Genomic DNA, 57,131 nt, shown 5'->3' on the forward strand with positions numbered 1-57,131 from the left:
TCGGTTCCGTTAAGAACCGGTCGCTCACTCAAAGCTGACAGGAATATGAATTGCTTCATAAACCTGACTTACTTTAGTGTGAGACTCTTGATACTTTTGCTATCTGATCCGAGGATCAGCTCGCTTCCATCAAGCGCCCACACTTATCGGCTGTTAATTTTTAAAGAGCATTCTGCGAGGAACTTCGTGTTTCTCAGCAGCGCTGCGTTTTCAGCAGCAGAGAAGCGAGATTATGAACCGTGTTTCGCAGCTCGTCAACAACTTTTTTACTGCTTCGTTGCGACTGCGGGGTTCAACTTCCTGGGCCAGTTGCGCGCTCCGGACTGCAGCACACCACCAGCTTCGCTTCCCTCTTCCGCGCTGCGTTTCCGTTAGCGCGAAAGAGGCGTGATTGTAGGCATCCGACCCGAACCGCGCAAGCCCCTTTGTGAAAATATTTTGATAACCCGCCGTGCGCTGCCGCGCACGGCGGGTCGGGGCTCGACCGTTCAGCTACCTCCGTCGACCGCCAGGCTTCCGGCAATCATCACTCGCTATATATATACAGCGGCATCACTTGCCGACCACCACGGCCTGCAACTGCTCGACCGGCACCGCACCAGCCATCGCCGTGTAGCCGGCATCGCTCGGATGAATGCCGTCGCCGCTATCGTATCGCCGCTGCAGCACGCTCGGGCGCGACGCATCGCGCAGCACCGCATCGAAATCGACCACGCCGTCGAACTCGTTACCGCTCCGAATCCACCGGTTCACCTCGAGCCGAATCGCCTCGCGCCCCGCCGGCAGCGCGGCCGGCGTGAGCGTCGCGCCAAAGACCTTCACGCCCTGGCGATGCGCCTCGGCGATCAGCCGGCGATAGCCGTCGATCAGCGACGCGGCCGTGACCGCCGTATGCGGATGGTCGCAATCGAGCCCCGCGCGCGGCGGCATCGCCGCAAAGTTGATGTCGTTGATCCCGATCAGCACGATCGCGGCCTTCACACCGGCACGCGACAGCGCATCGCGCTCGAACCGCGACGCGAGCGACGTGCCGTAGCACGCCGAATCGCTGAGCAGCCGGTTTCCGCTAATACCGAGATTCGCGACGCCGATCGACTCCACGCCGGACTGCGTCAGCCGACGCGCCAGCGCATCCGGCCAGCGGCGGTTCTGGTTCACGCTCGAGCGCAGCCCGTCGGTGATCGAATCGCCGATCGCGGCAACGCTGGCGCGCGCGGAACCGGCCTCGACAGCCAGCTCGGTCACCCATGCATATTGGGTAAAGCGCGTACGGAACGCAGCTGCACCCGGATCGCTCACGTGATCGCCCGGCGCCGATACGTAATTGAACTGGTTCGACACACGGTGCCAGACCGTCATCCGCTGGCTCGCCCCCATCTGGAGGCTGATCGCATACGGTCGGCCGGCCGTCACGTCGATCGCCACCGGATCGCTTTCACGCTCCTGGCCTGGCGCCAGCGTCACCGACGCCTTGCCGCCGAACCGGACCGGTACGGCCGCGCCGCCGGCGAGTGCCGCGCCCTCGCCGGCACGTGCAAGACTCGCGGCCTCGACGACCAACGGCGCGTGGCCGTAGGCATTGCTGATGCGAATCCGCGCGGCCTGCCCCGACAGCGTCGGATAGACGATCTGGCGCACGGTCCGCCCGGCAACGTCCGGTGCGCGATAAAGCGGCGGCGGCGCAGCCAGGTCGGGAATCGGCTGCAGCGCGGTCGCCCACGCCGCAACCCACCCGGCCGGCGCGGCCCACGCCGCGAGCGGCGACACGAAAACGGCCGCACCCAGCGCGGCCGCGGCGAAACTGCTTCGGAATGACATCGGCAAAATCCTCGTCGGAAAGCGGGCATTGTGCCGCAGAAGACGACGAACTCATGCGGCAGACCACACTGACACCAGTCGATTTGCCCCCTTAATCCATCGTTTACCCGAGTCTTGCCGCCAATCCGCAAGAAATTTATTAACCGACCGGTCGGTTGGTTTATACTTCGCACACATTCAACCGGACGAGAGCCTCGCCATGTACACGCAATCCCTCGACATCCCCGGCAACGTCGCGCCGCTCGACGCCGCAGCCGAGTCGCCCGAGCAGGCGCGGTTCGATGCGGTCATGGCCGCAGACGGCAAGATCGAGCCGCAGGACTGGATGCCCGATGCCTATCGCAAGACGCTGGTTCGCCAGATCTCGCAGCACGCGCACTCGGAAGTCGTCGGCATGCTGCCCGAAGGCAACTGGATCTCGCGCGCGCCGAGCCTGAAGCGCAAGGCGATCCTGCTCGCGAAGGTCCAGGACGAAGCCGGCCACGGCCTCTATCTTTACAGCGCGGTCGAAACGCTCGGCGTATCGCGAGAAGCATTGATCGACGCGCTGCACGCCGGCAAGGCGAAATACTCGAGCATCTTCAACTACCCGACGCCGACCTGGGCGGACGTCGGCGTGATCGGCTGGCTCGTCGACGGCGCCGCGATCATGAACCAGATCCCGCTGTGCCGCTGCACGTACGGCCCGTACGCGCGCGCGATGATCCGCGTATGCAAGGAGGAATCGTTCCATCAGCGCCAGGGCTTCGATGCGCTGCTCTCGATGATGAAGGGCAGCGACGCGCAACGCGCGATGGTCCAGCAGGCCGTGAACCGCTGGTGGTGGCCGGTGTTGATGATGTTCGGCCCGAGCGACGCCGATTCGGTCCACAGCAGCCAGTCCGCGAAATGGGGCATCAAGCGGATCTCGAACGACGACCTGCGGCAGAAGTTCGTCGACGCGACGGTCGACCAGGCGAAGGTGCTCGGCGTGACGCTCCCCGACCCCGACCTGAAGTGGAACGAGGCGCGCGGCCATCACGACTACGGCACGATCGACTGGGACGAATTCTGGCGCGTGGTCAATGGCGACGGCCCGTGCAACAAGGAACGCCTCGCGACCCGCGTGAAAGCGCACGAGGACGGCGCATGGGTACGCGAAGCCGCACTCGCACACGAAGCGAAGCGCCGCGCACGCGCCGAACAGCAAGCCGCCTGAGCGGCAAACCATCGAATTCAGGATTCAGGAGAAAGTGATGAACAAGGAATGGCCGATCTGGGAAGTGTTCGTGCGCAGCAAGCAGGGCCTCGATCACAAGCATTGCGGCAGCCTGCACGCCGCCGACGCATCGATGGCGCTGCGCATGGCGCGCGACGTTTATACGCGCCGCCAGGAAGGCGTGAGCATCTGGGTGGTGCCGTCGTCGGCGATCACCGCGTCCGATCCGGGCGAGAAGGCCGAGCTGTTCGAACCGGCGGGCGACAAGATCTACCGTCACCCGACGTTCTACACGCTGCCCGACGAAGTCAACCACATGTAACGCCCGCGCCATGACGATCACGCCCGAACACCTCTCCTACGTGCTGCGCCTCGCGGACAACACGCTGATCCTCGGTCAGCGCAATGCCGAATGGTGCGGCCACGGCCCGATCCTCGAGGAAGACATCGCGCTCACCAACATGAGCCTCGATCTCATCGGCCAGGCGCGCATGCTGTATACGCACGCGGCCGAGCTCGACCGCCAGCTCACCGGCGCGAAGAAGACCGAGGACGACTACGCGTACTTCCGCACCGAACGCGAGTTCTCGAACTTCACGCTCGCCGAGCTGCCGCACTACGGCCCGGTCTCCGGCACCGCGCACGCCGACAAGGATTACGCGGTGACGATCGTGCGCAATTTCCTGTATGCGGCGCTGATGCTGCACGTGTGGAGCGCGCTCGAAACGTCGACCGACACGCAGCTGGCCGCGATCGCCGCGAAATCGGTGAAGGAAACTCGCTATCACGTGCAGCACGCCCGCGAGTGGCTCGTGCGCCTCGGCGACGGCACCGACGAATCACACCGTCGCGCGCAGGACGCGCTCGACTACCTGACGCCCTACACGCGCGAATTCTTCGCCGCCGACGCGATCGACGATGCAGTCGCCGCCGCGGGCATCGCCCCCGCGCCGGCCGCGATCGAAGCGGCGTGGCGCGCAGACGTGGCCGACGCGCTCGCGGAGGCGACGCTCACGCTGCCGGCGCCCGTGATGCACGTGACGACCGGCAAGCAGGGCGAACACTCGGAGCACATGGGCTACCTGCTCGCGGAAATGCAAAGTCTCGCGCGCCAGCACCCCGGCGCGACCTGGTAATCCCGACGCCACGGAGCCCGACGATGTCCGTCCAGAACGCCGCCCCCGTCAATGCCGCACATCGCGACGATCCGCTGCTCGCCCGCGCATGGGACGTGCTCGAAGCCGTACCCGATCCGGAGATCCCTGTCGTGTCGATCCGCGAACTCGGCATCCTGCGCGACGTTCGCCGCGCGGACGACGGCCAGCTCGAAGTCGTGATCACGCCGACCTATTCGGGGTGCCCGGCCATGTCGCAGATCGCCGAGGACATCGCCGCCGCGCTGCAGGCCGCCGACCTTCCGCCGCACCGGATCGAGACGGTGCTCGCGCCCGCCTGGACGACCGACTGGATCACGCAGGAAGCGCGCGACAAGCTGCGCGCATACGGCATCGCGCCGCCGGTCGGCCAGTGCGGCAGCGCGGCGCCGCGGGAAAACGTCGTGCGCTTCGTGCCGCGGCCCGTCGCGGCGCCCGCGTGCCCGCGCTGCGGCTCCTCCCGCACCGAGCGTCTCGCGCAATTCGCGTCCACGGCCTGCAAGGCGCTGTATCGCTGCGTCGACTGCCGCGAACCCTTCGACTACTTCAAACCTTACTGATATGGCGACCCCGCAATTTCATCCGCTGCGTATCCGCGACGTGCGGCCCGAGACAGCCGACGCCGTGACCGTCTCCTTCGACGTGCCGCCCGAGCTGCGCGACGCGTACCGCTTCACGCAGGGCCAGTTCGTCACGCTGAAGACCCACATCGACGGCGAGGAAACGCGCCGCTCGTATTCGATCTGCGTCGGCACGACGGACTACGACCGTGACGGCGAACTGCGCATCGGCATCAAGCGCGTGCGCGGCGGCCGCTTCTCGAACTTCGCGTTCGACACGCTCGAGCCGGGCCACACGATCGACGTGATGACGCCGGACGGCCGTTTCTTCACGCACCTGAACGCCGATCACGGCAAGCAGTACGTCGCGTTTTCCGGCGGCTCGGGCATCACGCCGGTGCTCGCGATCGTGAAGACGACGCTCGAACTCGAGCCGCGCAGCACGTTCACGCTGATCTACGGCAACCGCAGCGTCGACGCGATCATGTTCGCGGAGGAGCTGGAGGACCTGAAGAACCGCTACATGAACCGCTTCGTCCTCTATCACGTGCTGTCGGACGACCAGCAGGACGTCGAGCTGTTCAACGGTGTGCTCGACCAGGCGAAGTGCGCGGAATTCCTCGACACGCTGACCCCGGGCGACGCGATCGACGAGGCGTTCATCTGCGGCCCCGCGCCGATGATGGACGCGGCCGAAGCCGCGCTGAAGGCGGCCGGCGTGCCGCAGGCGAAGGTACATGTCGAGCGCTTCGGCACGCCGCTGCCGCAGGCCGGCGCGCCGGTCGTCGAAATCACCGACCAGACGCCCGCCGCCGACCTGGAAATCGTGCTCGACGGCAAGAAACGCAAGCTGCGCCTGCCGTACGAAGGCGTGAGCCTGCTCGACATCGGCCTGCGCGCCGGCCTCGCCCTGCCGTATGCGTGCAAAGGCGGCGTATGCTGCACGTGCCGCGCGAAGGTGATCGAGGGTGAAGTGCGGATGGAGAAGAACTACACGCTCGAGGAACACGAAGTGAAGGACGGTTTCGTGCTCACGTGTCAGTGCCATCCGGTCAGCGACAGGGTCGTCGTGAGTTTCGACGAGCGTTGAGCGACGTCTCGTCGCGGCGCAGGACGGTTTCTCGCCGTCACACATCTCGCTTACACTAGGGGCCGCCGGCCGGCTGGACGTCGCAACGTCCAGCCGGCCGGCGGTTTTCTTTTGTTGAAGACAAGCCGATGAGTACCATTCATGTGATTCAGGGCGGCTCCGCCGCCGCGTCGCTGCGCGAGGCGCTCGCGCAAGCCGGACGCGACGAGCTCGTCGTCGGATTGCTCGACGATCTCGGCGTCGGGCCGCTCAGGGGCGCCGACGAGACGCCCGACACGCGCGCGGCCTTCTGGCAACGCGTGTTCGGCGAAGAGATTCCCGACTGGAACGCGGAGATCGAAGGCGAGTTCGCGCGCCTCGACCAGCTCGCGACGGATACCGGCCAGGTGGTCGTGTGGCACGCACCGAGCGTCGGCGACAAGCTGCTGCTGCGCCGCGTCGCCTATCACCTGCGCAATGTTCCGCAACGCCTGAACGAGGTGCGGCTATCGGCCGCGGATCTCGACGCGGCGCAGCGCGCGTCGCTGTCGCGCACCGACCAGGCGTGCGCGACCGGCATGTTCTCGCCCGCGGAACTGGCGCGCAAGCGCCCGGTGGCCGCGCCGATCTCGGTACTACGCATCGGCCGCCTCGCGCTCGAATGGCAGGAAGCAAAGCACCTGAACGCCGAGCTGCGCTACTGGGTCAGCAACACGATCAAGAGCGGCCACTACGCCGATCTCGACGCGCTGATCGTCGCGCGCGCGGAACACGACTGGCTGCCCGCGCAGCGCCTCGTCGGCAACATCATGGCCGACGCCGATCGCGGCGGGCTGTTCGTCAGCGACTCGATCGCCTGGTGGCGCTGCCGCGAACTCGCGGCCGCCGGCCGGCTCGAGCTGCAGGACGACGCCCCCGACGCCCTCTCCTCCACGCAGGTGCGCGCCGCCTCCGCGGCCACCCTGCACCGCTAATCTTCCGCATTCGACCATGGCCCGTACCCGAGCGCCCGACCACGAATCCCAGCGCGAACAGATCCTCGATCTGGCCGCCGGAAAATTCGCGCAGACGAGCTACCCGAGCACGTCGATGTCCGATCTCGCGACCGCGAGCGGCACGTCGAAGGCACGCCTGTATCACTATTACGAGAGCAAGGAAGCGATCCTGTTCGACCTGCTCGACCGCTACACGAAACGGCTGATGCTGATCATCGCCGAGGTCGAAGGGGCGAGCCAGCGGCGCGGCCTCAGCGAGCGCGACGCGTTCGCAGAGCTCGTGCGCGCGTTCCTCGCCGAGTACGAGACCTCGCACAGCCGGCACGTCGCGCTGCTCAACGATGTGAAGTACCTCGAGGACGCGCAGCGCGAAATCGTGCTCGACCGTCAGCGCGACATCGTCGCGGCGTTCACGCGGCAGCTTGCGCGCGCCTACCCGGATCGCATCTCCAAGGACAACCAGACCGCCGTGACGATGATGGTGTTCGGGATGATCAACTGGACCTTCACGTGGCTGAAGCCGGGCGGCCGCCTCGGCTACCGCGACTTCGCCGAGCAGGTGATCGACCTGATCGAACGCGGGCTGTCGTCGGCCGCCTGATTGACGCGCAGCAGCATGCGTTGCGCGACGGGCACACTGCCACCGCCCGCCCCGCATTTCATATGATGAATTTTAAGTTTGTTTAAAATCAAATAGATAGACGATCAATTAAACAAATTTAGAATTCATCCTCCAGCTTAAACATCGTTAAATACGGGTTTTCCCCAATCAGACGACCGACGGTCGGGTAAAATGCTGTTGCATTGCACAACCCGCTGTACGGTCACACATTGAGGAACCCACGATGAACACGCAATTCAACGGCCCTGCCGATGTCGTCGGCACCGCCGGTAGTGCGCCGGTTCTCGTCAGGGAACTGGCTTCCAAAGACCGTGAGCAGATGCTCACCCATTTTCTGTCGCTCGACGAAGACGACCGCCTGCTGCGTTTCGGCCAGGTGGTGCCCGACCACGTGATCGAGAACTATGTCCGCACGATCGACTTCGGTCGCGACACCGTGTTCGGCGTGTTCGACCACGACCTCGAACTGATCGGCGTCGGCCACCTGGCCTACCTGCCGGCCGAGGGCGACAAGCGTACGGCCGAATTCGGCGTATCGGTGCTCGAAAGCGCGCGCGGCCGCGGCGTCGGCTCGAAGCTGTTCGAGCGCGCGGCGATCCGCAGCCGCAACACGCACGTGACGATGCTGTACATGCATTGCCTGTCGCGGAACGCGACGATGATGCACATCGCGAAGAAGTCCGGGATGCGGATCGAGTACGCGTACGGCGAAGCCGATGCCTACCTGTCGCTGCAGCCGGCCGACCACTCGACGATCATCGCCGAGATGCTGCAGGAACAGGCCGCGGTGTTCGACTACGCGATGAAGCGCCAGGCGCGCCGCACGACGAAGTTCATCGAATCGCTGATGCCCGCCGCACTGACGGCGTAATATCGGCCGACCGGGCCGCGCCCGCGGGCGCGCCCGGCCCCCTTCCCCGCCGCACACTAGCGCACCGAACGAATCGGCAGCGCAGTCGTTTCCTTGAAGCACTCGAGCGAAAAGCTCGTCTTCACGTCGATCACCGACGGGTGATGCAGCAGATGCTCCTGCACGAAGCGGGAGAAATGCGCCATGTCCTCGACCTGCACGCGCAGCAGGTAATCCATATCCCCCGTCATCGCGTGGCACGCGACCACCTCCGGCCAGGCCTGCACGGCCGCGCGAAACAGCTCCGCATGGGTCGCGCCCGCGCGCGCCGACGTTTCGTCAGCCCGCACCGGAGCAAGGCCGCCGCGCTTCTCGAGCCGCACGCTCACGTACGCGAGCAGGTCGAGCCCGAGCTTCTGCGGATTCAGCAGCGCGACATAGCCGGTTATCACGCCGATCTCCTCCAGCCGCCGGATACGGCGCAGGCACGGGCTCGGCGACAGGTTCACGCGCTCGGCGATCTCCTGGTTCGACAGGCGCCCGTTCTCCTGAAGAATCGCGAGAATCCGCCGGTCGATGGCATCCAATTCGGCTTGCGCCATCTTCTGCCCTCCATTGATCAATTAGAGACTGGAAATTGCGCCATCGTAGGGGCGAGCGATTAAGTTCGCAAGTTTCCGCTCGCGACTGCCCGCTACACTCTGTCGCACGTACCGCTTCGTCGCGCACGCCGCCGCGAGCGCCACGTTCGTCATCGAATCAGGCCGGACGCGCACGTCGCCCCGGCCGATCGCCCCCACTGGAGACACGCCATGCAGATCCCGAACTGGGACAACCCCGTCGGCACCGACGGCTTCGAATTCATCGAATACACGGCACCGGACCCGAAAGCGCTCGGACAACTGTTCGAACGGATGGGTTTCACCGCGATCGCGCGCCACCGCCACAAGGACGTGACGGTGTACCGCCAGGGCGACATCAACTTCATCATCAACGCCGAACCCGATTCGTTCGCGCAACGCTTCGCGCGCCTGCACGGCCCGTCGATCTGCGCGATCGCGTTCCGCGTGCAGGACGCCGCGAAGGCCTACAAGCGCGCGCTGGAACTCGGCGCATGGGGCTTCGACAACAAGACCGGCCCGATGGAGCTGAACATCCCGGCGATCAAGGGCATCGGCGATTCGCTGATCTACTTCGTCGACCGCTGGCGCGGCAAGAACGGCGCGCAACCGGGCTCGATCGGCAACATCAGCATCTATGACGTCGACTTCGAACCGATCGCCGGCGCGGACGCGAATCCGGTCGGCCACGGCCTCACCTACATCGACCACCTGACGCACAACGTGCATCGCGGCCGCATGCAGGAATGGGCCGAGTTCTACGAACGGCTGTTCAACTTCCGCGAAGTGCGCTACTTCGACATCGAAGGCAAGGTGACGGGCGTGAAGTCGAAGGCGATGACGTCGCCGTGCGGCAAGATCCGCATTCCGATCAACGAGGAAGGCTCGGATACGGCCGGCCAGATCCAGGAATACCTCGACGCGTATCGCGGCGAAGGCATCCAGCACATCGCGCTCGGCGCCACCGACATCTACCGCGCGGTCGACGGCCTGCGCAGCAAGGAAGTGAAGCTGCTCGACACGATCGACACGTATTACGAGATGGTCGACCGTCGCGTGCCGAATCACGGCGAATCGCTGGACGAGCTGAAGAAGCGCAAGATCCTGATCGACGGCGCTCGCGACGACCTGCTGCTGCAGATCTTCACCGAAAACCAGATCGGGCCGATCTTCTTCGAGATCATCCAGCGCAAGGGCAACCAGGGCTTCGGCGAGGGCAATTTCAAGGCGCTGTTCGAATCGATCGAACTCGACCAGATCCGCCGCGGCGTCGTGCAGGACAAGGCCTGACGCGTCCGGCGCACGGCTGCCCGGGGCAACCCGGCCGGCCGCGCGGTCCGGCGGGGCAAAGAAAAAGGGCGGGAATCCCGGGATTCCCGCCCTTCTTGCATTCCGGCGCAGCCCGAGGGCCGCGCGACCGGATCAACGCCGGATCAACGCGCGCTCGCCTGCGACTCGACGGCCTGAGCCGCCGACTGCTGCACGACGCCATCCCGTGCCGGCGCGATCTCGCGCATCTGCGCGCCGCCTGCCGCCAGTGTGCGCGCGCCTTGCGCGTGGACCGGGCCGGTCATCGCGAAAAACGCGGCGGACACGATCAGGAAACTCTGGATATGACGTGTATTCATTGCACCTCCTGTAAAACCGCCGGCGCCTCCCCGTTTGCGTCGAAACCAGCCAACGCACCCGGGCACCTCCGGCAGGCCGACAAGATTAACGGCTTTTGCGCATGAAGCGCGCATGCCTTACATGCTTTTACATGATGTAACGCATGATTCCTCCCTTTTTCCGACGTGCCGCGACACGCCGGCCCGCAAGCCATTCGACGGGCGGCGGGTTTGCCCCAGTGCTACCATCATCCAAAACCGGCCAATATGCCGGCCACTGCGGACACGTTCACAAGACGCCCGAAGCAGTCGAGTTTTGGTGATCCCAAACTGGGTGGAGGAGACAGTTAATGAATGCCCCGCTAGACGCAGGCCAACGCGCGTCGCTGGAAGCCGCGCTAAAGTCCGTCACGCTTGATGACAAATACACGCTGGAGCGCGGTCGCGCGTACATGAGCGGCATCCAGGCCCTCGTGCGCCTGCCGATGCTCCAGCAGGAACGCGACCGCGCAGCCGGTCTCAACACGGCCGGCTTCATCTCCGGCTATCGCGGCTCGCCGCTCGGCGGCCTCGACCTTTCGCTGTGGAAGGCCAAGCAGCATCTGGCCGCCCATCAGATCGTCTTTCAACCCGGCCTCAACGAAGATCTCGCCGCCACCGCCGTGTGGGGTTCGCAGCAGGTGAACCTGTACCCCGGCGCGAAATACGACGGCGTGTTCGGCATGTGGTACGGCAAGGGCCCGGGGGTCGACCGTACGGGCGACGTCTTCAAGCACGCGAACTCGGCCGGCTCGTCGCAGCACGGCGGCGTGCTGGTGCTCGCCGGCGACGACCACGCGGCGAAATCGTCGACGCTCGCGCACCAGTCGGAGCACATCTTCAAGGCGTGCGGGCTGCCCGTACTGTTCCCGTCCAACGTGCAGGAATATCTCGATTTCGGCCTGCACGGCTGGGCGATGAGCCGCTACTCGGGCCTGTGGGTCGCGCTCAAGTGCGTGACGGACGTCGTCGAATCGTCGGCATCGGTCGACATCGACCCGCATCGCACCGAAATCGTGCTGCCGACCGACTTCATCCTGCCGGACGGCGGGCTGAACATCCGCTGGCCCGATCCGCCGCTCGTGCAGGAAGCGCGGCTGCTCGACTACAAGTGGTACGCGGCGCTCGCCTATGTGCGCGCGAACAAGCTCGACCGGATCGAGATCGATTCGCCGAACGCGCGCTTCGGGATCATGACCGGCGGCAAGGCGTACCTCGACGTGCGCCAGGCGCTGACCGACCTCGGCCTCGACGACGACACCTGCGCGCGGATCGGCATCCGGCTCTACAAGGTCGGCTGCGTGTGGCCGCTCGAGGCGCAGGGTGCGCAGGCATTCGCGCGCGGCCTCGACGAAATCCTCGTCGTCGAGGAAAAGCGCCAGATCCTCGAATACGCAATCAAGGAGGAGCTGTACAACTGGCCTGACGGGCAACGCCCGCGCGTGTTCGGCAAGTTCGACGAGAAGGACGGCGCCGGCGGCGAATGGTCGGTGCCGATGGGCAACTGGCTGCTGCCCGCGCACTACGAGCTGTCCCCCGCGATCATCGCGAAGGCGATCGCGACACGCCTCGAGAAGTTCGAGCTGCCGTCCGACGTGTGCGCGCGCATTGCCGCGCGGCTCGCGGTGATCAACGCGAAGGAGATGGCGCTCGCGAAGCCGCACGTGCAGGCCGAGCGCAAGCCGTGGTTCTGCTCGGGCTGCCCGCACAACACGTCGACCAACGTGCCGGAAGGCTCGCGTGCGATCGCCGGCATCGGCTGCCACTACATGACCGTGTGGATGGACCGCAGCACGAGCACCTTCAGCCAGATGGGCGGCGAAGGCGTGCCGTGGATCGGCCAGGCGCCGTTCACGGACGAGAAGCACGTGTTCGCGAACCTCGGCGACGGCACCTATTTCCACTCGGGCCTGCTGGCCGTGCGCGCGGCGATCTCGTCGAAGGCGAACATCACCTACAAGATCCTCTACAACGACGCCGTGGCGATGACGGGCGGCCAGCCCGTCGACGGCGTGCTGACGGTGCCGCAGATCACGCATCAGCTTGCGTCCGAAGGCGCGAAGAAGATCGTGATCGTCACCGACGAACCGGAGAAGTACGACAGCCAGAAGGCTCTGCTCGCACCGGGCGTGACGATCCATCACCGCGACCGGCTCGACGACGTGCAGCGCGAGCTGCGCGAGATCGAGGGCACGACGATCCTGATCTACGACCAGACCTGCGCGACCGAGAAGCGTCGCCGCCGCAAACGCGGCACGTATCCGGACCCGGCGAAGCGCGTCGTGATCAACGACGCGGTATGCGAAGGCTGCGGCGACTGCTCGGTGCAGTCGAACTGCCTGTCGGTGGAGCCGCTGGAAACCGAGTTCGGCACGAAGCGCCAGATCAACCAGTCGACCTGCAACAAGGACTTCTCGTGCGTGAAGGGCTTCTGCCCGAGCTTCGTGACGGTCGAGGGCGGCCAGCTGAAGAAGCCGAAGGCCGTAGCGGTCGACGGCAACGCGCTGCCGCCGATTCCGGAGCCGACGCTGCCGGACATCGACCGCGCGTACGGCGTGCTCGTCACGGGCGTCGGCGGCACGGGCGTCGTCACGATCGGCGCACTGCTCGGGATGGCCGCGCACCTCGAGAACAAGGGCGTGACCGTGCTCGACGTCACGGGCCTCGCGCAGAAGGGCGGCGCCGTGATGAGCCATGTGCAGATCTCGCACGCGCCGACCGACATCCACGCGACGCGGATCGCGATGGGCGAAGCCGACCTCGTGATCGGCTGCGACGCGATCGTGACGGCCGGCGACGAGTGCACGTCGCGGATGCGGCACGATACGACGCGCGTGGTCGTCAACAGCGCGCAGACGCCGACCGCCGATTTCATCAAGAATCCGAACTGGGCGTTCCCGGGCCTGTCCGCCGAGAACGACATCCGCGCGGCGGCGGGCGATGCAGTCGACTTCATCGACGCGAACCGCTTCGCGGTCGCGCTGCTCGGCGACGCGATCTACACGAACCCGTTCGTGCTCGGCTATGCGTGGCAGAAAGGCTGGCTGCCACTCACGCTCGCCTCGCTCGAACGCGCGATCGAGCTGAACGCGGTGTCGGTCGAGAAGAACCGCGCTGCCTTCGACTGGGGCCGCCGCGCCGCGTACGACCTGGCGAGCGTGAAGCAGGCCGCTGCCGGCGATGCACGCCCCGCGCAGGGCGCCACGGTGATCGCGCTGCACACGAAAAAGGCGGTCGACGCGCTGATCGCGAAGCGCGTGGAATTCCTCACCGCGTACCAGAATGCCGCGTACGCCGCGCGCTATGCGGCGTTCGTCGACAAGGTGCGCGCGGCCGAGCGCGCACTGGCGGACGGCGACACGGTGCAGGAGCAACTGACCGAAGCGGTCGCGCGCAACCTGTTCAAGCTGATGGCATACAAGGACGAATACGAAGTCGCGCGGCTGCAGTCCGACCCCGCGTTCGTCGCACGTCTGTCCGCGCAGTTCGAAGGCGACTGGAAGCTGAAGTTCCACCTCGCGCCGCCGCTGTTCGCGAAGAAGGACGCCCATGGCCATCTCGTGAAGAAGGCGTACGGCCCGTGGATGATGCCAGCGTTCCGGCTGCTCGCGAAAGCGAAGTTCCTGCGCGGCACCGGGCTCGACCCGTTCGGCCGCACCGAGGAGCGCCGCACCGAACGCGCGCTGATCGGCGAGTACGAAGCGCTGATCGGCGAGGTGACGGCGAAGCTGAACGCGGCCAACCGCCCGCTGGCGCTCGAGCTCGCGGCGCTGCCCGACGGCATTCGCGGCTATGGCCACGTGAAGGAGAACAACCTGCGCGCGGTACGCCAGAAGTGGGACACGCTGCTCGCGAAGTGGCGTTCGCCGACGGGCGGCCAGTCGCACCAGCAGGTCGCGTAACGACGCGCGGCGGGCGCTCGCGGTTCGGAGGCCCGCCCGCGTCGCCGGCTCGATTCACGATAAAAAAACGCCACGGAACGCAAGCTCCGTGGCGTTTTTCATTGCGCCGCGCCCGAGGCGCGGCACACGCGGGCGTGAACTTACTTCGTGTTCACGTTCGCGGCGGCAACGGCCGTCATGTTGATGATCCGGCGCACGGTCGCGGCCGGCGTCAGGATGTGGACCGGCTTCGCGGCGCCGAGCAGGAACGGGCCGACCGTCACGCCTTCGCCGCCGACCATCTTCAGCAGGTTGTACGCGATGTTCGCCGCTTCGACGTTCGGCATGATCAGCAGGTTCGCTTCGCCCGACAGCGTCGTGCCCGGGAACGCCTGCTTGCGGATCACTTCCGACAGCGCCGCGTCGCCGTGCATTTCACCGTCGACTTCCAGGTTCGGCGCGCGTTCGACGATAAGCTTGCGGGCCTCGGCCATCCGGCGCGACGACGCCGACGGCGCGCTGCCGAAGTTCGAGTTCGACAGCAGCGCGGCCTTCGGCGCGATGCCGAAGCGCTCGATCTCGGCTGCCGCCTGGATCGTCATGTCGGCGAGCTGTTCGGCGCTCGGCAGCTCGTTCACGTACGTGTCGCACACGAACAGGTTGCGGCCCGGCAGCATCAGCAGGTTCATCGCCGCGAAGTGCTCGGCGCCCTTCGCCCGGCCCAGCACCTGCTCGATGAACTTCAGGTGGCTGTGGAACGTGTCGATCATCCCGCAGATCATCCCGTCCGCGTCGCCCAGGTGCACGAGCATCGCGCCGATCAGCGTGTTGAACTTGCGCAGCGCGGCCTTCGCGACTTCCGGCGTCACGCCGTCGCGCGCACCGATCTCCTGATACGCCTGCCAGTAGCGGTGGTAGCGCGCGTCATCTTCCGGATCGACGATTTCGAAATCGGTGCCGGCCTTCAGCTTCGAGCCGATCTTCTGCAGACGCATGTCGACGACCGACGGACGGCCGACGATGATCGGCTTCGCGATCTTTTCCTGCAGCACGAACTGCGCGGCGCGCAGCACGCGCTCGTCTTCACCTTCGGCGAACACGATGCGCGCCTGCTGCTTCTTCGCGGTGGCGAACACCGGGCGCATCACCATGCCGGTGCGGTAAACGGTCGCGCCGAGCTGCTCGCGGTATGCGTCCATGTCCTGGATCGGACGCGTGGCGACGCCCGAATCCATCGCGGCCTGCGCGACGGCCGGCGCGATCTTGATGATCAGGCGCGGGTCGAACGGCTTCGGGATCAGGTAGTCCGGCCCGAATTCGAGCGAGTGACCTTCATACGCCTTCGCGACTTCCTCGCTCTGGTCGGTTTCCTCGGCCAGCTCGGCGATCGCGCGCACGCAGGCGAGCTTCATCTCTTCGGTGATCGTCGTCGCGCCGACGTCGAGCGCGCCGCGGAAGATGAACGGGAAGCACAGCACGTTGTTGACCTGGTTCGGGTAGTCCGAACGGCCGGTCGCGACGATCGCGTCCGGGCGCACGGCCTTCGCGTCCTCGGGGCGGATTTCCGGCTCCGGGTTCGCGAGCGCCAGGATCAGCGGCCGGTCGCCCATCGTCTTGACCATGTCCTGCTTCAGCACGCCCGCGCTCGAGCAGCCGAGGAACACGTCCGCACCGACGATCGCGTCGGCGAGCGTGCGCGCGTCGGTGGTCGCCGCGTAGCGCTGCTTCGACGGATCGAGATTGCCGCGCCCTTCGTAGATCACGCCCTTCGAATCGGCGACGAGGATGTTCGACTTGGTCAGGCCGAGATTCACCAGCAGGTCCAGACACGCGATGGCCGCGGCGCCGGCGCCCGAGCACACGAGCTTCACTTCGGACAGCTTCTTGCCCACGACCTTCAGGCCGTTCAGGATCGCGGCCGACGCGATGATCGCGGTGCCGTGCTGGTCATCGTGGAAGACGGGGATCTTCATGCGCTCGCGCAGCTTCTGCTCGATGTAGAAGCACTCGGGCGCCTTGATGTCCTCGAGGTTGATGCCGCCGAGCGTCGGCTCGAGCATCGCGATCGCCTCGACGAGCTTGTCGGGGTCGGACTCCGACAGTTCGATGTCGAACACGTCGATGCCCGCGAATTTCTTGAAGAGGCAGCCCTTGCCTTCCATCACCGGCTTCGCGGCGAGCGGGCCGATGTTGCCGAGGCCGAGCACGGCCGTGCCGTTCGTGATCACGCCGACGAGGTTGCCGCGCGACGTGTACTTCTGCGCGTCGAGCGGATCGGCGTGAATCGCTTCGCACGCAGCGGCGACGCCCGGCGAATATGCGAGCGACAGATCGAGCTGGTTCGACAGCGGCTTGGTCGGGGTGACCGAAATCTTGCCGGGTTTCGGGTTCTGGTGATAAGCGAGTGCGGCCTGCTTCAGTTGTTCGTCCATGATTGACCTGCGAGAGACATGCGAAATATTGACGTTCAGTACACAGCACCTTGGGCCGCGTCTGCCTGAATCGAGGGGATGATCGACTGCGAGACGGCACGCGACGCGCCGGATCGGCACGCCATCGAACCTTGGCGGGTGGCAAGAGGAAAGTACAAAGTACTGAACGATTTCTAAGGGTCGCCTAGTGTACACCCCCTAAATGACCTCCGTTGGTGCAGCGCCGCATCCTCTGCATCAGCGCGCGAGCGATCCAGCCCCGGTTGTTTCGCCGGTGGCGAGCCGCGCGGCGAACCCGCGCGAATTCCGCCGAAAACCGGCCTGAATCGGGTAAAATAGCGGGCTACGCGCGCAGCGATGCGATTGGCCCTCCGATCGCGCCCCGGCCCCCAGGGCAGGTTCCCCTTGCTGCGCCACCGGGCCCGCGCCCGCTCTTCGCTCATCACCCAAGGAATGCCCATGACAGGCTACGATCGTCAGTCGATCTCGGATACGACCGCCAAAATCCTGCTCGAAGTGCAGGCAGTGCACTTCAATGCAGAAAAACCGTTCATCTTCACGTCCGGCTGGGCAAGCCCCGTCTATATCGACTGCCGCAAGCTGATTTCGTATCCGCGCGTGCGCCGTGCGCTGATGGAAATGGCGGAAACAACGATCACGCGCGACATCGGCTTCGAGCAGATCGACGCGGTGGCGGGCGGCGAAACGGCCGGCATCCCGTTCGCGGCCTGGATCGCGGACCGGATGATGGTGCCGATGCAGTACGTGCGCAAGAAGCCGAAGGGTTTCGGCCGCAACGCGCAGATCGAAGGCCATCTGGAAGAAGGCTCGCGCGTGCTGCTGGTGGAAGACCTCACGACCGACAGCCGCAGCAAGATCAACTTCGTCAACGCGCTGCGCACCGCCGGCGCGACGGTGAACCACTGCTTCGTGCTGTTCCACTACAACATCTTCAAGGAAAGCGTCTCGGTCCTGAAGGACATCGACGTCGACCTGCACGCACTCGCCACGTGGTGGGACGTGCTGCGCGTCGCCAAGGCGTCGGGCTACTTCGAGACGAAGACGCTCGACGAAGTCGAGAAATTCCTGCACGCACCGGCCGAGTGGTCGGCGGCGCACGGCGGCGCGACGGCCCCCAAGGAATGACGCCGTGCCGGCCCGCTGGCCGGCATCCAGGCCGATCGAACCGCCCGCCACCCCGCGGGCGGTTTTTTTTCGCGCCACCGATTCGCGCAGGAAACAGCCGGGATCGCGGGCAGCGGCGTGCGTCGCTCATCGAACCCTAATGCTAGACTTGATCCATCGCCGCCATCAGCTGCGCGGGCAACACACCATGCCAACAACGCCGGGAGTATCAGCCCGGCCCACGTGACGGGAGAAGCGCCATATGCGTGTGGATCGCCGGATCACTCCGCCTGCGCCATCGGGTCGCCCGACTCCGTTCCTCGCCGCCCTCCTGTACGCTGCCGCCCTCGTCGCACTGCCCGCGCATGCGCAAGGCGCGTTCACCGTGTCGAGCGACGACCTGACGCCCGGCGGGCGCGTGCGCGCCGCGAACGTGTTCGATCGCGGCGACTGCAAGGGCGGCAACCACTCGCCGCAACTCTCCTGGCACAACCCGCCGCCCGGCACGCGCGGCTATGCGGTCACGATCTTCGATCCCGACGCACCCGGTCACGGCTGGTGGCACTGGGCCGTGGCGGGCATCCCGGCCACCGTCACGAGCCTGCCCGCCGACGCGAGCGCGTCCGGCTTCCTGCGGCGCATCGGCGCGAGCGAGGCGCGCAACGATTTCGGCATCGACGGCTACGGCGGCCCGTGCCCGCCGCCCGGCAAGCCGCACCGCTACGTGATCACCGTCTACGCGCTGAAGGGCGACGACCTGCGCGTCGCGCAGGGCCGCCCCGCGCCGATGTTCGAGCACGAAATCGGCACGCAGGCTATCGGCAACGCGCAGTTTACGGTCAGCTACGGGCAGTAGCCGGCGGCCGGCGGCCGCGTTGCGGGTTGCGGGTTGCGGGTTGCGGGTTGCGGGTTGCGGGTTGCGGGTTGCGGGTTGCGGGTTGCGGGTTGCTGGTGCTGGTGCTGGTGCTGGTGCTGGTGCTGGTGACGGTGACGGTGACGGTGCTGGTGACGGTGGCAGTGCCAGGTTGCCCGTCGCGCCACGTTGCTGCCGCAAATTTCAGCGCACCGCACCCGTGCGCTGTCCCGTCATTTCGGCTTGCTAGACTCGTCTTCACCGGTCGCGGCGCCACGCCGCGCATCCGTCGCGCCGCCCGCCGGCGACGCGTGACGCGGCGAGCCGCTGCGGCCGCCGTTCCCATTCCTTTCCGGAGAACGCTTCATGCCGAACATCGTCATCGTGTATCACAGCGGCTACGGTCACACGCAGAAACTGGCCGAGGCCGTGCACGCCGGCGCGCAGGACGCCGGCGCAACCGCGCGGCTGCTCGCCGTCGACGACCTCGACGACGCGGGCTGGGCCGCACTCGATGCGGCCGACGCGATCGTCTTCGGCGCGCCGACCTACATGGGCGGCCCGTCGGCGCAGTTCAAGCAATTCGCCGATGCAACGTCGAAAGCGTGGTTCACGCAGAAGTGGAAGGACAAGATCGCCGCGGGCTTCACGAACTCCGCGACGATGAACGGCGACAAGTTCTCGACGATTCAATATTTCGTCACGCTGTCGATGCAGCATGGGATGGTGTGGGTCGGCACGAGCCTGATGCCGGCCAACACGAAGGCGGCCACGCGCAACGACATCAACTACCTCGGCGGCTTCACCGGCCTGCTCGCGCAATCGCCGGCGGATGCGACGCCCGACGAGGCGCCGCTGCCGGGCGACCTCGCGACCGGAGCGGCATTCGGCCGGCGCATCGCCGAAGCGACGGCCCGCTGGGTCGCCGGCGACCGCTGAGCACGCCCCGACGCCAGCGCGCCCGTCGGCGTCAAAGGGACACAAGACGGCCCGCCGGCCGTCTTTTTTTCACCCCGTGCGGCACAGGCCCGGCGGATGACGTCTTAAAATGGCGGTCTCCGGGCGCGGGCCCCCGTTTCATCCAGTGAGAGCGAAATGAGCACCAAAGTTTTTGTCGACGGCCAGGAAGGCACGACCGGCCTCAAGATCTTCGAATACCTGTCGGCGCGCAACGATATCGAGATCCTGCGCATCGACGAAGCGAAGCGCAAGGACGTCGACGAGCGCCGCCGTCTGATCAACGCGTCGGACGTCACGTTCCTGTGCCTGCCGGACGTCGCCTCGCGCGAATCGGCCTCGCTCGTCGAGAACCCGAACACGACGCTGATCGACGCGAGCACCGCGTTCCGCACCAGCGCCGACTGGGCCTACGGCCTGCCCGAACTGACCCGCGCGCAGCGCGAGAAGATCCGCACGTCGAAGCGGATCGCGGTGCCGGGCTGCCATGCATCGGCCTTCGTGCTCGCGATGCGCCCGCTCGTCGATGCGGGCATCGTCGCGCCGACGTTCGCCGCGCACAGCTACTCGATCACCGGCTACAGCGGCGGCGGCAAGTCGATGATCGCCGACTACGAAAGCGCCGCGCCGGGCGGCAAGCTCGCGAGCCCGCGCCCTTATGCGCTCGGCCTCACGCACAAGCACCTGCCCGAAATGGCGGCCCACACGGGCCTCGCGAACCCGCCGATCTTCACGCCGATCGTCGGCCCGTTCCTGAAAGGCCTCGCGGTGACGACCTACTTCACGCCCGACCAGCTCGCGAAACGCGCGACGCCGCAGGACGTGCAGCGCGTGTTCGCGGAGTACTACGCGGACGAAGCGTTCGTGCGCGTCGCGCCGTTCGACGCGGACGCGAACCTCGACGGCGGCTTCTTCGACGTGCAGGCGAACAACGACACGAACCGCGTCGACCTGTTCGTGTTCGGCAACGCAGAGCGCTTCGTCACGGTCGCGCGCCTCGACAACCTCGGCAAGGGTGCGTCGGGCGCCGCGATCCAGTGCATGAACCTGAGCATCGGCGCGGCCGAGGATACGGGCCTCGCACGCTGATCATCATCGCACGCGAAACAAAGCCGGCCGCTGGCCGGCTTTTTATTTACCCGTATCAGGCAATATATAAAATTCCGTTCACGCATTTACAAATATTTACAAGCTTTCCATTTCACAATTACCAGTGAATTAATTGCCCCCTCTTTATCCAGTCAATCCCGATTAGGGATACACCGGATACCGCCCGCTTTAAACACTGCCGTTATACGCAGGAAGGCTCCCCGACAGTCTTCCCGGTGAGGCATGCGCTCCACTCCGGGCACTCCCGGCAGGCTGCCGTCCGTTTTAATTCTTACCGCACGCCGCTTCCAGGAAGGATTAAAAACACCCAATCCGTTTCAATCGCCTTTTTTAGACGGGTTCATCAATTGACAGCAAAAATCAAGGCGGCGACATTAGCTCGCACAATTAAACGATTGGAGACAGCGGCATGTCGCACACCTTATCGAAGGGGGTGGCAACGGCCTTTGCCATTGCCCCTTTCCTGCTTGCATGTGGCGGCGGTGACTCCGGCGGCGCGCTCGCGCCGATCAATGCGCCCCAATGTTCCGGATCGAGCTGCGGCACGCAAGGGCCGCCGCCGTCGCAGCCCGTCAACGCCTCGCTGTGCCCGGCCGACGCCGACATCGTGAAGAGCACGTATCTCGGCGGCGCCGGCAGCGGCGAGATCGTCAGCGTCAACATCGACGCCGTGGCGATGACCTACACGCTGAAGTGGCTCGAATCGCCGATCCCGCTCGCGACCGGCACCGTGACGCCGAGCCGCGCCGGCACGACGATCACCGGCAAGGCCGTCCATCCGCCGACCGGCACGCTGCCGACCGCGGAACAGACACGTTGCGCGTTCGTCCTCACGCCCGGCACCGGCACCGCGCCCGGCGGCGCGACCTATTCGACGGCCGCCGACTTCAACCAGGCGAACCCGCCGATGCTGCTGGTCGGCATGGGCGTCGCGGGCGGCGGGATTCCGGGCGCGACGGTGCAGTACGACGGGCTGACGATCATCCCGGGCGTGCTCCAGAACGTCGGCCAGGTACCGAACCGTCACTTCGACTTCTATCCGTTCCTCGGCTTCGCGAACACGACCACGGATCTCTCGAAGCTGCCGGGCACGTACAACGCGCTGATCTACCACCTCGTGCCGTCGGGCAACTACGCGACGGCGGGCACGAACTCGAGCGAGACGTTCGACGCGAACGGCGCGTGCACGTCGACGAGCACGGGCGGCTGCCAGACGACCGGCAATCCGTGGACCGTGAACACCGCGAACGGCGGCTACTTCGACAGCACGAAGGCGCCGCAGACACTGCCGCAAACGCAGTTGCCGCTGATCGGCGCGACCGGCAAGTCGGCCACCGCGCACATGGTGATCGGCCAGCTCAACGGCGCGACGGTGCCGGTGATCGTGCGCACGGGCAACGTGAACCTCGGCACGCCGCCGCTGCACCTCGACGCGCAGGTCGACGACGAATCGGGCATCGCGGTACTCGGCGCGGCAACCGCGATCCAGTCGGGCGCGATCGACGGCGGCTACGCGGGCGCGGACTCGAACTTCAAGTACACCGCCGCGCTGATCCGCGGCAGCAATGCGTCGTTCATCAACCCGACCACCCAGGTCGAGGAAGACGGCTTCACGCTCGACTACAGCCAGGCGACACCCGGCCTGCTGAACGCGAAGACGACGCCGCCCAGCGGGGCGAGCTACCCGTCCGCGTCGGGCGTGGTGATCGCGACGGGCGGGCTGTACGCGGCGCTGATCCAGGGCACGGTGAACGGCGGCGTCACGTCGACGTCGGCGAACTCGACGACGACGTCGACACCGTACTTCGGCGTGGGCGCGCAGATCAGCAAGTAGCGGACGAGGACGCGACGGCGGCTCTCCCGCCGTCGCGTGACGCACGCGCGCGGCACGGCGCGGGCAGGACGAGCACAAGCGACAGAAGCGGCCGACAGGGAGCTGGCCGCCACACAAGACAAATCTGGAGGAGCAACATGAAGCGCAACCTCATTCTGGCGGCGGCCCTTGCCGCCCCCCTTCTTTCCGCCTGCGGCGGCGGCGACGACAATCCGCCTCCGCTCGTCGAAGACCGGCTCTGCCCCGCCTCGCTCGACTACAGCACCGTGTTTACGGGCGGCGCGGGCAGCGGCGAACTCGCCAAGGTCCAGCTCGACACGACCAAGATGACCTGGCAGGTGACGTACGTCGAATCGCCGGTGCCGCAAACGACCGGCACCGTCGTGCCGACCCGCGCGGGCACCGTCGACAGCGGCACGCTCACGCAGGAAACGCTGCTGCCGACCACCAAGCTGAACCAGTGCGCGTACCGCCTGAACGGCGCGAGCCTCGACCCGACGCGCCCGGCGCGCATCTTCGTCGGCATGGGCGTCGCGGGCGGCACGATTCCCGGCAAGGAGATCCAGTTCAACGGCGTGCTCGGCCAGGCCGCGGTGCCCGACACGAAGTTCCCGTACTACCCGTTCATCGGCTTCTCGTCGATCGAGACCAACATCGCGAACGTCGCCGGCACCTACAGCCATGTCGGCTTCGGCGAAGTGCCGTCGCAGAACTTCGCGCCGGCGTCGATCGACGCGAAGGTCACGATCAACGCGGACGGCTCGTGGACCAAGTGCGACTCGACCGGCCAGTTCGCCGGCGGCGCGTGCACGCAGCAAGGCACGAACTTCGTGCAATCGGCCGACGGCAGCGGCGCGTTCCAGTCGAACAACTACGCGAGCCAGCTGAAACCGACGCTGTCGACGACGCCCCAGGGCAAGGGCTTCATGATCGTCGGCAAGCTGCGCAACCAGCTCGTACCGATCCTCGTGCGCACCGGCGTCGCGAACCCGAACCCGACGCCCGACAGCAACGGCGTGCCGGGCCTCACCGCCGACGACGAATCGAGCATCTCGATCCTCGCGCCGCAGTCGATGATCGCGGTCGGCTCGCAGAACGGCGAGTACATCGGCGTCGACAGCCAGTTCGACTATCGCACCACCGCGCTGACCAACACCCAGGCAACGCTGCTCGATCCGTTCAACGCATCGCAGGCATCGCTCGCGACCGCGCTCGATCTCGACTACACGCAGAAGGTGCCGGGTACGGTGACGACGATCCACACCGGCGCCAGCAGCTCGACGCCGACCGGCAAGTTCATCTTCACGGGTGGCGTGTTCGGTTTCCTCGACAACGCCGGATCGACGCCGTATTTCACGATCGGCGCGTTCGTCCAGTAAGCGGAGGGGCAAGCCGTGATGAAGAAGACCCTTCTCTGCGCGGCGGCCGGCGCCGCCGCGCTGGCGCCGCTCGCGGCATACGCGCAGAGTGCCGGCAGCAACGTCGTCACGCTGGGGTGGTTCCACGTGATGCCGCAGCAGAGCAGCACGCCGATGACGACCAACGTCGCGCCGACGCCGATCAACACGCCGCTGCGGCTGCCGCCGTCGTTCACGTCGCCGGGCACCGGACTGCGCACGAGCGGCGCCGATACCGTCGGCCTGACGGTCAGCCACTTCCTGACCGACCATATCGCGGTGACGTCGGTGGCCGGCGTGCCGCCGGTGTTCAAGGTGTCGGGACAGGGCACGATCACGCCGCCGGGACCTGCCGGCGCGCTCGGCACGCAGAACATCGGGCTGGCGTCGGTCAACCCGATCGTGAAGAGCGTGCGGCAGTGGAGCCCGGCGGTGCTGCTGCAGTACTACTTCGGGCAGGCCACCGCGAAGTTCCGGCCGTTCCTCGGCCTCGGCGTGTCGTACAACTGGTTCAGCGACCTGCAGCTCAACACGAACTTCATCAAGCAGACGCAGGACAACCTCGGCGCGATTCTCGCGGCGGGCGCGGGCAAGCCGGGAACGACATCGGTGGAGGCGAAGGCGTCGTCGTCATGGCAGCCGGTGTTCAACGCAGGCGTGCAATACAACATGACCGAGCACTTCGGGCTGATCGCGTCGGTGACGTACATTCCGCTGAAGACGACGTCGACGGTGACGATCAAGGCGGCCGACGGCACGGTGCTCGCCGAGTCGAAGTCCGAACTGAAGGCCGACCCGATCATCAGCTACGTCGGGATGACGTACAAGTTCTGAGCGCGGCGAAGGGCGCACGGCAGTGCCGCGCGCAAAAATCGCAGGCAAAAAAAAGCCCGCCTAAGAGGCGGGCTGAATCCATATCAGAGGAGACATGGAGGAGACAGGTGCAACTATAGCGAATCGGTTTCCGCAATGCAACATTTCCGTAGAGAAAATAAGGATTTTCCCTCGAATGCTGCCTCTAGACCGTCGCCATTGCATCTGACCCCTTCCCGTTCTCGCGATCGAGCACCTCGCCCAGCGCATCGCGCAGCAGCGCGATGGGCCGCACCAGGCGGCCCGGCAGCGCGCCGTGCACGATCCACACGTTGATCCGCGTCTCCAGCCCCACCGTTTCCACCACGCGCAGCGCATCGCGGTGCGCGCTGCGCGCCAGCGCGCTTGGCGCCGCGATGCCGATGCCCGCGCCGCGCGCGACGAGCGACAACTGCAGCTCCGAGCCGAACGCCTCCACCGCGACGTCGAACGGCAGCCCGGCCGCGCCGAGCGTGCGGCTCAGCGCCGAGCGCATCCCGCAGCCGTCCTGGCTCAACACCCACGGAAATCCCGACAGCGTATCGATCGACAGCGGGCCGTCCGGCAGCGGAAAGTCGCGCGCGGCAACGAGCACCGTCGGCTGCGTGGCGAGCCAGGTCGCCGTGAGCGGGTCGGGCAAGGGCGCGCTTGCCGGCACCATCACGGCCGCGACGTCGAGCGCGCCGCGCTCGATCCCCTGGATCAGCGCCGGCGACCAGCCGGCCGTCACGCGCAGCGTGAGGCGCGGAAACGCGTCGCGCAGCCGGTCGATCGGCTGCTCGAGCGCCAGCTCGGACAGGAACGGCGGGACGCCGATGCGCAGTTCGCCGGACGGCTCGCTGTCCGGCGCGCCCGCCGCCATCAGTTCGTCGACCGCGCCCAGCACGTTGCGCGCCAGCGCGTAGACGTCGCGCCCGGCGGCAGTCGGCTTCAGCGGCTTGCTCTGCCGTTCGAGCAGCGGCATGCCGAGCAGCGTTTCGAGGTTCTGCACGCGCCGCGTCAGGCCCGGCTGCGTCAGGTGGAGTTTCGCGGCCGCCGCGACCATCGACCCGCTGTCGACCACCGCGACGAACGCCTGGAGATCACGCGTATTCAAAACAAACTCGCATAATCATGTTAGACATAATTCAATTGTCGCATAAACATCGGCCGCCTACGATGGGGATTCCTTCGACCCATCCGCCAGGCCCCCGATGAACCGCCCTGCCGCCCCTTGCCCCGCCGACGTTCGCCCGCCCGTCAGCACGCCCGCCGGTGCGCCGCCCGCGTTGAGCGCGGGCATGACGCTCTTCTTCGCCGCGACGGTCGGCGTAATCGTGATGAACCTGTTCGCCGCGCAACCGCTGACCGGCCCGATCAGCACCGACCTGCACCTGCCGCCCGGCCTGACCGGCCTCGTCGCGATGCTGCCGCAGCTCGGCTACGCGGCCGGGCTCGTGCTGCTCGTGCCGCTGGTCGACCTGCTCGAGAATCGCCGCCTGATCGTCGCGACGCTGGCCGCATGCGCGGCTGCGCTCGCGCTGCCCGCGTTCACGCGGTCGGGCGCCGTGTTCCTGCCGGCGACGCTGGTCGCCGGCGCCGCGTCGAGCGTGATCCAGATGCTCGTGCCGATGGCCGCGTCGATGGCGCCCGAAGCGCAGCGCGGCCGCGCGGTCGGCAACGTGATGAGCGGGCTGATGCTCGGCATCCTGCTGTCGCGGCCGCTCGCAAGCCTGATCGCGGGCGCCGCCGGCTGGCGTGCGTTCTACGTGCTGGCCGCGCTCGCGAACGCCGTGCTTGCCGCCGTGCTCGCGCTGCGCCTGCCGTCGCGCACGCCGTCGGTCACGGCCGGCTACCGCGCGCTGCTCGCGTCGATGGGACGGCTGCTTGCCGACGAACCGGTCCTGCGCCGGCATGCGCTGTCGGCCGCGCTCGCGATGGCCGCGTTCAGCGCGTTCTGGACAGCCGTCGGGCTGCGGCTCGCCGGGCCGCCGTTCGGTCTGGATCTGCACGGCATCGCGCTGTTCGCGTTCGCCGGCGCGAGCGGCGCGATCGTCACGCCGCTCGCCGGCCGCGCGGGCGACCGCGGCCACGGCCCGGCCGCGCAGCGGATCGCGCACGGCACGATGCTCGCGGCGCTGGCCGTGCTCGGGATCGCGGGCGCCGGCTGGTTCGGCTTCGATGCGCACGCCCACCGCGGGCTCGCGCTCGCGCTGCTGGCCGCCGGCGCGGCGCTGCTCGACGCGGGCGTCATCGTCGACCAGACGATCGGCCGCCGCGAGATCAACCTGCTGAATCCGGCCGCGCGCGGCCGCCTGAACGGGCTGTTCGTCGGGCTGTTCTTCATCGGCGGCGCACTCGGCGCGGCGCTCGCGGGCAGCGCATGGGCCTGGGACGGGTGGAGCGCGGTGTGCGGCGTCGGGTTCGCGTTCGCCGGCACGGCCGCCGTCTTCGGGCGCTCGGCCGGGCGCGGAGCCCGCGCGGCGGCATTGCGCCGCCCGCGTGCGTGACACGCGCCCGAAAAGCCGAACGCCCCGCCCTCTTGCGAGTGGCGGGGCGTTCGGCGCGGCCGCGTCAGGCCGGAATCAGTGGCGCACCAGCGCCATCATCGCACCGAAGCCGACGAACAGGCCGCCGGTCAGCCGGTTGAAGACCTTCGCGACGCTCTGGCTCTTCAGCGTCGCGCCGATGCGCGTGCCGAACGACGCATAGACGAGATACCAGCTCACCTCGATCACCGCGAACGTGACGACGAGGACGCCGAACTGCGGCAGCGTCGGCTCGGCCGCGTTGATGAACTGCGGCAGCAGCGCGGCCGCGAACAGGATCGCCTTCGGGTTGCTGCCCGCGACCAGGAAACCGTTGCGGAACAGCGTCCCGCGCGAGGCCGGCGCAGCCTGGCGCGACACGGCTTCGACATCGGCGGCCGGCGCGGCTTCGTCGACGCGTGCGCGCCACGCCTTCACGCCGAGGTAGACGAGGTAGGCCGCGCCCGCGAAGCGCAACGTGTTGAACATCGCCGGCCACGCTTCGAGGACCGCGCCGAGGCCCGCCGCCGACACCGACAGCATCAGCACCAGCGCGGTGAGGCAGCCGGCCATCGTCGACGCCGACCGCCGCAGCCCGTGCCGCGCGCCGTGCGTCATCACGAGCAGCATGTTCGGACCCGGAATCGCCGACACGACGAACACCGTCGCCACGAAAAGCCACCACGTATGCAAGTTCATGACCGCCTCTGCCTGTATGTAAGGAAACGCGAAACGACGATTATGCCGGTGCGCGGGACTTCTGTCGCCGGCCGGATCAGCGCCCCGCGCGGCGCAGCGCGGCTTCGCCGAGCACCGCGAAATCCAGCTCGCCGCCGCCGTGCGCGAGCGCGTCGAGCAGGCTGTCGCGCACGACGCTCGCCACGGGCAGCGGCACCGACGCGGCGTCGCCGGCCTCCAGCGCGAGCCGGACGTCCTTCAGCCCGAGGCGCGCCTTGAAGCGCGCCGGCTCGTAGCGCCGCTCGGCGATCATGCTGCCGTAGCCCTCGTAGACGGGCCCCGGAAACACGCTGCCGGTGATCACGTCGAGGAAGTCGCGCATCGCGACGCCGTGCGCGCCGAGCAGGGCGGAGGCTTCGCCGAGCGTCTCGATCGCCGACGCGAGCGTGAAGTTCGCGGCGATCTTCGCGACGTTCGCGTGCTGCGGCAGCGAGCCGAACCGCCAGGTCTTCTGGCCGATCGCGTCGAACAGCGGCTGCACCCGGTCGATCGCCTCGGCCGGGCCACCCGCCATGATCGTCAGGCGCGCGGCGGCCGCGACATCGGGCCGGCCCATCACCGGCGCGGCGACGTAATGGATGCCGCGCGACGCATGCGCGTGCGCGAGCGACTCGGCCAGCGCGACCGACACCGTCGCCATGTTCACGTGGATCAACCCGCGCGGCGCCTCGGCGAGCAGCGCATCGTCGAAGATCGCGCGCGCGGCCGCGTCGTCGGCCAGCATCGAGAACACCGCGTCGCCGCGAAACGCGTCGGCCGGCGTGTCGACGATCTGCGCGCCGATCGCGGCGAGCGGCTCGGCGCGCTCGCGCGAGCGGTTCCAGACCCGCACCGCGTGCCCCGCCTTCAGCAGGTTCGTCGCGATTGCCTGCCCCATTTCGCCCAGCCCGATAAATCCGAGGTCCATTGCCCGCTCCTTCGCTCCGTGAAGCGGCGAGTTAAACACAGATGCGCGGCATTTGCAGGACACGCGGCCGGCCGGGCGCGGTGCGATACTGCGTGAATGGCGACCGCGACCTTCCGCTTCCACGACGAGCTGAACGCGTTCCTCGCGCACACGCTGCGCGACCGCGCGTTCGCGCGTGCGTGTGCGCGCGACGCGACCGTGAAGCACGCGATCGAGGCGCTCGGCATTCCTCATACGGAAATCGGCCGGCTGCACGTGAACGGCGCGCCGGCCACACTCGACCGGCGGCTCGACGAAGGCGACCGGGTCGACGCGTACCCCGAGCGGGCCCAGCCGGCGGCAGTCGAACGGCTCGCGCAGCCGCCCGCGGAATGGCGCTTCCTCGCCGACGCGCATCTCGGCGGACTCGCGCAACTGCTGCGCCTCGCGGGCTTCGACACTTGCTACGACAATCACTATCGCGACGACGAGATCGCGACGCTCGCCGGGCGCGAAGGCCGCGTCGTGCTCACCCGCGACCGCGAATTGCTGAAACGCCGCGCGGTCGCGCGCGGCTGCTACGTGCACGCGCAGCAGCCGGCCGCGCAGTTGCGCGAACTGTTCGAGCGGCTCGATCTGGCGCCGCACATGCGGCCGTTCCGGCTGTGCCTGCGCTGCAATGCGCCGCTGCATCCGCTCGACGCGACCGCCGCCGCGCCGCGCGTGCCGGACGGCGTGCGGCAGCGGCACCGGCGCTTCGCCGCGTGCGACGTGTGCCGGCGCGTGTTCTGGGAAGGCTCGCACTGGCGGCGCATGCGAACGGTGGTCGATGCGATGCGCGCGCCGCCGGCGGCGGGCGTTCGCGACGCCTGAAAAAACAAAACCCCGCATGCCGAAACATGCGGGGTCCTGCGACGGGTGGCCGGCGGTACCGGCTCCGGGCGAATCGCTTAGTTCTGCGCGCCTGCGTCGTTCGTGCCGGCTGCCGATGCGGCGGCGGCCTTTGCCTTGCCCTTGGCCGAACCGTGTTGCTTCAGCTGGTGCTTCGGCTTGCTGTGATCCTTCTTGGCCGGTGCCGGAGCGGCTGCCGGCGCATCGGCTGCCGGGGCTGCCGTCTGTGCGAATGCCGAAACCGATGCGAGTGCGAATGCTGCGGTCATGATCGAAGCGAGCGTCTTCTTCATTGTTCTTCCTTTAGCGGAGAAATAGTCAAACGTACCGGTAAAAGATGCGAGGCATCCGCATCGGAACGCCAGTCGCGCCGGGATTTCCGGTTGCCGCCGGGCGGTCGGCCTGTGCCGTTTCGCCGCGACAAAAACTGACGTACTGGCTCCATAACGCGCCGCCTTCGCGGCGAGTTGACACGCGGCTTGCATGTCTCGGGTTTTCCCCGAGGATGCCGGTTTCCGGCGCCCGTGCCCGCGCAACCGTCGCCGCGCACCCGTGCGCCGGCCGGTCGCGGCGGCCCGCCAAACCGGCTCTCGCGCGCCTGCCCGCGACGCTATACTGGGCGTCCATCCGTCCCTTTCCCCGGAAACCGGATCGCGGCGGGCCCCGGCACGGGCCCGCCGCCGTCTCGAGGCGCTCAAATTGCCCGATCACAATCTGGACAGACTGAAGATCGACCGGCGTCCGCTCGCACCGGCGCCGCGCCGGCGGTGGCTTCGTTACGCGGCGGCCGCCGCGATCCTCGTCGTCGCGACCGCCGCCGGTCTCGCGCTCACCGGCCGGCCGACCGTCGAAACCACATCCGTCACGTCCGCCTACCCGTACCAGAACGACACGCAGCTCAACGCGACCGGCTATGTCGTGCCGCAGCGCAAGGCCGCGGTCGCGTCGAAGGGCCAGGGACGCGTCGAGTGGCTCGGCGTGCTCGAGGGCACGCGCGTGAAAAAGGACGAGATCATCGCGCGCCTCGAAAGCCGCGACGTCGAGGCGTCGCTGGCGCAGGCGCTCGCGCAGGTGAAGGTCGCCCGCGCGAACCTCGGCGTCGAGCAGGCCGAGCTGAAGGACGCCGAGATCGCGCTGCGCCGCACCTCGGCGCTCGCGCCGCGGGGCGCCGTGCCGGCCGCGCAGCTCGACACCGACACGGCGCGCGTGAACAAGGCGCGCGCGTCGCTCAACAGCGACCAGGCGGCGATCGCGTCCGCCGAAGCCAACGCGCAGGCCGCGCAGGTCGCGGTCGACCAGACGGTGATCCGCGCGCCGTTCGACGGCATCGTGCTCGCGAAGCACGCGAACGTCGGCGACAACATCACGCCGTTTTCGTCCGCGTCGGACAGCAAGGGCGCGGTCGTGACGATCGCCGACATGGACACGCTCGAGGTCGAGGCCGACGTGGCCGAATCGAACATCGCGACGATCCGCGCCGGGCAGCCGTGCGAGATCCAGCTCGACGCGCTGCCCGACACGCGCTTTGCGGGCCGCGTGTCGCGCATCGTGCCGACCGTCGATCGCTCGAAGGCCACCGTGCTCGTGAAGGTGCGCTTCGTCGACCGCGACGACCGCGTGCTGCCCGACATGAGCGCGAAGATCGCGTTCCTGTCGAAACCCGTGTCGGCGCAGGACCGGCAGCCCGTGACGGCCGTGCAGGCGAGCGCGGTCGCGCAGCGCGACGGCCGGCCCGTCGTGTTCGTCGTGAAGGACGACACCGTGCGCGCCGCCGCCGTGACGACGGGCATGCGGATCGGCGAACTCGTCGCCATCGGCGGCGTGAAGCCCGGCGACACGGTCGTGCTCGCGCCGGGCGCGAAGCTGAAGGACGGCGCGAAAGTGACCGTCGCGAAGAAGTAGCGCCCGCGTGAACGACGCTCCGCCGCCCCTCGTCGAGATCAGCCACGTCGCGAAATCGTACCGGCGCGGCAACCAGATCGTGCCCGTGCTGACGGACATCACGCTCGACATCCGCGAGGGCGACTTCGTCGCGCTGATGGGGCCGTCCGGCTCCGGCAAGAGCACGCTGCTGAACCTGGTGGCCGGCATCGACCGGCCCGACAGCGGCGAGCTGCGCGTGGGCGGGCTCGACATCTCGCTGCTCGCGGAAGCGCAACTGGCCGAATGGCGCGCGGCGAACGTCGGCTTCATCTTCCAGTTCTACAACCTGATGCCGGTGCTCACCGCGTTCGAGAACGTCGAGCTGCCGCTGATGCTCACGCACCTGTCGCGCCGCGAGCGGCGCGAGCGCGTCGAACTCGTGCTAGACATGGTGAGCCTGGGCGACCGGACGAGCCATTACCCGTCCGAGCTGTCGGGCGGCCAGCAGCAGCGCGTCGCGATCGCTCGCGCGCTGATCACCGATCCGGTGCTGATCGTCGCCGACGAGCCGACCGGCGACCTCGACCGCGCGTCGGCCGCCGACGTGCTGGCGATGCTGCAGCGGATGAACGCCGAGCTCGGCAAGACGATCATCATGGTGACCCACGACGCGCACGCGGCCGGCGCCGCGCGCTCGCTCGTGCATCTGGAAAAAGGGGAGCTGATCGATGGGCACGCCGGCTGACCGGCCGCGGGAGCGCGCCGGATGATGGTGCCGAAGCTGATCGTTCGCAACGCGCTGCGGCACCGGCTGCGCACGCTGCTGACCGTGCTCGGGCTGACCGTGGCGGTTCTGGCGTTCGGGCTGCTGCACACCGTCGTCGACGCGTGGTACGCGGGCGCGGCCGCCGCGTCCAGCGGGCGGCTCGTCACGCGCAACGCGATCTCGCTCGTGTTCCCGCTGCCGGTGAGCGACGAGAACCGGATTCGCGGCGTCGACGGCGTGACGGCCGTGGTGCGCTCGAACTGGTTCGGCGGCATCTACCGCGACCCGAAGAACTTTTTCGCGAGCTTCGCGGTGTCGGACAACTATCTCGACCTGTACCCGGAATTCATCATCCCGGCGCAGCAGCGCGCCGACTACAACCGCGACCGCCGCGGCTGCCTTGTCGGCCGCCAGCTCGCGACGCAGTTCGGCTTCAGGATCGGCGACGTGATCCCGCTCAAGGGCACGATCTATCCCGGCACCTGGGATTTCGTCGTGCGCGGGATCCTCGACGGCCGCGACGACTCGACGATCACGCGCCAGTTGGTGTTCCACTGGGACTACCTGAACGAGACGGTGCGCCAGCGCACGCCGAAGCAGGCCGATCAGGTCGGCGTATTCGTGCTCGGCGTCGCGAACCCCGACGACGGCGCGGCGATCGCGCGCAACGTCGACGCCGTGTTCAGGAACTCGCTCGCCGAAACGCTGACCGAGACCGAACAAGCGTTCCAGCTCGGCTTCGTCGCGATGTCGAACCAGATCATCGCCGCAATCCGCGTCGTGTCGTACGTGGTGATCCTGATCATCATGGCCGTGATGGCCAACGCGATGGCGATGAGCGCGCGCGAACGCACGGCCGAATACGCGACGCTGAAGGCGCTCGGCTTCGGTCCCGGCTTTCTCGCGCTGATCGTGTTCGGCGAATCGGTCACGATCGCGGTGGCCGGCGGCGGGCTCGGGATCCTCGCGACGCCGCCCGCCGCGAGCCTGTTCAGGCATGCGGCAAGCGGCATCTTCCCGGTGTTCAGGGTGTCGGCCGAGACCGTCGTGCTGCAGGGCGCATGCTCGGTCGCGGTCGGCATCGCGGCCGCGATCGTGCCGGCGTGGCAGGCCGCACGCGTGCGCGTCGTCGAAGGCCTGCGGGCCATCGGCTAGGCCGCCGCAGCCATGGCGATCCCGCTCTCCTACGTCGCGCGCAACCTGTGGGCCAGGCGGCTCACCACCGTGCTCACCGCAGGCGGGATGGCGCTCGTGATCTTCGTGTTCGCGACGGTGCAGATGCTCGATGCGGGGCTCACGCAGACGCTCGTGTCGACCGGCGAACCCGATAACGTCGTCGTGATCCGCAAGGGCGCCGAAACCGAGATCCAGAGTGCGATCGACCACCAGCAGGCCAATGCGCTCGAGATGCACCCGGCCGTCGCGCTCGGCCCCGACGGCCGGCCGCTCGTATCGAAAGAGGCCGTCGTGCTGATCTCGCTGGTAAAGACGTCGACCGGCAAGCCGTCGAACGTGGTGATCCGCGGCGTGTCGCCGGCGGGCCTCGCGCTGCGCCCGCACGTGACGCTCGCGGCCGGCCGCCCGTTCACGCCGGGCTCGTCCGAAATCATCGTCGGCAGCGCGATCGCGAAAGGCTTCAGCGGCACGCAGCTCGGCGACCGGCTGCATTTCGCGCAGCGCGACTGGATCGTCGTCGGGATCTTCGACGCGGGCGGCAGCGGCTTCGACTCGGAGATCTGGGGCGACGCCGACCAGCTGATGCAGTCGTTCCGGCGCACGAGCTACTCGTCGATGGTGCTGCGCATCCCGAGCGCCGACGGGTTCGCACGCTTCAAGGCCGACATCGACGTCGACCCGCGGCTCACCGACGAAGCGAAACGCGAGCAGACGTTCTACGGCGACCAGTCGAAGGCGCTGTCGACGTTCATCAACATCCTCGGCATCACGCTGTCGACGATCTTCTCGATCGCCGCGATGATCGGCGCAATGATCACGATGTATGCGTCCGTCGCGAACCGCGTGGCCGAGATCGGCACGCTGCGCGCGCTCGGCTTCAAGCGCACCAGCGTGCTCGCCGCGTTCCTGCTGGAGGCCTTGCTGCTCGGCTTCGTCGGCGGCGTCGCGGGGCTCGCGTGCGCATCGCTGATGCAGTTCGCGTCATTCTCGACGACCAACTTCCAGACCTTCTCGGACCTGTCGTTCCGCTTCGTGCTGACGCCCGCGATCGTCGTGAAGACGCTGCTGTTCTCGCTCGTGATGGGGCTCGTCGGCGGGTTCCTGCCGGCGATGCGCGCCGCGCGGCTGAAGATCGTCGACGCGCTGCGCGCGCGCTGACGCGCCGCGCCGCCGCTCAGCGCTCGCGCGCCACCCATGCGCCGTGGAACCCGGCCGGCACGCGACGCGGCAGATGCACGGTCGCGACGGGCCCCGCGTCGATCGCGCGCGCATCGAGGATCACGACGTCGCTCGTATCCGTCGCCGCGCGGTAGACCATCACCAGCAGCCAGCCGTCGTCCTCGTCGACGCCGCCCGGACGCGGCACGAACACGGGCTCGCCGTTCTGGTCGCCGGGCGGCACCGCGTAGCGCGTCGTCGCGCCGCTCGCGTGGTCGAAGCGCATCACGCCGCGCATTTCCGCGTTGTTCGGCTGCTCGACCGCATACAGGTAACGGTAGCGGCGTCCGGTCCGACTTTCGTTGATGCGCGGCAGCTCGATGCCGCCGTCGGCGAGCGGCCCCTCGTCGACCAGGCCGTGCGCCGTGTCGATCACATAGCGCCACAGCTCGCCGAGCGGGTTATCGGCAAAGCGGCCCGTACCCGCGTCGAACCGCAGGAACGACGGATAGCGCACCGCGTCGAACACGATGCACGACGCGTCGCAGTCGTACGCGTTCACGACGTGCTGGATGAAACACGGCTCGATGCCGAACCAGCGCACGGCGCCGCCGTGGCGCGGGATCACGCCGATGCGCGCTTCGCGGTCGTCGTGCCAGCGCAGCGGCATCCGGCAGCCCTGCCCGAGCAGCGAGAAATCGTAGCCGACGTTCAGGTCCAGCAGCAGGCTGCGGGTTTCGGTCACCGCAAGGTCGTGCATCATCGACGGCGCGGGCAGGTCGATCTCGATATCGACACGCTGCACGCCGTGCGCGTCGGCCACGCCGTAGCGCAGCCACGGCGCGCGCCAGTCCGCGCGAAACGCGATCAGCTCGCCGGTCACCGGATCGACCTTCGGATGCGCGGTCATCCCGCCGCCCAGGCCCGCATGCCGGCGCGGCGCGCCGAGCGAATCGAGCGCGGCCGTGATCGCGAACGGCGCGCCGCCCTCCGACAGCGCGAGCAATTCGCCCGCATGCCGCAGCACGCTGACGTTCGGGTTGGTGTCGGGCAGATCCGGCACCTGCGCGGGCGCATGCACGGCGGCCCAGCGCTGCGTGCGCGCCCAGCGGTTCCGGTAGCCGGTCGCACGGCCGTCCTCGAACGCGATCGCGTGCAGCATCGCGGCTTCCGGCCACCACGACAGCATGTCGTTCCCTTCAAAGCGGCCGCCCGGCGGATTCGGGCCGTTGCGCAGCAGCGTACCGTCGAGTTCGCGCGGGACGGCGCCCGTCACGCGCAGGTCGACGAGGTCCACCTCGTCGGCGACCGGCGCGATCGCGCCACGGTTCAGATCGAATACGGTCATCGCGTCGGATGCTCCTTCAGCAGTCTTCGGTAGACGGCGGCAGATCGCCGCCCGCCAGCGCGAGCGCGTGATCGCGCACGTCGCCCGGCCAGCCGGCGATCAGCTCGGCGAGCCGCGCCGGATCGTTCGCATACAGCGCCCGCGCGGCCTCCTCGAAACCGGGCAGGTCGCCCGCCATCGCCGACATGAAGTGGTATGCGCGGGTTTGCGCGTCGCGGTGCCGGTTGGCCGCCGCCTGCGTGCGCCGCGCGTCCTCGACGAGCTTGCGCAGCGCGACCGACGCGCCGCCCGGCTGCGCGCCGAGCCATTCCCAGTGACGCGGCAGCAGCGTGACCTCGCGCGACACGACGCCGAGCTTCGGCCGGCCGCGGCCGCGCTGTTCGCCGGCGCCGGCCGGCTCGCCGGCGGCCGCTGACGCGTCGCCCGACGGCGGCGCATAGCGCGCGCGGATATCGTCCGCCGTGCCGCGCAGGTCGAGGTCGATCGAGCGGCCCGTCGCGTCGTCGAAGATCAGGATCGTGCCGGCCATCGCGTCGCCGGCGGCCTGCCGGACCGCGAGCGCGACCGTCGCGAGCGGGCCCGACGCGAGCCGCCGGTGGCCGTCGAAGGCCGTGTACGAAGGAAGGAGCGTGGAAGTCGTCATGGTGATCGCCCGAGAGCAGAATTCAGAATGACGCTATTTTTATCCGGGTATTAATCAGATGTCAATATTGCCCGGGTAAAAATATGGCGGCCGTTCCGACGCCGAGGCTCGACCCGCCGATCGATTCAAATGCTGAATCGATCAAGTCAGCAATTGGCATGAAGGCGCGGATTTCGACATGACAGAATGGCCTGGACGCCCTCGCTGCATCGGCGTCCGGCGCCCGCCCTCGAACCGGCGGCGCCCGCACGCATCACGCGCGCAACGACGCGCCGGCCGCACGACGGCACCTTCCGCCCTTCGGAGGAGACAGTCATGAATCCGCTTCACGCGCTGCCGTCGTCCGCGTCGGCAACGGCCCGGCGCACGCGCGTGCGCTGGCTCGTGCTGGCCGTGCTGTTCGCGGTCACGACGATCAACTACGCGGATCGCGCGGCGATCGCGATCGCGGGCCCGAGCCTCGCCCGCGCGCTGCACCTGAACCACGTGCAGATCGGCTTCATCTTCTCCGCGTTCGGCTGGTCGTACGTGGTCGCGCAACTGCCGGGCGGCTGGCTGCTCGACCGCTACGGATCGCGCATCGTCTATGCGTTCAGCATCTTCTTCTGGTCGCTGTTCACGCTGCTGCAGGGCACGATCGGCTTCTTCGGCGGCGCGGCCGCGTTCGCGCTGCTGTTCGGCTTGCGCTTCCTGGTCGGCGCGGCCGAGGCGCCGTCGTTCCCGGCCAACAGCCGGATCGTGTCCGCGTGGTTCCCGGCCGCCGAACGCGGCACCGCGTCGGCGATCTTCAACGCCGCGCAGTATGCGGCGACCGTCGTGTTCGCACCGCTGATGGGCTGGCTCGTCCATGCGTTCGGCTGGCAGTCGGTGTTCGCGGTGATGGGCGTGCTCGGTTTCGCATTCGTCGTGGTATGGAACCGCACGATGCACGACCCGAAGGACCACCCGGACATCAACCGCGCGGAACTCGACTATCTCGCCGAAGGCGGCGCGCTCGTCAACATCGACCAGGCGACGGGCGGACGCGACGGCGGCCCGTCGATGCGCCACGTGAAGGCGCTGCTGAGAAGCCGGATGCTGATCGGCGTTTACGTCGCGCAGTACTGCATCAATGCGCTCACCTATTTCTTCATCACGTGGTTTCCCGTCTATCTCGTGCAGGCCCGCGGAATGTCGATCCTGAACGCCGGGCTCGTCGCATCGATCCCGGCGGTGTGCGGCTTCCTCGGCGGGATTCTCGGCGGCCTCGTGTCCGACGCGCTGCTCAGGCAGGGGCGGTCGCTGTCGGTCGCCCGCAAGGTGCCGATCGTGATCGGCATGCTGCTGTCGATGTCGATGCTCGTCTGCAACTACACCGACTCGCACGTGCTCGTCGTGCTGTTCATGGCGCTGTCGTTCTTCGGCAAGGGGCTCGGCGCGCTCGGCTGGGCCGTCAACGCCGACACCGCGCCGCGCCAGATCGCGGGCCTGAGCGGCGCGCTGCTCAACACCTGCGGCAACCTCTCGAGCATCACGACGCCGATCGCGATCGGCTACATCGTCGATCGCACCGGCTCGTTCAACGGCGCGCTCGTCTATGTCGTCGCGCACGCACTCGTCGCGGTGATCTGTTACGTGTTCGTCGTCGGCGAGATCCGCCGCGTCGAACTTCACTGAACCGCGCGGGCCGCGCCGGCTCGGCCGGCAGCCCGCGCGCCACCGGAACCAGGAGCGAACCGATGTCCGAATCCCGCCATGCCGGCACGCCGCGCGTCACGCGCATGCAGGTGATTCCCGTCGCCGGGCGCGACAGCATGCTGCTCAACCTGTGCGGCGCGCACGCGCCCTGCTTCACGCGCAATCTCGTGATCCTCGACGACAGCAGCGGACGCACGGGCGTCGGCGAGGTGCCGGGCGGCGAAGGCATCCGGCTCGCGCTCGAGCGCATGACGGATCGCGTGATCGGCCAGTCGATCGGCCGCTACCAGGCGACGCTCAACGCGGTGCGCGCGGCGCTGTCCGGCGCGAGCCCGGCCGCAGGTGCGGGCCGCACGATCCGTCACGAGGTGACGTCGGCCGGCGAAGCGGCCGTGCTGCGCCAGCCGCACGAGATCAACCTGCGGCTCGACAACGTGATCACCGCGATCGAGGCCGCGCTGCTCGACCTGCTCGGCCAGCACCTCGACGTGCCGGTCGCGGCGCTGCTCGGCGAAGGCCAGCAGCGCGACGCCGTGCCGATGCTCGCGTACCTGTTCTACGTCGGCGACCGGCGCCGCACCGATCTGCCGTATCGCGACGAAGCGCGCGCATCGGACGCATGGTTTCGCCTGCGCAACGAAGCGGCGCTCACGCCCGCCGCGATCGTGCGGCAGGCCGAAGCCGCCGTCGCGCGCTACGGCTTCGCCGACTTCAAGCTGAAGGGCGGCGTGATGGCCGGCGCCGACGAGATGGCGGCGATCGCGGCGCTCAAGGCGCGCTTTCCCGACGCCCGCGCGACGCTCGACCCGAACGGCGCGTGGTCGCTCGACGAGGCCGTCGCGCTGTGTCGCGGACAAGGCCACCTGCTCGCGTATGCGGAAGATCCATGCGGGCCGGAAGGCGGCTATTCGGGCCGCGAGGTGATGGCCGAATTCCGCCGCGCGACGGGGATCCCGACCGCGACCAACATGATCGCGACCGACTGGCGGCAGATGGATCACGCGGTACGGCTGCAGGCGGTCGACATCCCGCTCGCCGACCCGCATTTCTGGACGATGCAGGGCTCGGTACGGCTCGCGCAGCTGTGCCGCGACTGGGGACTCACGTGGGGCTCGCACTCGAACAATCACTTCGACGTGTCGCTCGCGATGTTCACGCATGCCGCGGCGGCGGCGCCCGGCACGATCACCGCGATCGACACCCACTGGATCTGGCAGGACGGCGACGCGCGACTCACGCGCGAGCCGCTCGCGATCGTCGGCGGCAAGGTGGCCGTACCGCAGCGGCCGGGGCTCGGGATCGAACTCGACATGGCGCAGGTCGAGGCCGCGCATGCGCTGTACAACGCGGTCGGCGGTACGGCGCGCGACGACGCGGTCGCGATGCGCCATCTCGTGCCGGGGTGGACCTACGACCCGAAGCGGCCGAGTCTCGGACGCGCGTGACGGAAACCGGCGACCTCGCCGCCGGTTCATCGCCACCCCGGACGCCGCCGCGCGACTGCCCTTCCCGGCCCGGCCGCGGCTTCAGCCGTGCCGCGCCGGCAAAGCGGCGGCGCAGCGCCCGATACTGCGCGCGATGCGGTTCGCATGCACGAGCCCCGGATCGAGCCCGGGGTCGTAGATGGTGAAGTTGATCCCCGCGACACGGCCCGATGCGACGAGCGGGCCGAGCAGTGCGTCGAGCCCGTCGAAATCCAGCCCCGGCGAACCGGGCGAATCCACCGCGGGCAGTTGCGCCTGATCGAGCACGTCGAGATCCACGTGCAGCCACGCATGCCCGAGCGCCCGAGCGCCGAGCCAGCCCACCAGTTCGGCCGCGACGGCCGCGGGCCCGCGCGCCAGCAACTGCCCGATCGTGATGCGCGTGATCGCCGTGCTGGCGATATCGCCATACGTGGTCTCCAGGTCGCCGGATTCGGATTCGCGCTCGCCCACCTGGCAGGCGTCGAGATCGTCGACGAGCGGGCCGTCCAGATCGGGCCAGTCGGTCAGCAGCGGCTCCCCTCGCCCGGTCGACAGCGCAAGATCCATCCCCGCCACGGAACCGAGCCGCTTCGATGTGTCGTAGTTGCCGGGATGGTAGAAATCGCTGTGCCCGTCGACGTGCACGAGCCCGGCGCCGCCCGCCCGGCGGTTGCCCAGCAGGCACCCGAGCAGGACGCTGCAATCGCCGCCGAGCACGATCGGAAACACGTGCCGCCGGCGCGCGTCGGCGACGCGCCCGGCCAGGTCGAGCGAGAAATCGCGGATCGCCCGGCCGTTGCCGAGACGGGTTCCGGGCTGCGGCGTGAATGCATAGGCCGGATGCGCGAGCCGCGACACCTGCGCGCCAACTTGCGCGGCAAGGCCCGTCGCCAGCAACACTTCCGGGGCGCGCCAGGTCTCGGGCTCAAGACCGGCCGCGTTCGGCCGGAGGCCGAGGCTGCTGGGCGCGACGATGAATTCGACTGGCCGGGGGCCGCCGGTTTGCGACAGTCCGGCCTGCAGGCCGGGTGATGCGATGGACGGCGACATGCGTTCTCCTCGCGTAAGCGTCGGCTGGCGAATGTGCTAACCTTTTAAACAACGATCAAAGGTTAGCATCAATTTAACCCATGTCCAGCATTTCACCGGTTATGGAAGCGCATGTATTCGAGGCCCGCGATTTCATCGGCGGCCACCCTGTCCTCGATTTCATCAATACGGTGAGCGGCCGCGATCAGACGCCGTGCGACTGGCTGCCGGATTACGACGCCTATCTCGCGTGGCTGACGCAATCGGCACGCGTTCCCGCCTCCGACCTGGCCCGGCTCGCGGCTCGCGCGGCCGAGGCGCCGGCTGAGGCCGCGCGAGCACTGCGCGATGCGAAGCGCCTGCGCGAAGCGTTGTTCGGCATCGTCGGCGCGCTCTCGCACGGCGCTCCGGTGGCCGCGGCGGACCTCGAAACGCTGGAGCGGCTCTGGAAGCGCGCGATCGGCGGCTGCCGGCTGGTCGCAACGGCCGCCCGGATCGAGCTCGGCAGCCCGTCCGATCCGGCGGACCTGCATCTGCCGGCCCACCAGCTTGCACTCGAGGCCGTGAAGCTGCTCGAAGCGTTGCCCCAAGGGCGGTTGCGGATGTGTGCGGGTTCGAACTGCGCGTGGCTGTTCATCGACAGTTCCAAGACGGGGCGCCGCAAGTGGTGCGACATGGCCACTTGCGGCAACGTGGCCAAGGCACGGCGGCACTATCGCGCGGTGAGGGATGCGCCGGCGGAATCGGACAGCCGCGGGGCGACAGAGTGACGGCTGCCGGGCGCCGGTCGCGCGCTCGCGGTACGTCGGGATTGCGGCGGACGGCCGGTTGCCAAACACCGTAAATGCCCGCATCCTGCCGGCTGCCTGAACCCGCCCGCGCGGCAACCGGTTCGCCCCACCCTCGCTCAACGAAGCGCTCGCCATGACGTCTCACGACCCGACTTCGCGACAGATCGTCGTCTTCATCCTGTACCCGGTGCTGTGCCTGCCCGCAAGCATGACCGTCGCCGGTTACGTCGCAACCCTGATGACGCGGAACATGTCGAGCTTTGAAGGCGGGGCCGGCTATGCGGCGCTCTGGTGGGGGATCCTGCTGACCGGCGGATTCTTCGCCCTGTCGATGCTCGTTTTCGCGTTGCTGCGGAAAAGGACGGCAATTCTCGCGGCCGTTACGGTGGCGTTCGCCGGGCTGTCGATACCGGCGTTCAAGGTCATGTATGAACTGCTGACCTGAGCGCGGTTGGCGGGTGCGATGTTGTGTCGCCACGGTGAGAGCGGTGCGCGGGCGCGAGTGGATGTCGCTGCGCTGCGTCGAATCAGGCCGTGTCTGGGGGATTTTCAGGACGTTCAGTTCGAATAGCCCTGGATGCCGTAGTTCGTGTCGTGACGACGCCCCCACCATGGCAGATAGGCGTTGTCTTCGCCGCGGGCACGGAACCAGTCGCTGTCCGGGTCGATCGGTGTGAGCTTCGACGGCGGCAGCACTACGACCGCGGTTGGATGGCTGGCGTCTGTGGTGCCGGCAATCAGTGCGTTCCCGCCGAAGTGGTTGATCCGGCCGATCGCGAGTGCGACGTTCGTCAGCGCCGTACCCGCGCCCATGTCACCAAGCAGCGCCGGCGTGTTGAACACCTGCTTCGTGTAGTCGAATTCCGGCAGCGTTTCCGTCAGCGTCTGCGATAGCGAAGCCAGACGCGTCGATGCTGCATCACCGCCCTTGCCCGCGTCATGCACGACGAACTGAATGCTTGCGGGGTCGACGTTCGCGTTATGCGCGGCCTGCGCGATCGTTGCCTTCCATGCCTGGACCGCGCGTGTCGTGCCGGCCTTCGCCTCGAAGTCGCTCACGTTACCCGTCGCAGCCTTGCCGATCCATGCGAGCGGCTCGCGTTCAGTCTTCAAATCTGGACCGGCAAGAAACAGCACGGTGAGGTTTTCGTTCATCTGCTCGTCTTTGGGCGGGAAGCTTGGGGCGTCCCAGTTCATCACCCATACGCTTTCCTGCGGATGCGCTTGCAAGTAGTCAAGCGCGGCATTCAGGGACGTGAAGCCGGCATTCGCGCCGCCGACATGGATCTGAATATCAGGTGGCGCATCCTTGCTCCATAGGTCAGGAAATTCTTTGTTTCCAATGGCAAATGCAGTGATCATTTCCTTACGAAGGTATGTACGTGCTTCTTGCGGCGATAGTCGCGAGGGAACCGCGAACTCCATTCGGATTCCTGCCAGTTCTCGCCAGTGCTGCTTGTCGGATGGTTGCACCGTATAAAAGTAGCGACCATTCATCGCATACTTCTCGTGAAATAGAACAAGAAACTTGGAGACATACTTTTCGTAGAACCCATCGAAGCTTTCAGCCCCGTTGTTACCATAGGCGATTCCGGCGACGGGACGAACTGTACTAAACGACTTGGGATCTGCTCTAACCATATCGTCGTTCTTGTTCGGTTTGACGAGTCCCATCGTCCACAGCAGTTGCCATTCCGTCGGATAGTCGCGACGCTGCAGGGGATTGAGCCACTCCAGACCAACAACTTGAGCAAGAAACGGTTTCTCCCGGACTGATGTCGGTGGTGAGGCGGGCTGCTCTGCGTCAGCCGTCGTAGCTGAACATGCCGTGGCAAAGGCAAAAGCTGCGAACCTTACCAGCGCTGACATTCCTATCCATCGGGTCATTTGTTTGTACCGGTATCTGCCTCGCATCAGGCAGTGGTTTGCGTCGCAAATCCTCGCTCAGAGCACTGCCCCCCTTGGCAAGGGGCTGGGAGAGGCTCGATTACCCAATGATGTCGGGCATCATCCGACGCCGACACGTTCGCGATCCTGTTTCGCTGCGCGAGATGATCCGGCGACTGCGAGGTCGAACAGATCATCTCCAATGCCCTCCTGCGCCCCTCAGTTGAGAGACGCGGATCAAACGAAGCAGCTGCGATATCTCGGGAAATTGGGTTGCATCCGCATGCCCGGTTCAGGAACGTCCGGACGTTGGCACTGACGAAATGAGCACCGCTCCGCACGACGTCTTGTGACCGTCGAACGACGCGAGTGCCCCCTCCACATCAAAGCCGGCTTCACCGTCGACGATGACAACCTCGCCGTGAAGCGGACACGTGCAGCGATCTCCCTGACGAGCGACTGAGCGCCCCATGACTTCACTGTTCGCGGCACCAGTCTCTACACGTCCACCATGGCTATGCACGTCGCCTACCCGAATGATGCCGCGCATGGCTTCTCCTTAGTACGAATAGCCCTGGATGCCGTAGTTCGTGTCGTGGCGGCGGCCCCACCATGGCAGATAGGCGTTGTCTTCGCCGCGGGCGCGGAACCAGTCGCTGTCCGGGTCGATCGGTGTGAGCTTCGACGGCGGAAGGACGACCACGGCAGTCGGGTGGCCTGCGTCCGTGGTGCCGGCAACCAGCGCGTTCCCGCCGAAGTGGTTGATCCGGCCGATCGCGAGTGCGACGTTCGTCAGCGCCGTACCCGCGCCCATGTCGCCAAGCAGCGCCGGCGTGTTGAACACCTGCTTCGTGTAGTCGAATTCCGGCAGCGTTTCCGTCAGCGTCTGCGATAGCGAAGCCAGACGCGTCGATGCTGCATCACCGCCCTTGCCCGCGTCATGCACGACGAACTGAATGCTTGTGGGGTCGACGTTCGCGTTATGCGCGGCCTGCGCGATCGTTGCCTTCCATGCCTGGACCGCGCGTGTCGTGCCGGCCTTCGCCTCGAAGTCGCTCACGTTACCCGTCGCCACCTTGCCGATCCATGCGAGCGGCTCGCGCTCAGTCTTCAAATCTGGACCGGCAAGAAACAGCACGGTGAGGTTTTCGTTCATCTGCTCGTCTTTGGGCGGGAAGCTTGGGGCGTCCCAGTTCATCACCCATACGCTTTCCTGTGGATGCGCTTGCAGATAGTCGAGTGCGGCATTCAGGGACGTGAAGCCGGCATTCGGGCCGCCAATGTGAATGCGGATATCCGGCGGCGTATCCTTGCTCCACAGATCCTTTGCGGACTTATTGCCAATTTCAAAATAGTCTTTGATCTGGTAAGCCAAATAATCTATTGCCTCTTTCGACGCCAGTCGCTGAGGTATCGCGAACTCGACGCGAATGCCTGCCAACTCTCGCCAAAGACGCGGATCATGTGATTTAACCGTATAAAAATAATGATCATTCATCACATATTTCGTGGCAAACAGACCCAGCAGCGTATCGACATACTTCTCATAGTATCCATCGAAGCTCTCCCTTCCATGGTTCCCGTCCGCAACAATAGCGACTGGCTTAACTGATAAAAAGCTTTGAGGGTCCGTTCTGACCATGTCATCGTTCTTATTCGGCCTGACCAGCCCCATTGTCCATAGCAGTTGCCATTCCGTTGGATAGTCGCGGCGCTGCAGAGGATTGAGCCATTCCAGACCAACAACTTGCGCGACAAATGGCCTCTCCTGGGCGGGGGGCAGTGGTTTCGGAGTCGAGATCGGCTGCGCGGCCTCGGCTGTCGACGATGACCACGCCGTAACGAATGCAAAAACAGCCACCCCAACAAGGGCAGGCAGCCCTATCCATCTTGTCATCTCCTCTCCCATGCTTCGCGTGTGCGGACTATGACCGAATGCCCAGATTGCGACAATACCAACCGCAAGAAGTACTCCAACGAATACCAGTGCAAATCGTCGTGACCGGGAGGCGACCAGCGATCTCATACTGCCTCCCCGATACCGAGTAATGTACCACCCTGCCGCGTGTCGTCTATCGAGTCAGGAAGCATTGCCTCGGGGTCTTCGAGCACCCAGTCTTGCAAAAACTGCCCATTCATTTTTCCTTTCTCGAAGTACGTCGAATAGATTTTATTCGGATTGCCTTTTTCCAATTGCTTACCGAACCGCCAGTCTGCTTCAACTCTAAAATCGTTCAACTGCTCAGACGAGATTCGACAAATACCAATCGCGACATCGTAAGCCAGCGCCAACCTGGCATGCATCGGATTCGTCATGATCGTCGAATGGTTCGTCGGGTTATTCACAGCCTGATCGAGAATACGCACGACCTGCTTGTTTCGCCATTTTTCATATCCCTCCGGCATTTGTGCGTTGGACCCAGCCTCGCCGATGACCACATCGTCCTTGACCCACTCCGAATTGTTGTCGTGACGAGCCTCCATGCGCGTGATTGCATGGTCCTCATAGCGTTGTGACGCCTCGCTGTCCGCATCTCCCTTGGGCGCCATCTCAACTGCATGCTTGCCTTCAGCCTTATATGTGTCGTACGGGTCAGCCATGTTGATGCTGGCCTTGCTCTTGTTTCGCGCAGCCGCCACCGGATCGTTGTCCTCATTGAAATCGCTTTCGGCGTTTCCGTCCCTGACCTGTACGACCGCTCCATAGCGGATCGCCTGCGGGAAGAACGGTTCCGGCAGGCCAGGTGCATCACACAGGACGTGCCAGTCCTTCGGTGGATCGGCGTTGGTACGAAACATGCCAAGAGCCGAAGTCGCCAATGTCGCGATAAACAACACGGGAGCCGCGCCGATGGTGCCGACCTTGCCATACCAATGCTCGTTACCCCGCAGCGCCTTGACCAGGTTGTATTTGGCCGGTGGCGACGTGGGATAGAAAAACAGCTTCGACGAGCCCTTTTCGTAACGCCAGTCATGCTCCCAGGTCCGATAGACGACAGGGTTCTCCTGGCCGACCTGAAAGTTGGTGGCGAACACGCGCTGCGTGAACAGGCTCGTGCCCTTCACGAGTTCGACCTCTTTCGGATGCAATCCTCGCCAGCCCATGCCCTGCACCGGAGCCGCGGAAATCACCTGATCGTGCGGACACGAGTACAGCGTCACACGCCCGTAGGTGTGATTCTGGACGCCATACCGCTTTCTGTCGTCGTCCGGATCGTAGGCGGGCTTGCCGTCTTCGCCCGCCTTCATGTTTGCCATCGTCATCCGATAGTCGAGCGGGTCGCGCTGATCCTCGGCACCCTTGCTCTGCGCGATCAGTTCGAAAAATGCCTTCAAGGTCTTCGCCCGCGCCTGCGATTCCACCCGACCTCGGTTGCCCTTCGAATCATGGTTGTTGCGCTCGGCCCAGTGTTCCATGAACGGCGAGTTGTCACCCTCGATGGAACCGACGATCCCGTAGGGCGGATTGGCCAGCACATAGGTATCCGCCACGCATCTCACGCCGGCCGCCTTCGACAGCCGATCGCCGAGAAACGCCGAGGCAATGCCGACCATATTGCCCTGGCTATGGCACACCACGGTGATCGGGACATCCTTTTGCACTTTCCGGATAGACCCGATGAGCTTCGCCAGACGCAGCGCGCCCATCACGTTGTACGCGCGCGGCGGTGTCTCGTAGATCTGACGCGCCGTGGGATTGATGCTCTGAATGTTGATGAACCCGAAGATGCGCGGATCGACGCCGGCATTCCACAGGTCCGGCAGGCTGCCGCAACCGTTCGCGAACGGGCCACCGCCCCAATAGTTCTGCTCGTTCAGGAAGATCGACTTCCCGTAGCGCTTCAGATCCTCGGCGTTCGCCTTGTAGCCCCAACGAAAATGAATGACGGGCGAGTAGGTATTTTCGTCCGGTTGCAGATAGGTCTTCGATGTCAGTTTCGGGTTGATGAACCCATCATCGGTCAGGCTCTTCATGTAACGCATCTTGCCCATCTGGCCACCCAGTGGCCCGCGATGCGTCAAATGATCGTCCTCGCGCCCAAGACGCCTGTTCAAGCCGGCGCACAGCCCCTCTTCTCCCGCTTCGAACCACTCTCCCTCCGAGTTGACCCCGTGCACGAAAATCACGATGCCCGGCAACGGCATCTGCATGACGCACAGATAGTCCGATTGGCTGAGCGTCATCACGCCATTGCCGTTGGCGACCAGGTAGCGATTCTGCAAATCGCCGTTCCCGTCCGACGAAGCTCCGCCTGAAGGCGCGCGCGGATCGAGGCCGCCGCCCTCGTTCGCCGCGGCTTGCGCCGACGCATTGTTTTCAGGTGCGACCGGATTGGCCGGTGCGGTATTGGCTGTATCTGCCATGATGATTGCCATCCCCGGTCAATTCTTGTTCTTGAAGAAATTCACGACGAATGGTTCGAACTGGTTGCTCTGGATGGGAGCAAGCTTGCCCGCGGCGTCGGATTGCCCCTTCACCACTTCGCCCGATGCTTTCGTGATCTCCGCCTGCATGCCTTCCACGGCCTGCCCGTCGGTCGCCCGCACGAGCTTGGGCACGCGCCCGAGTGGGGCATGATCGAACTTCGGCATGTCCGTGCTCATGCTCGCCGGCCCCTGCCACGAGTGCCCGGCGGACTTCACCGTGAACGTGCCGGGGCACCCCAGTTCGATATCGTTGCCGTGCAGTTTCAGGTAGGCGCCACCGGACGTCGTGAGAACCACCTCGTCGCTCGCCATGCCCGCTAGCTTGCCGCCGGCCGCCGTGAACTGAATGTTCTTCGCGGAATCGATCTGCGTGTCGTCGTTCTGGCTCTGCAGCGTCACCTTGCCCTGATTCGCAATCGCCGAAACGCCATCGCTGTGCGCGAACATCGCGACGCCGCGGCCACCGTGCAGCGTGATGTGCTGGCCGCTGGTCAGTTGCACGTGTTGCTGCGCGACCTGGTCGATGTTCTCGCCGGCGTATGTCACGTGGGTCTTCGGCGTGATTGCAACCGAGCCGGCTTGCGCGCCGAACGCCATCAGCGCTTGCGACCCGGCCGCACCACCGGTTCCGGCGTCCGACGCGCCACCGCCGCCGGGTGCCCAGCCCTTGAACGCCGCGGCGACCGCCTGCTGGCCCGTCGTGTCGCTCGCCTGACCGCCATGCTGACCGGCGTAGTCGCCCAGCGACTTGAACAGGTCCGTGCACTCGCCGAGCAGCCGCAGCAACTCGTCACGATCGAGCTGACCGCCGCTCGCCTGCGAGCGTGCGTAGGTCGTCAGGAGAATGCCCTGCGCGGCCCGCAATGCGGCTGCCGCGTCGGTGCGCAATTCCGCACCCTCGCCACGATCCTGACCTCGGCCGTCCTGGCGGGGTTGCGTCAGGTACCCTAGATTCAGCTGGGAATACGCGTGCTCGCTCGCCAACTGACTGGATATTTGTCCCGGGGTATCGTCGAGACGCAGCTGGTTATATCGGCGCCCCTTGATTTCCTTGGTCTTGATCCCCGACACGTAGCGGTTGCCGGGAAGGTTGCCGATGTGGGTGAAGGCCGCCGGGGGATTCACGCCGTTGCTCAGCACGTTGATGATGACCAGGCGGTCCGGATCGCCGCCGAGGCTGCCGATCAATACCTCCATGCCGACTCGCGGCAAAAACAGCGCCCCGAAGCTGCCGCCCGCGAGACTCGCTCCGACACGGATCGGTGCGCTGTCGCCGGCATTGTCGTTCGTGCCCGCCCCTTGGGCATGTGCATGGTCCGCCGGATCGAGGCCATGGATCCGAACGCGAACGCGGCCGTCGGCATCGCAAAACACTTCCTCGCCTTGCTGGCCGACGATCGTGCCGGTCAACAGGTGCACGGGCGGCAGATCGACCTTGGGATCGTACGCCGGCGTCAGCGGTACGCCACGCCGCACACAGGTGAACTGATTTTCGTAGCGCGTATCGGCTTCGGTTGCCGCCGACGCCGGCGGCTGCAATGGCGCCGGATAGGCGAGGTGCCGGCTCGCGGCAAACAGCGCCTGGACACGGTCGGTCAACCCCTTCGGCAAATTGTTCCAGATGTCGTGGTCGATCGACGTGATCACGAGCTGCCGCTGGTCGGAGGACTGCATGTCCCATTCGGGATCTCCGGTCAGGGTGATCCACGCCCCGACGGCCAGATCGCGCACGCTGCTCACGCCGTCGTAACGCTCGGCTTCAAACTGATGCGCGAGCATCCGGACGCGCGTGAGGCGCTCGTGATCGTTCCATGAGTCGCCCGCATGGGGGATGTCGATCGCGACGTCGGTGAGCAGCTGCGCCAGGTCGTTGCCGGCCTCGCCCTGGTTGAGGCTCGACGCGACCACCGACTCGTCGATACGCGCCTTCTTGTAATCCCACGACGGACGCCCGACCTGGCCCGGCGCGAGCCGCTGATGCAGTGCGAACAGCGTAACGGTGTCGCGCTCCTCGGTGGCGGCGTCGCGCGGATGCAGTCGGACCGTGCCGGCCGGCGCTTCGGGCAACGACATCGGGTCGTCGCAACACACGAGCGTATGCACCGGCGTGTCGTCCTGGCCGCTCCCCGCTCCCTTGACCGGACCGGCCTTGGCAAACACCGTGATGCCTTCGCGCCTCAACAGGCGGCGCACGAAGTTCGCATCGGACTCATTGACCTGGCGGGTCAGCTCACGCGCCGGATACCGGTCGCGACTCAAGCCGGACAGGTCGAATTCGAAGGCCGCAGCCAGCGCCGGGCTACGCTGACGCCATTCGCCGAACAATGTCGTGAGGATGTCGACTACGTTGCTCTGGCGGAATACACGGGAATTCGTGCGTTTGTCCATCAAAGACAGGGCGTCGCACACCGTGAGCTGGTACACGCACAGCTCACCGTCGCTCTGGCCGATCTGCACATCCTGGACGATCGCGTTGACGAAGTGCAACCGGCCCCGATCGGTGACGAGCCGGATCGAGACGGGGACGCCGAGGAATAGCCTCGGCGACAGGTTGTGGCGGGGCGACACGCAGGTCAGATGCCCGCGAATGCCGGTCATCAGCCCTTCGTGCACGTGCGCGTGCTGCAGCGCAAGCAAGTGCCCCAACGCGCCTTGCGCCTTGCCGAAATTCAAGGCGACAGGCCGACGATTCCAGTCGACCACCCCTGCCGCGAAGCTGCTTATTGTTTCGCTTATCGACACTGCCGTTCTCTCAATATTGTTGTAAACGTATTGAATTCGGCTTTGCGACTCGCGCCACGGCACGGCACGGTCACACTACCGATTTGTGACAGCGAGGATATCAAACTTGCGGGAGCGATCCGGCGTCCGACGAACGTCCAGGCCGCTTGCCGACACAATCTGACAAGCGTTGAGTTGACGGAATTCTGAGTGCGGCGAACAAGGCACTGGCGCCGCGATCGTGAAAAAGAACGGGATCAGCGAATGATCGACTGGCAATTGACCACTGGCATTTCGGCCGCAGGGACGGCCGCCGTCAAGCAACCCGGGCAGGCTGGATGGCCGGCATCCGTGTGACGTGCGAGCACCACCGATGTCGAACAAAAAGCAAAAAGCCGGCTCGAGGCCGGCTTTTTGTTTGTGAAGCATCAGGCTGCATTTTGTTGCACTTTGTGAACGAGCATGTCACTTCGCGCCCAGTGCAACACTATCCTTCCTGTCTCAGGAGGACGAGCCTTTCGAATTCCGTTGGTGGAGCGGAGGAGGATCGAACTCCCGACCTTCGCATTGCGAACGCGACGCTCTCCCAGCTGAGCTACCGCCCCAACAGTCAATCATCATACACACGCATTTCCGCGCTTGGCAATAGGGGTTACACACCCCGCGCGCGTCACTTCGACGGCGCGCCGGCCAGCACCCATTCGACCACCGAACGGACGTCGGCGTCGCTCATGCGCGGATGCGCGGGCATCGGAATCGCCCCCCAGACGCCGGAGCCGCCGTCCTTCACCTTCTTCGACAGCTTGGCCACGGCCTGCGGATCGGCCTTGTAGCGGGCGGCAATATCCTTGAACGACGGGCCGACCAGCTTGCGGTCGACCGCATGGCAGCCCATGCAGGCGTTGCCGCGCGCGACCTTCAGGCCGTCGCCGACGTCCGCATGCGCGACGCCCAGCGTACCGGCCACGAGCACCGCGACCGCGGCGCCCTGCGCCATCCATTGTTTCATCTGCTTCATCTGAATGCTCTTCATTGCGACGGCGCCTTCGGGTTGCCCGGGTGCACGCTGGACGAATTCGAAATCGGTGCGGGCGACTGCAACGGCGTGGACTGCACCGACGCGTCGGGCACGGCGCCCACCGTCGCGCCATCCGTCGGCGCGGCGACAGCCTGCGCTCCGGACGCGCCGCTCGCGGACGACGCGGCCTGCAGCGCCTGCGCATCCTGCGGCTTCACGTACTGGAATACCTTCACGACCTTCTCGACGCCCGGCACCTGGCTGGCGGCTTCCGCACCGCGATTGCCCTCGTCGACCGTCACCAGGCCCATCAGGTAAAGGTTGCCGCGCTCGCTGACAACCTTGTAGTAGTTCGCCGAGATGCCCTTCGTCGCGATCAGCTCGGATTTCACGCGCCCTTCGAGGTACGAGTCGTTCGCACGCGACGACAGCGACGACGCCGGCTCGACCGACAGCTCGTTGACGATGCCGTTCACGTTGTTGATGGCGCGCACGATTTCCTCGGCGCGCTGTTTCGACGCATCGTTCGGCACTTCGCCCGTCAGCAGCACACGGCGGTTGAACACCGTCACGTTCACGTGCGACTTGTCGGGCAGCCCGTTGTTGATCTGCGAGAGTGCCTTGACCTGGATCTCGCGATCCTCCGTCTGCGCGCCGAGCGTGCGGCGATCGGTCGCGATCAGCGCACCGCCGCCGGCCGCTGCGCCCACGACCCCGAGCACACAACCCTGCAGCGACACGGCGAGGCCCGCCGTGAGCGCGGCGAGCAACGTGGTCCTGACGAGCGTCTGTTTGACGCGGCTTTGATTCATCGACGGCTCTCCTTCGTTCAATCCTCACCCAGCAGCATCGCGTCGATGCCGTCGCACAGGCAGTGGATGGTCAGCAGATGGACTTCGTGGATGCGCGCCGCGCGAACGGCGGGCACGCTGATCGGGATATCGGTTTCGGACAGCGCGGCCGCGACCGCATGGCCGTTGCCGCCCGTCAGCGCGACGACGGTCATCTCGCGCTCGTGCGCCTCTTCGATCGCCGCCAGCACGCGCGGCGACGCGCCGCCCGGATCGAGCACCAGCAGGATGTCGCCGGTCTGGCCAAGCACGCGCACCTGCTGCGCGAACAGTTGCTCGGCGGATGCGATGCCCGCGAGACCGCCCTGCGACGCATCGGTGGCCAGCGCGATCGCGGGCAGGCCCGGACGCTCGCGCTCGAAGCCGCCGACGAGCGACACGGCGAGGTAGTGCGCGGCAGCGGCCGACGGGCCGTCACCGCAGGCGACGATCTTGTTGCCGTTCGCCAGCGCGGCGAACATCGCGTCGACCGCCGCTGCGATCGGCAGCGACAGCGCGTCGGCCGCTTCGGCATGAAGCGCGGCGCTGTCGTGGAAATGTTGCTGAATACGTTCGACTGACATCGATTCCTGGTGAACTGGGCGCGTGGCACGCATCGCGCGACATCGTGGGTGCGGCGAGTTTACCGTACTCCGGCACCCTCTCCGGGGGTGCGGCAAGAACTCTTTACAACTCGTCACAGCTCTCGGCTACGCATCGTCGGCACGAAATGCGTCGCGCAGCCACACGAGCCGCCCGGCCTCGAACGCGACGACGTCGAAGCGGCAAGCGGCACCGCCGCCATCCCGCGCCCAGAACCGCAGCGCCGCGGCTACCAGGCGCCGCCGCTTGCGCCAGCCGACGCTCGCGGCCGCGCCGCCGTGCCGGGTGCTGCGCCGTGCGCGCACCTCGACGAACACGAGCATGCCGTCGGGCTCGCGCATCACGAGATCGAGCTCGCCGCCGCGCATCGTCACGTTCGCCGCGACGAACACAAGGCCGCGACGCTCGAGAAACTGCCGGGCACGCTGCTCGAACGCCGCGCCGACGGGTTTGGATCGCGCCGCACCGGAAAAGTTGTCGCCCGCGCGCGGCAAACCGCGCCCGGCGTCCGGCCCGACCGGCGCCGCGTGGCACAATGCCGTCCTTGTTCCGCTTGCGCCGCGATTGCGCGCATTGCCTGCCATGACTGCCCTCCTCGAACTCGCGCATACGCAGCACTACCCGAGCGCCGCGCTCTACGTGGTCGCCACGCCGATCGGCAACACCGCCGACATCACGCTGCGCGCACTCCATGTACTCGGCCTCGCCGACCGCATCGCCGCCGAAGACACCCGCAACACGGGCCAGCTGCTCGCCCGCTACGGGATCTCGAAGCCGCTGGTCGCCGTGCACGAGCACAACGAACGCGAAGCCGCGCAACGCGTGATCGAGCTGCTGCGCGGCGGCGAACGCGTGGCCTACGTATCGGACGCCGGCACGCCCGGCATCTCGGACCCCGGCGCACGGCTCGTCGACGCGGTGCGCAACGCCGGCTTCACGGTGATCCCGCTGCCGGGCGCGAGCGCCGCCGTGACCGCGCTGAGCGTGGCCGGCGACTGGGCCGGCGCATTCACGTTTGCGGGCTTCCTGCCGCCCAAGACGAAGCAGCGCGCGACCGCGCTGCAGGCGCTGGTGTCGCACCCGTATGCATTGGTGTTCTACGAAGCGCCGCACCGGATCGCCGAAACCGTCGCCGCGCTCGCCGATGCATTCGGGCCCGCGCGCCGGCTGCTGATCGCGCGCGAGCTCACCAAGCTACATGAGCAGTTGTTCCAGGGCACCCTGGCCGAAGGACAGATCTGGCTCGCCGGCGACGCGAACCGGCAGCGCGGCGAGTTCGTGCTGGTCGTCGAAGGCGCGCCGGCGACGAGCGGCGAAGCCGACGACACGGCGCACGACGCGCTGCTCAAGCTGTTGCTGGAAGAAGTGCCGGTGAAGAGCGCGGCCAAACTCGCGGCCGCATTGACGGGCGCATCGCGCAGCACGCTGTATGCGCGTGCGCTGGCGTTGAAGGAAGAAAGCTGACGCGCGGCGCGGTGCCTGCACCGCACCGTGCCGGGAAAGACAAAGGGCTGCCCTCGGGCAGCCCTTCTGCATCATCGGTCGGCGCCGCGTGATGCGCGATGCGTGATTCGGCGTTACTTCGTCGAGACCGACGCCAGCATTTCGTCACGCGCCTCGCGCGCTTCCTGCGGCGACAGCCCCTCGATCTTCACGCGCCCCGTGCCGGCGTGCACGAGGCCGATCACCTTGGCGGCCGCATATGACAGGTCGAGCACGCGGCCGCGCTTGAACGGCCCGCGATCGTTGACCTTCACGACGACCCACTTGCCGGTCGACGCGTTCGTCACCCGGATGTACGACGACAGCGGCAGCGTGCGGTGCGCGGCGGTGAACGCGTTCATGTTGAAGCGCTCGCCGTTCGCGGTGCGACGGCCGTGGAAATCGCGCCCGTACCACGACGCGCGGCCCGTCTGACGGAAGTCGGATACGTCCTTGCCGTCGATCGGCTCGGCGTCCGCCAGCGACGCCTTCTTCGCGTCCTTGCTGTCGGCGGCCGGCATCGACGCCAGTGCGGAATCGAAATTGAGTGACTGCTTGTTGTCGTCCGCCTTCGCGGCAGCGGCCGTCCTGTCGGCCGCTTTCTTCTGGTCCGCGCTGCTGGTGGTCTGGCTGGATGGCACCGCACAACCCGTCAGCGCAAAAAACAATGCAATGGTCCCGAGTCGACTCGGAAATCGTAAATTCATCGACGTGTCGCCTTCTGGTTCGGGCCGCTTCCTTCACAACGCTGCTAGACAACGCAGACATGCGGCCCGGACGGCAAATGCGTGCACGCCCCGCTCGGCGATGAGCAGGCGGCTAGCATGGGCGCGGCTTTCGTCTAGGCCGCAACCGTCCTGATTAGTTTTCACGTCTGGCGCAACCTGTCCCCAACAGCCTGACCAGACCCCGCATGCCGCCATCGAACATGACTTCACGTTCGCGCGCGTCGATACGACCAACGCACAGGAACGGCGGCACAGGCCTCATCCGGCGGCGCGGCAGCAAGGCCGCAGGCGGGCGCGCAGCACCCGGCCGGACAAGACGTGAGCACCGAATGCTCGGTGCTGGATACACCGCCGGACTCCCCGGCGGCTGATGCTTGACGGTGTTTCCGACGCCCCTTTAAACGGGGCCGAAACACCAGCGAATGGCGTGAATCTCACGCGCAATGGGCCGCATTATACATAAATCAAAAGGTCGTCCCGAAAAGCACCCCCCGAGGACCATTGATTCTCACTATGGACGTAACAATCGACATGCTCCGGGAATGCCCGCACCCTGACATCGCGACGCGCGTCGCGCGCACGGCAACCGGCCCGCGCGACCGGTACAATCGCTCCTTTTAGCCGCCGGTGTTCCCATGAAAGTCACGCTCATTCCGGTCACGCCGTTCCAGCAGAACTGCTCGCTGCTCGTCTGCGAGAAGACGGGGCGCGCCGCCGTCGTCGATCCGGGCGGCGATCTCGACCGGATCGAACAGGAAGTCGCGCGGCAGAACGTGCAGGTCGAGAAGGTGCTGCTCACGCACGGGCACATCGATCACTGCGCGGGCGCAAAGACACTCGCGACGCACTACGGCGTGCCGATCGAGGGGCCGCAGGAAGAGGAGCGCTTCTGGATCGAGAAGCTGCCGATGCAGAGCGAGCGCTTCGGCTTTCCGGCCGCCGAAACCTTCGAGCCGGACCATTGGCTGAACGACGGCGACACCGTGCAGTTCGGCGACGAGACGCTCGAGGTCTATCACTGCCCGGGCCACACGCCCGGCCACGTCGTCTTCTTCAGCCGTGCGCACCGCATCGCGATCGTCGGCGACGTGCTGTTCGCGGGCTCGATCGGCCGCACCGATTTCCCGCGCGGCAATCACGCGGATCTCGTCCGCTCGATCAAGGAAAAGCTGTGGCCGCTCGGCGACGACGTCACGTTCGTGCCGGGCCACGGCCCCGTCTCGACATTCGGCGACGAGCGCCGCACGAACCCGTTCGTGTCCGACAAGGTATTCGGATGAACCAGACCGCCATTCCGGAAATCTACGTCAGCACCGATGTGGAGGCCGACGGCCCGATTCCCGGCCCGCACTCGATGCTGAGCTTCGCGTCGGCCGCCTACACCGAGGACAAGCAACTGATCGCGACGTTCTCGGCCAACCTCGACACGCTGCCCGGCGCGCAGGCGCATCCGGTACAGGCCGCATGGTGGAAGACCGAGCCCGACGCATGGGCCGCCTGCCGGCGCGACCTGCAGGCGCCC

The 57,131-nt window shown here is 66.7% G+C and carries 51 protein-coding genes and 1 tRNA gene (1 of these 52 running past the window's edge); 30 read left to right on the top strand and 22 right to left on the bottom strand.

From position 1 onward, the window contains the following. Positions 1–552: 552 nt before the first annotated feature. Positions 553–1,818: an SGNH/GDSL hydrolase family protein gene (locus GQ56_RS0101445; protein ID WP_031396945.1), complete on the bottom strand. Its 1,266-nt coding sequence runs from the start codon at positions 1,816–1,818 to the stop codon at positions 553–555. Between the two features lie 199 nt (positions 1,819–2,017). On the opposite strand from GQ56_RS0101445, the gene paaA reads away from it, so the two are divergent. The 8 genes from paaA (at position 2,018) to GQ56_RS0101485 (ending at position 8,287) form a co-directional block, all read left to right on the top strand. Next, positions 2,018–3,016, top strand: coding sequence for a 1,2-phenylacetyl-CoA epoxidase subunit PaaA (gene paaA, locus GQ56_RS0101450; RefSeq protein ID WP_031396946.1), 999 nt, complete (start codon positions 2,018–2,020; stop codon positions 3,014–3,016). 37 nt (positions 3,017–3,053) lie between these two features. Next, on the top strand, positions 3,054–3,338 hold the full coding sequence (gene paaB / locus GQ56_RS0101455) for a 1,2-phenylacetyl-CoA epoxidase subunit PaaB (protein ID WP_031396947.1): 285 nt from the start codon (positions 3,054–3,056) through the stop codon (positions 3,336–3,338). Positions 3,339–3,348: 10 nt separating this feature from the next. Beyond that, positions 3,349–4,152, top strand: coding sequence for a 1,2-phenylacetyl-CoA epoxidase subunit PaaC (gene paaC / locus GQ56_RS0101460; RefSeq protein ID WP_031396948.1), 804 nt, complete (start codon positions 3,349–3,351; stop codon positions 4,150–4,152). A gap of 23 nt (positions 4,153–4,175) precedes the next feature. Further along, positions 4,176–4,730, top strand: a complete 555-nt coding sequence (gene paaD / locus GQ56_RS0101465; RefSeq protein WP_031396949.1) for a 1,2-phenylacetyl-CoA epoxidase subunit PaaD — start codon at positions 4,176–4,178, stop codon at positions 4,728–4,730. 1 nt (position 4,731) lies between these two features. Beyond that, positions 4,732–5,820 (top strand): 1,2-phenylacetyl-CoA epoxidase subunit PaaE, encoded by a 1,089-nt coding sequence (paaE, locus tag GQ56_RS0101470; RefSeq protein WP_031396950.1) that lies wholly within the window; start codon positions 4,732–4,734, stop codon positions 5,818–5,820. A gap of 128 nt (positions 5,821–5,948) precedes the next feature. Beyond that, entirely contained in the window at positions 5,949–6,773 is an 825-nt protein-coding gene (locus tag GQ56_RS0101475; protein ID WP_031396951.1) for a DUF1835 domain-containing protein, read from the top strand. A 16-nt stretch (positions 6,774–6,789) separates the two neighbouring features. Next, the gene (locus tag GQ56_RS0101480; protein WP_031396952.1) at positions 6,790–7,395 is read left to right on the top strand and encodes a TetR/AcrR family transcriptional regulator; all 606 of its coding nucleotides are present in this window, start codon (positions 6,790–6,792) and stop codon (positions 7,393–7,395) included. Positions 7,396–7,639: 244 nt separating this feature from the next. Then, the gene (locus GQ56_RS0101485) at positions 7,640–8,287 is read left to right on the top strand and encodes a GNAT family N-acetyltransferase (protein ID WP_031396953.1); all 648 of its coding nucleotides are present in this window, start codon (positions 7,640–7,642) and stop codon (positions 8,285–8,287) included. A 56-nt stretch (positions 8,288–8,343) separates the two neighbouring features. Here the strand turns inward: GQ56_RS0101485 and GQ56_RS0101490 are convergent, their stop codons facing one another. Beyond that, positions 8,344–8,868, bottom strand: a complete 525-nt coding sequence (locus GQ56_RS0101490) for an Lrp/AsnC family transcriptional regulator (protein WP_031396954.1) — start codon at positions 8,866–8,868, stop codon at positions 8,344–8,346. 210 nt (positions 8,869–9,078) lie between these two features. Between GQ56_RS0101490 and hppD the strand changes: the two genes are divergently transcribed. Then, positions 9,079–10,176, top strand: coding sequence for a 4-hydroxyphenylpyruvate dioxygenase (hppD, locus tag GQ56_RS0101495; protein WP_031396955.1), 1,098 nt, complete (start codon positions 9,079–9,081; stop codon positions 10,174–10,176). Between the two features lie 143 nt (positions 10,177–10,319). Here hppD and GQ56_RS0101500 read toward each other — a convergent pair whose 3' ends face one another. Beyond that, positions 10,320–10,514 (bottom strand): hypothetical protein, encoded by a 195-nt coding sequence (locus GQ56_RS0101500; RefSeq protein WP_031396956.1) that lies wholly within the window; start codon positions 10,512–10,514, stop codon positions 10,320–10,322. Positions 10,515–10,843: 329 nt separating this feature from the next. Between GQ56_RS0101500 and GQ56_RS0101505 the strand changes: the two genes are divergently transcribed. Continuing rightward, on the top strand, positions 10,844–14,434 hold the full coding sequence (locus GQ56_RS0101505; RefSeq protein ID WP_031396957.1) for an indolepyruvate ferredoxin oxidoreductase family protein: 3,591 nt from the start codon (positions 10,844–10,846) through the stop codon (positions 14,432–14,434). 140 nt (positions 14,435–14,574) lie between these two features. Here GQ56_RS0101505 and GQ56_RS0101510 read toward each other — a convergent pair whose 3' ends face one another. After that, positions 14,575–16,845 carry an NADP-dependent malic enzyme gene (locus GQ56_RS0101510; RefSeq protein WP_031396958.1) on the bottom strand — a complete coding sequence of 757 codons (2,271 nt, stop codon included), beginning with the start codon at positions 16,843–16,845 and terminating at the stop codon, positions 14,575–14,577. A gap of 459 nt (positions 16,846–17,304) precedes the next feature. Here GQ56_RS0101510 and GQ56_RS0101515 point away from each other — a divergent pair, with 459 nt between their 5' ends. The 7 genes from GQ56_RS0101515 to GQ56_RS0101545 all read left to right on the top strand — a co-directional run bounded on the left by GQ56_RS0101515 (position 17,305) and on the right by GQ56_RS0101545 (position 24,955). Then, the gene (locus GQ56_RS0101515; protein ID WP_006482887.1) at positions 17,305–17,991 is read left to right on the top strand and encodes an orotate phosphoribosyltransferase; all 687 of its coding nucleotides are present in this window, start codon (positions 17,305–17,307) and stop codon (positions 17,989–17,991) included. Positions 17,992–18,232: 241 nt separating this feature from the next. Continuing rightward, positions 18,233–18,826, top strand: a complete 594-nt coding sequence (locus tag GQ56_RS0101520; RefSeq protein ID WP_031396959.1) for a YbhB/YbcL family Raf kinase inhibitor-like protein — start codon at positions 18,233–18,235, stop codon at positions 18,824–18,826. Positions 18,827–19,189: 363 nt separating this feature from the next. Then, positions 19,190–19,762 (top strand): flavodoxin family protein, encoded by a 573-nt coding sequence (locus GQ56_RS0101525; RefSeq protein ID WP_031396960.1) that lies wholly within the window; start codon positions 19,190–19,192, stop codon positions 19,760–19,762. Between the two features lie 156 nt (positions 19,763–19,918). Further along, positions 19,919–20,869 carry an N-acetyl-gamma-glutamyl-phosphate reductase gene (gene argC / locus GQ56_RS0101530; protein ID WP_031396961.1) on the top strand — a complete coding sequence of 317 codons (951 nt, stop codon included), beginning with the start codon at positions 19,919–19,921 and terminating at the stop codon, positions 20,867–20,869. A 430-nt stretch (positions 20,870–21,299) separates the two neighbouring features. Further along, on the top strand, positions 21,300–22,724 hold the full coding sequence (locus tag GQ56_RS0101535) for a DUF2957 domain-containing protein (RefSeq protein ID WP_031396962.1): 1,425 nt from the start codon (positions 21,300–21,302) through the stop codon (positions 22,722–22,724). Between the two features lie 137 nt (positions 22,725–22,861). Next, positions 22,862–24,103: a DUF2957 domain-containing protein gene (locus tag GQ56_RS0101540; protein WP_031396963.1), complete on the top strand. Its 1,242-nt coding sequence runs from the start codon at positions 22,862–22,864 to the stop codon at positions 24,101–24,103. Positions 24,104–24,121: 18 nt separating this feature from the next. Beyond that, complete coding sequence (locus GQ56_RS0101545) at positions 24,122–24,955, top strand: OmpW/AlkL family protein (RefSeq protein WP_031396964.1); 834 nt, start codon at positions 24,122–24,124, stop codon at positions 24,953–24,955. Positions 24,956–25,139: 184 nt separating this feature from the next. On the opposite strand, the gene GQ56_RS0101550 is transcribed toward GQ56_RS0101545, so the two are convergent. After that, a complete protein-coding gene (locus GQ56_RS0101550) occupies positions 25,140–26,069 on the bottom strand; it encodes a LysR family transcriptional regulator (RefSeq protein WP_031396965.1) in 930 nt (309 codons plus the stop codon). A gap of 97 nt (positions 26,070–26,166) precedes the next feature. Between GQ56_RS0101550 and GQ56_RS0101555 the strand changes: the two genes are divergently transcribed. Then, positions 26,167–27,462, top strand: coding sequence for an MFS transporter (locus GQ56_RS0101555; protein ID WP_031396966.1), 1,296 nt, complete (start codon positions 26,167–26,169; stop codon positions 27,460–27,462). Between the two features lie 75 nt (positions 27,463–27,537). Here the strand turns inward: GQ56_RS0101555 and GQ56_RS0101560 are convergent, their stop codons facing one another. Together GQ56_RS0101560 and GQ56_RS0101565 are read right to left on the bottom strand one after the other, a co-directional pair. Further along, on the bottom strand, positions 27,538–28,179 hold the full coding sequence (locus GQ56_RS0101560; RefSeq protein WP_031396967.1) for a LysE family translocator: 642 nt from the start codon (positions 28,177–28,179) through the stop codon (positions 27,538–27,540). Positions 28,180–28,255: 76 nt separating this feature from the next. Continuing rightward, a complete protein-coding gene (locus GQ56_RS0101565; RefSeq protein ID WP_265183102.1) occupies positions 28,256–29,332 on the bottom strand; it encodes an NAD(P)-dependent oxidoreductase in 1,077 nt (358 codons plus the stop codon). Between GQ56_RS0101565 and GQ56_RS0101570 the strand changes: the two genes are divergently transcribed. Then, positions 29,222–29,977, top strand: a complete 756-nt coding sequence (locus GQ56_RS0101570; protein ID WP_031396969.1) for a Mut7-C RNAse domain-containing protein — start codon at positions 29,222–29,224, stop codon at positions 29,975–29,977. The genes GQ56_RS0101565 and GQ56_RS0101570 overlap by 111 nt on opposite strands. Positions 29,978–30,054: 77 nt before the next feature. Here the strand turns inward: GQ56_RS0101570 and GQ56_RS47005 are convergent, their stop codons facing one another. Next, positions 30,055–30,288: a hypothetical protein gene (locus GQ56_RS47005; protein ID WP_031396970.1), complete on the bottom strand. Its 234-nt coding sequence runs from the start codon at positions 30,286–30,288 to the stop codon at positions 30,055–30,057. Positions 30,289–30,694: 406 nt separating this feature from the next. Here GQ56_RS47005 and GQ56_RS0101580 point away from each other — a divergent pair, with 406 nt between their 5' ends. From GQ56_RS0101580 to GQ56_RS0101595, 4 genes are read left to right on the top strand one after another with little or no spacing between them, the layout of a single operon-like run. Then, positions 30,695–31,897, top strand: coding sequence for an efflux RND transporter periplasmic adaptor subunit (locus GQ56_RS0101580; protein ID WP_031396971.1), 1,203 nt, complete (start codon positions 30,695–30,697; stop codon positions 31,895–31,897). A 7-nt stretch (positions 31,898–31,904) separates the two neighbouring features. Next, positions 31,905–32,603, top strand: coding sequence for an ABC transporter ATP-binding protein (locus GQ56_RS0101585; protein WP_031396972.1), 699 nt, complete (start codon positions 31,905–31,907; stop codon positions 32,601–32,603). Positions 32,604–32,624: 21 nt separating this feature from the next. Next, on the top strand, positions 32,625–33,779 hold the full coding sequence (locus GQ56_RS0101590) for an ABC transporter permease (RefSeq protein WP_031396973.1): 1,155 nt from the start codon (positions 32,625–32,627) through the stop codon (positions 33,777–33,779). Positions 33,780–33,791: 12 nt separating this feature from the next. Next, a complete protein-coding gene (locus tag GQ56_RS0101595; protein ID WP_031396974.1) occupies positions 33,792–34,958 on the top strand; it encodes an ABC transporter permease in 1,167 nt (388 codons plus the stop codon). A gap of 16 nt (positions 34,959–34,974) precedes the next feature. Here the strand turns inward: GQ56_RS0101595 and GQ56_RS0101600 are convergent, their stop codons facing one another. Next, positions 34,975–36,306 (bottom strand): carotenoid oxygenase family protein, encoded by a 1,332-nt coding sequence (locus GQ56_RS0101600; RefSeq protein ID WP_031396975.1) that lies wholly within the window; start codon positions 36,304–36,306, stop codon positions 34,975–34,977. A 16-nt stretch (positions 36,307–36,322) separates the two neighbouring features. Continuing rightward, positions 36,323–36,949 carry a DUF2239 family protein gene (locus GQ56_RS0101605; protein ID WP_031396976.1) on the bottom strand — a complete coding sequence of 209 codons (627 nt, stop codon included), beginning with the start codon at positions 36,947–36,949 and terminating at the stop codon, positions 36,323–36,325. 315 nt (positions 36,950–37,264) lie between these two features. Between GQ56_RS0101605 and GQ56_RS0101610 the strand changes: the two genes are divergently transcribed. Further along, positions 37,265–38,605 carry an MFS transporter gene (locus tag GQ56_RS0101610; RefSeq protein ID WP_031396977.1) on the top strand — a complete coding sequence of 447 codons (1,341 nt, stop codon included), beginning with the start codon at positions 37,265–37,267 and terminating at the stop codon, positions 38,603–38,605. Positions 38,606–38,667: 62 nt separating this feature from the next. Continuing rightward, the gene (locus tag GQ56_RS0101615) at positions 38,668–40,071 is read left to right on the top strand and encodes an enolase C-terminal domain-like protein (RefSeq protein ID WP_031396978.1); all 1,404 of its coding nucleotides are present in this window, start codon (positions 38,668–38,670) and stop codon (positions 40,069–40,071) included. A gap of 81 nt (positions 40,072–40,152) precedes the next feature. On the opposite strand, the gene GQ56_RS0101620 is transcribed toward GQ56_RS0101615, so the two are convergent. Then, positions 40,153–41,142, bottom strand: a complete 990-nt coding sequence (locus GQ56_RS0101620; protein WP_081894799.1) for an arginase family protein — start codon at positions 41,140–41,142, stop codon at positions 40,153–40,155. 101 nt (positions 41,143–41,243) lie between these two features. Between GQ56_RS0101620 and GQ56_RS0101625 the strand changes: the two genes are divergently transcribed. Both GQ56_RS0101625 and GQ56_RS0101630 read left to right on the top strand, forming a co-directional pair. Further along, positions 41,244–41,891: a CGNR zinc finger domain-containing protein gene (locus tag GQ56_RS0101625; protein ID WP_052007118.1), complete on the top strand. Its 648-nt coding sequence runs from the start codon at positions 41,244–41,246 to the stop codon at positions 41,889–41,891. A gap of 154 nt (positions 41,892–42,045) precedes the next feature. Next, a complete protein-coding gene (locus GQ56_RS0101630) occupies positions 42,046–42,357 on the top strand; it encodes a hypothetical protein (protein WP_031396981.1) in 312 nt (103 codons plus the stop codon). A 113-nt stretch (positions 42,358–42,470) separates the two neighbouring features. Here the strand turns inward: GQ56_RS0101630 and GQ56_RS0101635 are convergent, their stop codons facing one another. The 10 genes from GQ56_RS0101635 to GQ56_RS0101675 all read right to left on the bottom strand — a co-directional run bounded on the left by GQ56_RS0101635 (position 42,471) and on the right by GQ56_RS0101675 (position 53,935). Further along, positions 42,471–43,799, bottom strand: coding sequence for a hypothetical protein (locus GQ56_RS0101635; RefSeq protein WP_043301023.1), 1,329 nt, complete (start codon positions 43,797–43,799; stop codon positions 42,471–42,473). 292 nt (positions 43,800–44,091) lie between these two features. After that, entirely contained in the window at positions 44,092–44,349 is a 258-nt protein-coding gene (locus GQ56_RS40500) for a PAAR domain-containing protein (RefSeq protein ID WP_075122837.1), read from the bottom strand. Positions 44,350–44,358: 9 nt separating this feature from the next. Then, positions 44,359–45,825 carry a hypothetical protein gene (locus tag GQ56_RS0101640; RefSeq protein ID WP_031396983.1) on the bottom strand — a complete coding sequence of 489 codons (1,467 nt, stop codon included), beginning with the start codon at positions 45,823–45,825 and terminating at the stop codon, positions 44,359–44,361. Beyond that, the gene (locus tag GQ56_RS0101645) at positions 45,822–47,984 is read right to left on the bottom strand and encodes a T6SS effector phospholipase Tle3 domain-containing protein (RefSeq protein WP_052007120.1); all 2,163 of its coding nucleotides are present in this window, start codon (positions 47,982–47,984) and stop codon (positions 45,822–45,824) included. Before GQ56_RS0101645 ends, GQ56_RS0101640 begins: the two co-directional genes overlap by 4 nt. Before the next feature lie 198 nt (positions 47,985–48,182). Continuing rightward, the gene (locus GQ56_RS0101650) at positions 48,183–50,969 is read right to left on the bottom strand and encodes a type VI secretion system Vgr family protein (RefSeq protein ID WP_052007122.1); all 2,787 of its coding nucleotides are present in this window, start codon (positions 50,967–50,969) and stop codon (positions 48,183–48,185) included. 508 nt (positions 50,970–51,477) lie between these two features. After that, positions 51,478–51,553: transfer RNA gene (locus tag GQ56_RS0101655), tRNA-Ala, on the bottom strand. A 65-nt stretch (positions 51,554–51,618) separates the two neighbouring features. Then, on the bottom strand, positions 51,619–51,981 hold the full coding sequence (locus GQ56_RS0101660) for a c-type cytochrome (RefSeq protein ID WP_031396986.1): 363 nt from the start codon (positions 51,979–51,981) through the stop codon (positions 51,619–51,621). Next, entirely contained in the window at positions 51,978–52,778 is an 801-nt protein-coding gene (locus GQ56_RS0101665; RefSeq protein WP_031396987.1) for a BON domain-containing protein, read from the bottom strand. Before GQ56_RS0101665 ends, GQ56_RS0101660 begins: the two co-directional genes overlap by 4 nt. A 17-nt stretch (positions 52,779–52,795) precedes the next feature. Then, positions 52,796–53,380, bottom strand: a complete 585-nt coding sequence (locus tag GQ56_RS0101670) for an SIS domain-containing protein (RefSeq protein ID WP_031396988.1) — start codon at positions 53,378–53,380, stop codon at positions 52,796–52,798. 126 nt (positions 53,381–53,506) lie between these two features. Beyond that, entirely contained in the window at positions 53,507–53,935 is a 429-nt protein-coding gene (locus GQ56_RS0101675; protein ID WP_031396989.1) for a YraN family protein, read from the bottom strand. Positions 53,936–53,981: 46 nt separating this feature from the next. On the opposite strand from GQ56_RS0101675, the gene rsmI reads away from it, so the two are divergent. Beyond that, positions 53,982–54,863, top strand: a complete 882-nt coding sequence (gene rsmI / locus GQ56_RS0101680; protein WP_031396990.1) for a 16S rRNA (cytidine(1402)-2'-O)-methyltransferase — start codon at positions 53,982–53,984, stop codon at positions 54,861–54,863. 113 nt (positions 54,864–54,976) lie between these two features. On the opposite strand, the gene GQ56_RS0101685 is transcribed toward rsmI, so the two are convergent. After that, positions 54,977–55,588: a septal ring lytic transglycosylase RlpA family protein gene (locus GQ56_RS0101685; RefSeq protein WP_031396991.1), complete on the bottom strand. Its 612-nt coding sequence runs from the start codon at positions 55,586–55,588 to the stop codon at positions 54,977–54,979. Between the two features lie 656 nt (positions 55,589–56,244). Here GQ56_RS0101685 and GQ56_RS0101690 point away from each other — a divergent pair. Then, a complete protein-coding gene (locus GQ56_RS0101690; RefSeq protein WP_031396992.1) occupies positions 56,245–56,889 on the top strand; it encodes an MBL fold metallo-hydrolase in 645 nt (214 codons plus the stop codon). Then, a protein-coding gene (locus GQ56_RS0101695) for a 3'-5' exonuclease family protein (RefSeq protein ID WP_031396993.1) crosses the window boundary here: on the top strand, positions 56,886–57,131 show its 5' end (the start). 414 nt of this gene lie beyond the right edge of the window; the window shows 246 of its 660 coding nt (coding positions 1–246); it begins with the start codon at positions 56,886–56,888; the stop codon falls past the right edge of the window. Before GQ56_RS0101690 ends, GQ56_RS0101695 begins: the two co-directional genes overlap by 4 nt.

The organism is Burkholderia paludis (assembly GCF_000732615.1).
Taxonomy (GTDB): Bacteria; Pseudomonadota; Gammaproteobacteria; order Burkholderiales; family Burkholderiaceae; genus Burkholderia; species Burkholderia paludis.

Excerpts from the sequence above, each read along its gene's own strand:
- GQ56_RS0101445 (WP_031396945.1), bottom strand. The coding sequence starts at position 1,818 with ATGTCATTCCGAAGCAGTTTCGCCGCGGCCGCGCTGGGTGCGGCCGTT.
- paaA (WP_031396946.1), top strand. The coding sequence starts at position 2,018 with ATGTACACGCAATCCCTCGACATCCCCGGCAACGTCGCGCCGCTCGAC.
- paaB (WP_031396947.1), top strand. The coding sequence starts at position 3,054 with ATGAACAAGGAATGGCCGATCTGGGAAGTGTTCGTGCGCAGCAAGCAG.
- paaC (WP_031396948.1), top strand. The coding sequence starts at position 3,349 with ATGACGATCACGCCCGAACACCTCTCCTACGTGCTGCGCCTCGCGGAC.
- paaD (WP_031396949.1), top strand. The coding sequence starts at position 4,176 with ATGTCCGTCCAGAACGCCGCCCCCGTCAATGCCGCACATCGCGACGAT.
- paaE (WP_031396950.1), top strand. The coding sequence starts at position 4,732 with ATGGCGACCCCGCAATTTCATCCGCTGCGTATCCGCGACGTGCGGCCC.
- GQ56_RS0101475 (WP_031396951.1), top strand. The coding sequence starts at position 5,949 with ATGAGTACCATTCATGTGATTCAGGGCGGCTCCGCCGCCGCGTCGCTG.
- GQ56_RS0101480 (WP_031396952.1), top strand. The coding sequence starts at position 6,790 with ATGGCCCGTACCCGAGCGCCCGACCACGAATCCCAGCGCGAACAGATC.
- GQ56_RS0101485 (WP_031396953.1), top strand. The coding sequence starts at position 7,640 with ATGAACACGCAATTCAACGGCCCTGCCGATGTCGTCGGCACCGCCGGT.
- GQ56_RS0101490 (WP_031396954.1), bottom strand. The coding sequence starts at position 8,868 with ATGGCGCAAGCCGAATTGGATGCCATCGACCGGCGGATTCTCGCGATT.
- hppD (WP_031396955.1), top strand. The coding sequence starts at position 9,079 with ATGCAGATCCCGAACTGGGACAACCCCGTCGGCACCGACGGCTTCGAA.
- GQ56_RS0101500 (WP_031396956.1), bottom strand. The coding sequence starts at position 10,514 with ATGAATACACGTCATATCCAGAGTTTCCTGATCGTGTCCGCCGCGTTT.
- GQ56_RS0101505 (WP_031396957.1), top strand. The coding sequence starts at position 10,844 with ATGAATGCCCCGCTAGACGCAGGCCAACGCGCGTCGCTGGAAGCCGCG.
- GQ56_RS0101510 (WP_031396958.1), bottom strand. The coding sequence starts at position 16,845 with ATGGACGAACAACTGAAGCAGGCCGCACTCGCTTATCACCAGAACCCG.
- GQ56_RS0101515 (WP_006482887.1), top strand. The coding sequence starts at position 17,305 with ATGACAGGCTACGATCGTCAGTCGATCTCGGATACGACCGCCAAAATC.
- GQ56_RS0101520 (WP_031396959.1), top strand. The coding sequence starts at position 18,233 with ATGCGTGTGGATCGCCGGATCACTCCGCCTGCGCCATCGGGTCGCCCG.
- GQ56_RS0101525 (WP_031396960.1), top strand. The coding sequence starts at position 19,190 with ATGCCGAACATCGTCATCGTGTATCACAGCGGCTACGGTCACACGCAG.
- argC (WP_031396961.1), top strand. The coding sequence starts at position 19,919 with ATGAGCACCAAAGTTTTTGTCGACGGCCAGGAAGGCACGACCGGCCTC.
- GQ56_RS0101535 (WP_031396962.1), top strand. The coding sequence starts at position 21,300 with ATGTCGCACACCTTATCGAAGGGGGTGGCAACGGCCTTTGCCATTGCC.
- GQ56_RS0101540 (WP_031396963.1), top strand. The coding sequence starts at position 22,862 with ATGAAGCGCAACCTCATTCTGGCGGCGGCCCTTGCCGCCCCCCTTCTT.
- GQ56_RS0101545 (WP_031396964.1), top strand. The coding sequence starts at position 24,122 with ATGAAGAAGACCCTTCTCTGCGCGGCGGCCGGCGCCGCCGCGCTGGCG.
- GQ56_RS0101555 (WP_031396966.1), top strand. The coding sequence starts at position 26,167 with ATGAACCGCCCTGCCGCCCCTTGCCCCGCCGACGTTCGCCCGCCCGTC.
- GQ56_RS0101560 (WP_031396967.1), bottom strand. The coding sequence starts at position 28,179 with ATGAACTTGCATACGTGGTGGCTTTTCGTGGCGACGGTGTTCGTCGTG.
- GQ56_RS0101570 (WP_031396969.1), top strand. The coding sequence starts at position 29,222 with ATGGCGACCGCGACCTTCCGCTTCCACGACGAGCTGAACGCGTTCCTC.
- GQ56_RS47005 (WP_031396970.1), bottom strand. The coding sequence starts at position 30,288 with ATGAAGAAGACGCTCGCTTCGATCATGACCGCAGCATTCGCACTCGCA.
- GQ56_RS0101590 (WP_031396973.1), top strand. The coding sequence starts at position 32,625 with ATGATGGTGCCGAAGCTGATCGTTCGCAACGCGCTGCGGCACCGGCTG.
- GQ56_RS0101595 (WP_031396974.1), top strand. The coding sequence starts at position 33,792 with ATGGCGATCCCGCTCTCCTACGTCGCGCGCAACCTGTGGGCCAGGCGG.
- GQ56_RS0101600 (WP_031396975.1), bottom strand. The coding sequence starts at position 36,306 with ATGACCGTATTCGATCTGAACCGTGGCGCGATCGCGCCGGTCGCCGAC.
- GQ56_RS0101605 (WP_031396976.1), bottom strand. The coding sequence starts at position 36,949 with ATGACGACTTCCACGCTCCTTCCTTCGTACACGGCCTTCGACGGCCAC.
- GQ56_RS0101610 (WP_031396977.1), top strand. The coding sequence starts at position 37,265 with ATGAATCCGCTTCACGCGCTGCCGTCGTCCGCGTCGGCAACGGCCCGG.
- GQ56_RS0101615 (WP_031396978.1), top strand. The coding sequence starts at position 38,668 with ATGTCCGAATCCCGCCATGCCGGCACGCCGCGCGTCACGCGCATGCAG.
- GQ56_RS0101620 (WP_081894799.1), bottom strand. The coding sequence starts at position 41,142 with ATGTCGCCGTCCATCGCATCACCCGGCCTGCAGGCCGGACTGTCGCAA.
- GQ56_RS0101625 (WP_052007118.1), top strand. The coding sequence starts at position 41,244 with ATGGAAGCGCATGTATTCGAGGCCCGCGATTTCATCGGCGGCCACCCT.
- GQ56_RS0101630 (WP_031396981.1), top strand. The coding sequence starts at position 42,046 with ATGACGTCTCACGACCCGACTTCGCGACAGATCGTCGTCTTCATCCTG.
- GQ56_RS0101635 (WP_043301023.1), bottom strand. The coding sequence starts at position 43,799 with ATGACCCGATGGATAGGAATGTCAGCGCTGGTAAGGTTCGCAGCTTTT.
- GQ56_RS40500 (WP_075122837.1), bottom strand. The coding sequence starts at position 44,349 with ATGCGCGGCATCATTCGGGTAGGCGACGTGCATAGCCATGGTGGACGT.
- GQ56_RS0101640 (WP_031396983.1), bottom strand. The coding sequence starts at position 45,825 with ATGAGATCGCTGGTCGCCTCCCGGTCACGACGATTTGCACTGGTATTC.
- GQ56_RS0101645 (WP_052007120.1), bottom strand. The coding sequence starts at position 47,984 with ATGACGCTCAGCCAATCGGACTATCTGTGCGTCATGCAGATGCCGTTG.
- GQ56_RS0101660 (WP_031396986.1), bottom strand. The coding sequence starts at position 51,981 with ATGAAGAGCATTCAGATGAAGCAGATGAAACAATGGATGGCGCAGGGC.
- GQ56_RS0101665 (WP_031396987.1), bottom strand. The coding sequence starts at position 52,778 with ATGAATCAAAGCCGCGTCAAACAGACGCTCGTCAGGACCACGTTGCTC.
- GQ56_RS0101670 (WP_031396988.1), bottom strand. The coding sequence starts at position 53,380 with ATGTCAGTCGAACGTATTCAGCAACATTTCCACGACAGCGCCGCGCTT.
- rsmI (WP_031396990.1), top strand. The coding sequence starts at position 53,982 with ATGACTGCCCTCCTCGAACTCGCGCATACGCAGCACTACCCGAGCGCC.
- GQ56_RS0101685 (WP_031396991.1), bottom strand. The coding sequence starts at position 55,588 with ATGAATTTACGATTTCCGAGTCGACTCGGGACCATTGCATTGTTTTTT.
- GQ56_RS0101690 (WP_031396992.1), top strand. The coding sequence starts at position 56,245 with ATGAAAGTCACGCTCATTCCGGTCACGCCGTTCCAGCAGAACTGCTCG.